The following is a 53,546-nucleotide window of genomic DNA, read 5'->3' on the forward strand; positions in this document are numbered from 1 at the left end:
GGGTGAAATCCCCCTGGGCTGATCACCAGAATAAGAACCGCTTTACGCTTAAAATCAAGGACCCGCTGAGCGCTGTAATGGACGTTATCCGTTGACCGTTCAAGAGCAAGGACCCGTTCGCCGAAAATAGCAACCGAAAAAGTGCGTTGTCGAGACGTTTACTACGCCCACGGGAAGGCGAGTCTGGCCAGGCGAAGCCTAACTGACCTGCGTTAGCAGACAGGCTCTTGGATGCTTACAACAACTCTTCTTGGAAGCGCTGTCATCCCGTAATGCTCCTATACGGGATCTCACTCTTGCTAGACTCTAGACTCCGGACCCCTCTTAATTTTGTTATGCTCGTTTCAGCATCTAGTTTTTAACGATATACTTAGAATTGAACTCAAGTAAACCATGGTGTTATAATATTTTCGCATGGGGTGTCCCCGTGGGCGGAGCAGGAAAAAGGCTCCGTTTTTTCTTTTTGTGTATAAGAATTTCCTCACAGTTTTTTGCCTTCGATTTCTCGTTTCTCGTCTTGGTCAAAAATGTAGTCTGACCCTGTTTAATCTGCTGCTTAATCTTGACCCTGTTTATCTGCTCATTCAAGCAGGACTAGTTTCTGATCATTCCCTTGCAGTACCTTATGACTTTTTTCTCTCCAGTTTCTTTCCAGCAGGGTTCTTCGTGAGATAGAGATGAGAGCTTTGTGCTTGTAAGACGACCATATCTTTTCACGATCGTCCCGACAATCTCTTCTTCTTCGGCGGGTAAATGATCTGGCATTGCCGTTCCTTTGACCATCACAGAGGCTTTCTTGCCTTCTTCGACCACTCCGGCCTCTTTAAGATAAGAGACGACGTCTTCGTACTTCACGGGCGTAGGTCCATAATGATTGGCAATATACCTGAGACCGGTAATAGACACTCCCCTTCTCTCAAACGAAAGCGAATCGGAATAGAACAAAAGCTTGAATAACTTCATATGATCAAGAGGTTCTATTTCAGACAGAAAACGTCCTACAACTGCACTTAGGGCTCTTCCAGAAAAGACCTTGAAGCCATTGAGGTGCGTTTCGGTATTTCCGTGAGCTTCAATTATCATCCTTTCTCTCAGAGAAAGGATGGGTTCGTTTACAATACCGGTCTTGTCGACTATTCTGTCTCGATCATTCGGAGAGATCCTTCCCTGGACCGCAGCGGCATTAACGAAAGAAATGAAGTCTTCTCCGCCTGGTATTATGTAATTTCTGTAAGATTCGAGAAGCTTGTCTGAAAGAGCTCTCGAGCCGTCTTCAAGCTTTGAGACCAGGGACTTTGTCCTTCCCAGCAGAAGCGCTATCTCCTCCTGAGTGAGGTTTAGATTCTCTCTGGCTTTCCTAAGATCTGTTGGCGATGGGATGCAATTAGTCTTTTCATAATTGTCCCAGATCTTCTTCCAGGCTTCATCGAAAGATCTGGCATCCACATATGAACTTCCGCATCCATCACATCTATAGACATCGTAGGAAAGTCTGACTTGACTTCCCTTGAAACTCTCGATACTCTCTTCCTTAGATAGGCGCATTTCCCTTCCACATTCGGGACATCTCATGAAATCAACTCCCGTACTCTGCAAGATGCAAAGATAGACAGATCAGCCTTTCCTTGAAACTATAACTCAGCTTCAAATAGACTCTGTCTTTGTATTCATAGTTTTCTGGGGCCAAGAATTCATCATCGGTAATATCAAGTTCTCTGAGTATTGACTCAAGCGGTAAGGATCTCCAGACAACAATCGTAAATGAATCTCTTTGATTATCATCCTTGATCTCATCGGGGCAGATGTCTTTCGCCACCTTCCACGTGGCCTAAGCACATCATAACGCTCTCTTATTCCTGACTTGTAGAAAGCGTTCATCAGATCTATGTTTTTCTTCGCATCACTGAGCAAGTAGATATTGCATTCCCGGTTTTCGATAATCTCTTGTATTCTGTTCCTAAGAACATTGAAGAACAGCTTATTCTTCATAAGATCCATGCTCTTCTCCTAAATTATATATTGTCTATGTCAACTTTGTCAACTACACGACGTTTTACTTCTCTTCATAGCTCCACCGCTCAGAGGGGCGAAAAGAATTCCGCTATGCATTTCATTGAATTTCCGCCAAGGTTTTGTGCCCTAGTTTATCTTTCGCTTCGCGAACAGGAATTCAGTTTCTCGAGTTTCTGGATCTTGCTTTATCGTAGATATTTAGCTTGCAGGAAACGCGCTTCTCAGCAGCCAATATAAATTCACTGTAAAAACGCGAGTCTGTCACGAAAAAAGTTGTGCCTAATCTTCCGCGTTCTCGCTGTAGTCCTCTAATACATCGTCTGAGAGATGTACGAGGTGACGAAGAGAAGCTATCTCTTTTACGCTTTCGTATGAGAGGTATGTGCAAGTCTCAAACAACGGACCACGTTCTAGCAACGAAAAAACAGGTCTTTGCAGTTCTTGAAAAACCTTATCCTTTCTCGAGAAAGGCGCTACTATATGAAGCTTAATGTCCATATTCGGCTGAAGCGCCAGCAGATCGGCCATTCTGAGAATACCGGAATAGATAGAAGTGGTATGCTCTACCTCGAAAGCCCTCTTGATCGATCTCCCCCTTAACCACAGAACATCTATCTGCTCTATGGTTTTCAAAGTAATCTCATCATAATTTAGGGGTAGCCTTTCTAAGATAGACGGATCGCCACTCTTACATTCGGAAAGTACTCTGCTCCGATCATTTCTGGGAATCCATATCTTCATTCCCATCTTAGCGCCAATATCTGCCAGTAAGGCCTGAATCTTAATTGACTCGCGTACATCGGATTGCTCTGCAACAATTTCCGTATCTTCAGAGTCCTCGTCCGTCGGGACGGATACAGGTATATCTTTCTTCTCACCTCTGACTCTAGGTAATAGATACTTCTTGTAGGCCTCGGCGTCGTAGGCGAATGATCTCCCGGAGTGTTCCTGCTTTAAAAGGGCTGCTTCCAAGAATTCGCCGTCTTCGTTCTCCAGTCTAACAAGACTGCCCCTGACCTTCCCGGTCCAGGCGTTGGAGTTAGGTGGAAGGTCTCTAGTAAAAGACAGACCATTCCATATCTCAGGCTCGTGTATTGGCAGGGCCTTCTCGACTTCTAACCAAACCAGTGGCTTGACTTTGAACCTCACCGCAAAAGGGTCGTCTGCTTTATAGAAACGGGGAGAATCATCAACAAAGGGTTTGCTTGTCACTTCTAGTATGCCAACCCAGCGAGAGAGCTTGGTTAGATAGCATATAAGCTTATCTCCGATGTTCACTCTGCTCGCTAGATTCTTGTGCCGCATTCGAAATCCAGAAATAGTTCTATCTGACTTTGAAAAAGCTTCATATGTTTCTGGCGAAAAGAGGTCCGTGTAGTAGGCCACTTCAACCATCACCTGCCTAAGTGTCTTTCTATGCTTCTAATCCCCAATGCCCTGTCCTGCTATTCGTAATATTTCTCCCTGCTTTTTTCTTAGAAAATCCCGATATGAATAAGCTAGCTGGATTCAACACTATAATAGTCGATGTTACACAATAGACCAAAGACCCCAAAAATTCATCATCGGTAATATCAAGTTCTCTAAGTATTGATTCAAGAGGTAAGGATTTCCAGACAACAATCGTAAATGAATCTCTTTGATTATCATCTCTGATCTCATCGGGGCAGATATCTTTCGCCACCTTCCACGTGGCCTCAAGCACATCGTAATGCATTCTTATTCCTGACTTGTAGAAAGCATTACAAGAATAGGAGTCTGAGCCAATTTTACGTGATCCTATTTTACGATTTTCTAGATATTAGTATTGAATAATATAATAGAATGGCATGGAAATGGGAGGTTATATGATGAGAAACAGTACTAAGAGCACGATTCTCGATTGTTTGAGCAACAGGTATCCCGGTTGGAAAGGATTTGATGATGAACGCTTTGTCGCAGACGAAATCACTTACAAACGGTCTACGGTGGACCTTGCTCGCAAGCTCCTCGCCAAGAAAGAACTTTCAAGGCTCATTGGAGAAAAGAACTTCGGAGAGCTGAACGAGAGAATCGAGAGAGTCGGTAAGGACAATAATCTTCTTTACAATTCGGTCCCTACGAGCGGTGATCTCAGAATCTTATACAACGAGAACGCGAACAAAGAAGCGTTCTATGATGCCTTCCTGTCCTTGATTCACGAAAAGGGGAAGGGAGAAGAAAGGCTGGCAAGGTTCGTTGAAGTTCTGAAAGGTCTAGGTATCAAGTGTTACTGGTCGTTCCCAACTTATTTCATGTTCATCATCGATCCAGAGAACGAGTTTTTTGTGAAGCCTTCAGTAGCAAAATGGTTTCTAGAGATGACTGGAAACAAATATAGTTCCCAGGTTGATGCCCAAATGTACAAGACCCTGAAAGAAGAAGCGAAAAGACTTCAAGACGAGATGAACCAGTACAATCCCAAAAACCTTATTGATATTCAGAGCGCTATCTGGGTTGCATATTCTGAATCATCAAAAAAACTATCTAAGCGATACTGGAAGATTTCTCCTGGGGAGAATGCGTGGCAATGGGAAGAATGCAAACGAGACGGTTTTATAGCTATTGGTTGGCCAGAACTTGGAGACCTGTCCAGCTTGAACGAAGCTGAATTCAAGGAAAAGGCAACTGCCATAGAAAAAGAACTAGGCGGAGAGTACGCAAAATCATCTTCAAGCCAGGTCTGGAAGTTTAGAAACATCAAAGCTGGAGACATAATAATCGCCAACAGGGGACAGAAGGAAGTAGTAGGAATTGGCAGGGTAATTGAAGAATACTTCTTCGATGGATCGGAGGAGAGGTACCCCCATAAGTTGGGTGTTGACTGGTTTGATACTGAGATTCGGCGTGTTAACAAGCCTGGCTGGGTCAAGACATTGATTGAAATCGAATACGAGGAATTTGAAGAGATAAGCAATGCACCCGGAAAATTAGATGGTTCCGCTTCAGCTGCAAAAGAGGTGCTTCAAAAAATCCTTCCCATCGATCGTGAACGAGAAGCCGCAGTCGAATTTCTTGCGGAATCTGTTGAATACTGCAACGAGAAATATCCCGACTGCTGGGAAGTATCTCTCTTCAACCATCTTATTCGACTTAATGTTGGAAGGCTTTATTCACTCGATCTGAAGGAAGGTTCCGTAATGTTCTTTTGCAATCCAGATTCTCTTTCGGATGAACTTAAGCAGAAATTTTCGCGCTACATAAAAGTATATGATGAGTTTCGGTCGCTTAAGAGAGATGTTCTACAAATTGAGCTTCCTAGTGAAGTGTTTGTTGACTCATCCTCCCTTTTCCGAAATTCGCATCATGCTTTCCTAGATCTGGCGATGGGCACGGCCACCACCAGTCCATATAAGGCAGCGTACTCACCAGGGATCATAGAATTTGTGAACGATATGTTGAATACCTCTCTTCCTCACCCAGGCTTTTTCAATTACCGAAACATCTTCTTCTCTGCGAAAACATTTGAACTACTGAAAGGAATACACAATAACCCCACGAGTGCTTTCTACAAAGAAAACAGAGACGACTTCTACGAATACGTTGAACAACCCTTGAAAGAACTTTTGTCCGGTGTTGTCTCTCAACTGCCTTACGAGTTGGTTGATTATCTTGAGACCGACAAATACGTAATGGGGAAGATTCTTAAGAATGACTATGGACAAGGGGGCGCATGGGATTACGCATGGGGAGCCTTCTATCCGAAAGGTGGTAAGAAAAGAACGGACGCACAACTATATATTACGCTTCGAAAAGACTATCTGACTTACGGTTTTTCGCTTGGTGACTACTCATCGGGGACGTGGAAACGTCTTAGTGAAAATGTATCGAATAATAGGTCCAAAATAGTGGAGTTGCTTGGGAAGAAAATCTCCGATAATTTCGATTTGTACGGCTATGAGAGCGGAGGAGTAGAACCAGTAAACAGAGCATCAAATTTCGAAGAACTGGTAGAAAAAATGGAGGAGATTCAGTTCAATGTTTGCAACGCTATTAGCAAAGAGAAACTTCAATCCCTCGAAAAAGAGGAACTTGTTAAGGAGATTTCTGAGGGATTTGAAATCCTGTTCCCGCTTGTCATACTCGCCACCGAAGAGAATCCCATGGAAAGAATTGTTTTGATCGTTAACCCAGGTATTAATCCTGTTGTCAATTTGGATACTGTTAGTGAAGAAACTGGACTAGATCAACTGGAACTTGCGACGTGGGTGAAGGCAATAAGAAGGAAGAGACAAGCGGTTATTTACGGACCACCTGGAACAGGGAAAACCTTTGTAGCTAAGAAGCTTGCCGAACATATTGTTGGGGGAGGGAACGGATTCATTGATACCGTTCAGTTTCATCCATCTTACTCTTACGAGGATTTCATAATGGGAATACGTCCTGTTTCAGATGAAAATGGGAACCTAAGATATCCTGCCAAAGAAGGTCGTTTTCTCGAATTCTGCGGTAAGGCAAGTAAGTGCGAAGGCGATTGCGTTCTGATAATTGATGAGATAAACAGGGCGAATCTCTCCCGAGTCTTCGGAGAACTGATGTATGTTCTTGAATACCGAAACGAGACCGTGAGACTTGCAGTTGACGGGAAGGAATTCAGAATCCCGGAAAATGTATATCTTTTAGGTACTATGAATACTGCGGATAGAACAATCGCACTGGTGGATCACGCATTAAGAAGGAGGTTCGCCTTCCTGAAACTAGCCCCGAAGTATGAAATCATGCGCCATTATCACAAAGATCTGGAAACAACTGTCGAACCACTAATAAGCCTGTTGAAAAGACTAAACTCTCACATAGAAGAACATTATCAAGTCGGGGTATCCTTCTTTCTTTCAAAGAATCTGAGACAGGAACTCGAATCGATCTGGAAAATGGAGATAGAACCATATTTGGAGGAGTATTTCTTCAACCAACCGGACAAAGTTGCGGAATTCAGGTGGGATAGAGTAAAAATAGAGATAGGATTATCTTGAGATGCGAGACATGATCATCGAGCTTGAAGAATATAGAAGAGCTTTAGTGCCAAGAGACTCACTTCCTGAAGAACTCGGGTTGCTTTTGCACAGAGAGTACAGCAAAAAGATAGAAATTGAATTTCCTACCATTGCCAATGACTACAACTGGCGGCTCACCTCTTTAGGCTGGGTTGGTCAGATTCGTCTTTCAAAAGAGATTTCTCTCAAGATGCTTCCAAAAGTTTCTCTAAAAAACATATTCGGAATGTTGGAATATGCATACGATTTAAAAAGCTTTGATCTAAGGCAAGAGATCGATCATTACGGGAGCATTGAAGAGCTTTTTGAAAGACTTGTGAAAATTCTTTCTATGAAAGTGCTTCTCCGAATAAAGAGAGGGCTTTACGGCAACTATATTCCTTACACAGACAGTCTTTCATATGTTCGAGGAAGGTTGGAAACCGATGAAATTGTTAGAAAACCGTGGAACATAAGACCGATTTGCAGCTATGAGGATCACACAAGAGATGTAGAAGAGAATCAGATTCTGGCGTGGACTATGAAATGGGTAATCATGTCGGGCATTGTTAATCAAGAAACTTTACTTCTTGCACAAAAAGCTTATCGCAGCCTCCGACAGATAGTCGCCGAGATACCTTACGACTCAAGGTCATGTGTATCGAGACTGTACAACAGGCTAAATGACGACTATAGGCCGATGCATCTGCTCTGCAGATTCTTCCTCGAAAACTGCGGACCTTCCTTGGAAAACGGCGACCGGCAGAGCGTTGCATTTACTGTCAATATGGCTCGTCTGTATGAGCTCTTTGTCGCCAGATGGCTAGAATCGCACCTAAACGATTCGTACACGTTGAAGGCTCAAGAGAAAGTGTCTGTTTCAGGTGGAACGCTTCAGTTCAATATCGATCTCGTCCTTTATGATAGGTACACAGGAAAAGCTGTAGCCGTAATGGACACAAAATACAAGACTCGAGAGAGTCCTTCTAATGCCGACTTCTATCAGGTCACCACATACGCACTAAGCAAAGGATGTGACAAAGCATTCTTGATATATCCTTCTGATCTCAAGAGCCCCTTTCATGAAAGTGTTAATAATATCCAGGTAAGATCTCTGACATTTCCTCTGAGTGGTAATCTCGAATCCAACGGTGAAGAATTCATGGAGCAGCTGCACATTAACTTAAAACGATAAACCTTGAGGCTTCTCATCTATGCATAAGGTTATTATTCTTAACGCGAGAGTTCTCCAATACCAAGTAACCCTACTATTCTTGCTATCTAAAGTTCATTTACCCTATGGCAAGACCTTCAAAAACCAAACCTGTTTGTCTCTCTAAGAGGTTTCAGTGATGCTGTCTTTCAAGCAAAAAAAGAGGGATAAAACCTCCCTCACTTCACTCTCATCGTATTTGTCTAGCAGGGCCTTTAGCGGCGTAATGTTTTTGGTAATAAAGATACACTCCTCTCAATGGAGGCTTTAACGTCTATATACTCTTCCTTGGGCCGCTTCTTTGCAGCTTCCATTGCTTTAACCATATTCTCCGCAGCTTTTTGGTCGATATAAATCTCTTTCTCGAATGTTCTTGTTGCCATAATTCTCCCTTCTTTCGAGTGCCTTAATAATTTACTCTATCATTTCGACACGGCATTCTCCAGATGTTTACAAAACCCTAGTCCTTCAAACCAATCAGCTCGTCATTAGAACAAATGGCAATTTATAAACATATTGCCGATTATTCTAATAATGATACAATAAGGGCTTCAGTTCTCGTAATAATCAGGAATCTGACCCGTCATTCTGTGACCCGTTCACTCTGTACCTATGTCTGAAAGTGATAGCGTAGTTCTTACAAAGACTCTTTCTCCCGAAGACTGTGTCAATACTCTTTCATTAGCAATGATCTTCATTCGATTCGTTAGCGCAAAGGTGAATAGCAGTTTTCAATCTGTATAAGGTCTCGGTGGCACTCATTGTATGCCAGAAAGTTTGGCGATCTGCTCTACTGATTTGCTGAAATATGCAAATGCCTCGGGGCTCACCGCGGATAATTTGTTCAGAAATGTGAAGGACTCATCGACAATCCTTTCGAAGAACTCGTCTCCAGACCACCTGAAAGTAGCATCGGTCTCCCCGAGTAAACAAGCTGCTAGATAAGCTACCTTAGCGGCGTCGGAGAAGAACTTCGTTTGTTTGTAGTTGAAACCAAGAATATGTGACGACAGTCTAGATCTTCCTGAATCCAGCTCTCTGTAATGGTCTGGTTCTCTCTTCCCCCGCGTTCCAATTAGGAGTGCTGTCGCAAACGCATCCTTTAGAATATCCTTTGGAGTTAGAGACTCCATTCCACGGTAATGAGCCTCGGCTAAAGCGACTCTCATAAAAGTATCCCTTACAGTTCTAGTATTCTTGTGATAATCAAAGATAGTGGCGATATCAAAGAGCTGTTTGCAGATCTCCATTCCCTTCTTCGCATCATAAGGAATCCCTGTAGTGTTGGGAGCAAAAGCCGTGAGCTTGTCTCCAAGAATCTTATCATTAGAAGGAGTTGTAACGAATGTACTCCACCATTTCCTGCCTTTTTCCTCTCCTTGCTGCATATCTCAATATGCTATCTGCGTTTAGTGCATATGTATCGAAGACATTTTTGAAAACCCTGTCCATTTCGGCATCGCCAAATGGCTCAAGAGCGGGCTCCCTTGAGAACAAATCTACAAACATCTTCTCGAGTCTCGGTATTACGATTCCATCACTATCGAGATTCATCATGTCTTGTACGGAAAAAAGGAGTCTGGTTATACCCGGTTACTCCGGTTATTCGACTTTGATGTTCTCTGTCTTTTCTCTGGTGTATATCTCCTCTATTAGTCTCTCTAATATCCCGATGCCTATAGACATGATCCAGTAGCGAATGAGCATCTCACGTCTTCGGGTTGCCTCTCGGACCTGGGCGGCATCGAGTCGAATGACTCATGGGTGTCTGCATCCTGCATTTGTCTTCTCAAAGACTGTGAGTCTGGAAAAAGGAAGTATCTGTTATTCAATGATGAAAGGGGTATAGTTTGGGTTGATGAAGTTGGTGTGTCAAGGGAATTCTTGTCAATTCTACTGCGAAAATTGTATACTATACAGTAAGTTACTGACCAGTATACAAATTGGAGGCAAAGATGGAATTCTTTGATCGTGACGATGAAATCGCTTTTTTCGAGGGGCTCACGAAGCGAAAGTCAAAGAAGATGGTCGCACTCTTCGGGCGGAGGAGGATCGGCAAAACTGCCCTTTTGAAGAAGGTTTACCCGAATGCGCGATACTTCTTTGTAGATACTCGCTCCTCGGAGACTTTGCTGAAAGACTTCTCTTCACAGATATTCGAAGGAAGCTTTGACAACTGGGAAGGTTTCTTCAGGGCATTGTTTCGGCTTCAAGAAGTGGTGATCTTCGACGAGTTTCAGAACTTCATGAGAGTCGATCAATCGGTCTTTTCGATCCTTCAGAAGGTGTGGGATGAGAATTCAGGTAGAAGTCTGCTGATTCTCTGTGGATCATATGTGGGGATGATGAAGCGAATCTTTCTGGACCAGAAGGCGCCGCTCTTCGGAAGATGCGATCACAAAGTTGAGCTGAAACAGTTCCGCTTCAGGGACGCTTTGGAGATGATACGAAGTTTCGGCTATTCATTTGAAGAGGCTGTAGAGTGGTATTCGATACTCGGTGGTATTCCCCAATATTTGTGGCTTCTAGAAGAAAAGGCTTCTTTCAATAAGAAGATTCGAGAACTCTTCTTTAACAGGTTCGCGCCCCTTCGGGAGGAGGGCAAGAATCTTCTCATTGGTGAGTTTGGAACGGAGCATCCGGGCTACTTCTCGATACTCGAGGCAGTCGGTTACTTTGATAGAGATGTCGGGGAGATTGTCGACAGAACGGGTATGGAACGCACAAAGGCCATGAAATACCTTTCTGAGCTCACAAACAACTACGGAATTATCGGCAGGGTAGAAAACCTCCTTTCAAAATCGAAACGCGGTCTGAGATACACTATTAAAGATAACTTCCTTTCATTCTGGATGAAGTATATCTACTCAAGGCAGAACACCGTCGAATTCGATTCCGAACAGGCCCTGTCATATACTATTGAGAATCTTGGAGAATACATTGGCAGAGCATTTGAATCAATCGTGAAATCACTCATCCCCGATCTCTACAGGGCCGAAAAAATCCCTTTATTGCCCGAGAGAGTCGGCAAACATTGGGGCAAAATTCCTGGCACCAGGGACAAGACGTATGAGATAGATCTCATAGGGGAGTCGAGTGACAGAATCCTGGTATTCGAGTGCAAATGGAGAAAGGACCCGGTTGGACCTGAAGTAGCAGAAGTGCTAATAGAGAAGATGCAGTACATCCCTGACAAGAGGATCAAAGTACCGGTTATTATAAGCAAGTCAGGTTTCAAAGCGAACATGCCGAAAGAAGTTCTGCTAATAGACTTGTGTGATCTAGAAGAATCAACCGGATGACGTTTGCGAGCTATTCTCCGATTTGTTGGGAAGAAGATCTGTTGTTCGCTGCTGAAGACCACGTTGACAGTCTTGTGATCCGACACATTATGACATCATCCGCCAGCATCCGCGATAACTAACGCAGGTCGCTTTTTAGCTCCGGTGAGATCAGAGAAAGGGAGGGAATTACCACAACATCACCCTTTACAGGTTTTTCCACGCTATATCCTCTTCTTCCCTTAGCCAGTCCCTGGCAAGAGCCGACTCCGAAGCATCCAGCAGCTCGCGACTTAAGGCAGGCAGACTCCTTTCTTTCAATGCCTTCACAAACCGAAGGATTTCTTCTACGAGAGTATCGGGTATGGTCTCTATTTCCTTTCTCAGGAGCTGACGTATGTCCATTAGATCGCCCCCTTTCAATGAGATTATATCATCGCCTTATCAATCCAAATCTCAGGCTTCACTAGGTAATTCAACACAAGTTTGTGTTAAGTTCGCCTGTCCTCTCCTTTCCCTTAGCCACAAAGGCTTTCACTTCGATTCTCTCTGGCTCTCCTGAGATCTGCCGGCGATGGGATACAATTAGTCTTTTCATAAGTGCCCCAGATCTTCTTCCAGGCTTCATCGAGGGATCTGGCATCCACATATGAACTTCCGCATCCATCACATCTATAGACATCGTAGGAAAGTCTGACTTGACTTCTCTTGAAACTCTCGATGCTTTCTTTCTTAGATAGGCGCATTTTCCTTCCACATTCGGGACATCTCATGAAATCAACTCCCGTACTCTGCAAGATGCAAAGATAGACAGATAAGCCTTTCCTTAAAGCTATAACTCAGCTTGAAATAGACTTTTTCTTTATATTCGTAGTTTTCTGGGGCCAAGAATTCATCATCGGTAATATCAAGTTCTCTGAGTATTGACTCAAGCGGCAAGGATTTCCAGACAACAATCGTGAATGTATCTCTTTGATTATCATCTCTGATCTCATCGGGGCAGATATCTTTCGCCACCTTCCACGTGGCCTCAAGCACATCATAACGCTCTCTTATTCCTGACTTCTAGAAAGCATGACAAAGAATAGGAGTCTGACCCTATTTTATTTGACCCTATTTTATTTATCTGAAGCTAATCCGGTAACTCATAGCTATCAACGATTTCCAGTTCCTCTTCCGTCATCTGATCCAGTATCCTTGTGAGTTCTTCATTCTCTTCGGGGTCGCACGGCTCGCTAGTAGCCATTATCTTGAAGTAAATTGAATTGTAGCCTTCGGTCTTTATGAGATTCCATAGAGCCGTCTCAATTATTTCGCTGGCGCTCTTGCCCTGTAGGCGCCCGAACTCCTTCAGAACCTTCCATGAAGAAGGTTTCATCATGATATTGTGTCTCTCTTTGGTTTGCCGAACATCTTTCATGCGATCACCGCCTTATACACACTATACACATAGTAAATCATTTCTCCGGATATATGTAGACACGCGGACCGATCGACCGGCTCGAAAGTAGATTCTCTACGCAAGCACCTGATTTCACTCGCAGGTAATTGGAACCTACTGCTCGATCAACTTCAATGCGTTGAATAGATAAAAGAAGGCTTCTGGATCTGTCTTCTTCAGCTTCTTCAGCTTGTTCCACGATGGGTTGGTGATATTGACATCACGTAAGTCGATTGTTTCTCGAAACTTCTCATGACGTCCCTTGCCGGCCTTCATCAACTGCACAAGATACGCTACCTTTGCCGAGCTTTTTATGGCGTCTTCCAGAGAGAAGCTACTGTTGAACGAGAATGCTTTGAACGCCTTGATACCCGTCATAAGATAGCTGAACTGCTCCCTCTTGTAGGCCCCTCTATAGGCCAGCGTGATAGCCGTGTCAATACAGTCATTCAGGACATCGACCTCGCTCAAATCCAGCTTCCTGTAACCGAGTTCGAACATGCAGTTCTGTACAAACGATTTCCGCACTACATCGAGATCGGCCAGATTGTCGAAAAGGACTCCCAGATCGAAGAGCTGCTTGATTATCTCGGCTTCCTTTCCGGTGCCGTACGGAATACCCGTCGTGTTCGGTGCAAAGGCAGTCAGCTTGTCTCCGAGCAGAGCGTCGAGAGTCTGTATGGTTACCAGCACGTCCGGCGGGGCTGTCTCTATTACTCTATGCCTCACGGGGACTCTCAACAGCGACCTTGTGCCGACCTCCTGGTAAAGGATATCCAGAAAGACTGCCCGCTCTCTTCCGTCCAACACCGATTCCCTTACGAATCCATAGTGAGTTTTGGGAACATCCGAGGGAGTCTTACGTTTGTCCTCAAACCAGCTTTTGAATACCCCATTGTTGCAGATCCTGTTGAATATATATTCAAGGTTCTTGGGTTTATCGGGAAGCAATATGTCTATGTCCAGTGAGAACCTGTTGTAACTATCTAGAAGAAGCATAAGAGAGGTCCCGCCTTTGAATATGAAGTCGAGGCCTTCAACGGAAAGTTGTTCGAGCAACGTCAAGGCCATTATGGTCTTTTCTACTATTCCAGGGTCATTTTTCTTGTAAGATTTCATAACTGTATCCAGCCATTCTTTGGAAGCAGAGTTTCTTGTGATCACATGCCTTCTCCCCGGGTCACTATGAGCTTGTCTATCTCTTCTAACTTCCCGCGTCGCCTCGCATATCTTCTCAGCGTGCTCAGACTCACGTTGTAATCCTTCAGAACCCTGTGATATATGTTCCGTAACTCCTCTCCCTGAAACGATACGAAGAGGTCCTTCTCGCAGACAAGATCGACAAGTATTTTCTCTAACCTCGGTATGGCGACATTATCAAAGGACGTTACAGGGGCTTCAGTTACAAGCGACCTTACAACAAAACACTTCTTGCATCCGAGAATGTAGTTGTTTATCTCCTTCGGAGTCGGATCGATGAACACCCGGGAGTAGGATGCTTTGATATATTCAAACACGCTCTCCTCTGTGCCTCGCTCAGTTTCTATGATCACCATAGAAGAAAGCGCCTGCTGAACAGTGAATTCGTTCAGCCATCTGCTGTTCCAGACACACAGGTTCTCCAGGTACGGGAAGCTCTTGCGAAGCTTCTTGAACAAACCGGAGAGTTCCTTCGATACGGCAGGTTCGAACTCCCGTTTGCTTCCGGCTTCATAGAGGCCTCTTCTGACGTTTCTGATGAGTCCTTCTTTCTTCAGCCGGTGCAGGGTTGCATAATAAGTACCTGGCTTCCTATTAGGTAAAAGTGTACTCAGTTCATTGATCAGTTGATAGTGCGTAAGAAACTGATTGTTTTTGAACCACTCATTTACTTGGTTTTGACTAATCTTCTCCATTGAAATCACCTACGAATAATGGCAATAAATATAGATAATTGCCGTTATTTGTAATTATAGCATATGCTTCTTGCTGAAATACGATCCTTAAACCCGGGGGAGGACTTAGTTGTTCTAGATGGGTATCAAGTATAATTACCTATTGATGGAGCCTCTAGGGATTTTAGTCGTCGACGTGAAGACGAAAGAGAATGATAAAAGCTACTGATGTTGCCTCGTTTAACACGGCTGTCTTATGAAGTTGTCAACAAGACAGTCGATGGATGTTTCGAGTATTTGTATCACACCATTGATTGAAAGAATACATAAAAGCATCTCCTCTGAATCTAACAACCAACGAAAACCTTGCACTAAAATCACATCTCTTCTACTCAGAAAACCCATCCTGAACAGATCACCTTTCAGAGTAAGTGCATCGCCAAGCCATTTTGCAAATACTCAACAGGTCCGTCAGCAGAATCAGGAGTCTGACCCGTCATTCTGTATTTATCATCAGACTATCCATCTAAAGAACCGTATCTGAAACCCTTTATGCATTTCTTGACAACCGGAAATCGAAGATAGATAGAAACCGAATGCTTTCAACTTCTACCGTGCCCCTTCCCGCAGTAGGACTGCCTCCTTGAATAATCTGAAAGCCTTAATATTGATGTTTCTTAGTCTGTTTAGCCTTGAAAACGAACGTATTTCTATTGGCTCGTCTGTTATTTCAATGTCACCCGCCCCCTCAGCCTCTTTCTGTAGCGAGACAGCTAGAAAAGCTATCTTTGATGCTGCTAGAATCATGTCTGCTTCAACGAACCTGCCTGTGAAAATATAGTTAGACAGTTTTGTACAGCCTCTCAAAAGCAGCTGATAGAGCTCTCTATCGCTCAAACCTCTGAAGCCAATTAGGAGGGCCGCTTCAAAGATATCCTCTAGAACCTCCTTAGCAGTGATTTCCGTTCCTCTGTATCGGGATTCAATTGCAGCGACTCTTCTGAGAGTTTCACTTACGTTTCCTAACTTAACCATCTTATCGAAAAGTCGGCCGATATCGAATATCTGTTTTAGTATTTTGAGATCATTACCTGAACTACTGTCGGTGCTCCAGTCGATACCGGTTGTCCTCGGAGCAAAAGCAGTGAGTTTGTCACCCAGAAGACAGTCGACATCGGGCGTCAATACTTCTTGTGATGCAGAATTGTTAGTGTGTATCAAGATGAAATGATCGATCTTGCGTTCAACAAGAACTGGATAGGCCGCTTCCTCATGGAGAGCATCGAGAAGTACGTAATCCTCTCTCCCCTTGACATTCGATGAGTAATAGAACTTGTAGTGAGATTTGGGAATCTCTAGCTTACTGTTTCTAACATCGACTTCAAATCTTGTGAACGGTTCGTTGTTTGCTATATCAGCCAGTGATCTCTGAAGCTCTTTTTGATTCACTCCTGTGACTATATCGATATCGATTGAGAAACGATTGAACTCATCCAGAACCAGGATTAGCGAAGTACCTCCTTTGAATACAAAATGCAGTTGCCTTTCAGAAAGCCTTTCAAGGAGAGTCAGAGCATAAATTGCCTTTTCGATTATGCCTGGATCTCTTTTGGGGAATCTCTCGTTTCTCAGTTTCATTATCCATTCGCGTTCAAGAGAAGCGCTGTCAATCACAACACCCACACCTCGCCAATATTATCGGTCACAAATTTCCTTATTCTTCTCCACCTTCCTCTTCGTGAAGCATATCTCCTAAGCACGCTTTGATCAATAGCAAACCTTCCAAAGGCCTCTTCGAAAAGCTCTACCGTCATATCTCCCTGAATATAGTCATAGACCTGTTCATCGCAGAACACGTCTACAAGAATCTTCTCAAGGGATGGAATAGGAACATCATCCACCGACGTAATCGGAGATTGCGTGACTAGGTTCTTGACTATTAGGAGTTCTGGCAAACCCGATCCATAGAGACGCATATCTCTTTCGGAAGGTTTGAGCAGCACACTGTCATAACCTACAGAAAGAAAGTCAAAAACAGACTCTTCAGCGCCCTTTTCAGTCTCGATAACAAATCTCCTGCCTGCTGCCTGCTGCGAAATGAAGGAGTTTATCCAGTATGTATCTGTCAAACAGAGTCCTAGGTAAGGAAACTCTTCGGCCAGAGAAATCCATAAATCCTTAAGCTCAGCAGAAATTGATGGAAGGTAGGTGGGTTTCACCTCGGTGCTGAAAACACCCTTGGCAACTCTAGAAATCATCCCCATCTTCTCTAGGGATTGGGCAGTACCACTGACGCTTGTCAATTCACTCGGTTCTCTAATATCCGAAAGCCTTAGAAAACTCCCTTTCATGCCATCAATCTTCAAGTCTGACACGGCAAGGTTTTCTATTCTGTAGATCCCCCTGCCTGACGAGCTAAGCAAACCGATTTTCTTGAGTGAATTTATGCGCCAGTCAAGGCGTTGCTCAGAATCCTCCGGGAACAGTCCTGCCAAATAAGTGATAAGCTTCCGTCTGGTAATAAGTCCCGATTCATCGGCAAGATCAGAAATATCTCTCTCAAAATTCCTCACAAACACCTCCAGCTAACTCTATTAAGTACGTCAATTATACCAGAGTTTTGACAAGTTTATTAGATATGATCTGAATTTACGAATAAACGGACCGACCTCTAAAAGAACGAGATTCCGATATGGGACTATAGACTGCTCAGAATGTACGTGAATTGTATAGAATGTTGCTCAGAAGGGAAATAGCCTTTCTTTTTCATATAAGTGGTCACAGCTCTTCTTAGAATTGTGTTTGGGCTTTCAGCAACTTCCATTTCAGCCCTTCATAAACCCCAAAGCGTTACCCCTAGGTTGTTTCTGCCTTCGATTTGTCGATGACTTCCTTGAAGTGTTCGTGGCAGTAAGTCTTTCCACCCAGAAGCTCTGAATTTTTCCAGCAAAGCTCCTTTTGATTCTGATCGATCAATCTTCCGCAAACACTGCAGACATTGGGATTGGAGCTTAGCCTTTCCTGAACTTCTTCCTTGTACTTCTGATATCTCTTGAATTGCAGACCGTAGCTCTCGGCCAGTCTCTTTGCCTCAATCGGCAGCAAACCATCTACCAAAATAACTCCGTGCTTTGCCCCATGTTTCGGAAGAGAAGCGGCGAGACTCTGCACTTCGGAGTTATGGATTTCATCATTGCCCTCTCTAATAGAGAACACCGTCTTTTCTCCAAAGATATCCGCGATAAGATCAACGGAGGAATAATCGCCCCGCGGCGGAAAATCACAGGACACTCCATAGCTTTCGAGAAGATCCTTGAACTCGAGAACTAGAAGATTCCTGAGGCTCTTCACATTTCGCTCGGGCTTCAAGTACCTCCTGATCCTAAACGATACGAGATTCACAGCGATTATCTGCGTAAAGAGCAGAACTAGAACCACCTGATAAGGAATCACAAATGCAAGCGCAATTATTGCAGCCGATACCACCCACCAATACTTCCTGAAGTAGTATAGAATCATAGCCTTATCCTATTCATTCAAGCGCCTCCGACACCTCAGAAAACAACTTGTCAAGGGTCTCATTGGGATTTCTAAGGTCAATGAAACGGACGTCAACCCTAACCTTATCATCGGAGATGTATCCGATATCGGTCCTGCTAATCTTGTCGGAATAGGGATACAGCAAGACGATCCTGTCGGCCCCGTATTTCTTGCCATATGCGTACATCTGGTACATATCGGATTGGGAAATTCCGCTGTTTCGGTCGGTATCCGAGAGTAGTTTCCATTTCGTATCCATAACGACTGTAAGCTCACCAAATTCCAGTACGATATCTGGCCGAAGTGCAAAGGCCCGCCTCGGACTATCAAACAGGCTGTAGGTCATGTCCTGCGTTCGGATGTTGATATCTCTACTTATAAGCTTACGAAGCTTCGCTGCTACAAAACTCTCGAACACCTTTTCCATAGGGAAGAGGAGCGCAAGCGCAACCTTGCTGCCGGCAAACGCTGTGAAGCTATTCCCAAGCAAGAACACACGACACCAGGACAGGGCCTTGTCGTAGTGATTCATGCTGCGATCGATGGAACTCTTCGAAAAGTCTTCATAGTAGTTTTCGGAATAGTCTACCCGATCAAAGAGAGTCAGCAATCTAGAAGCATATTGGCGGTTGCGCCCGTCATGTGTTGCTTTTAGAAGGAAACGAAGAGTGGACTTAATCAGACGGTTCTCCGGTCTGTTCGCATTGAAGTCATCGTAGAGAACATAGAATCGCTGTTTGTTGACCAGATTATACTTGATATTCTGTGAGGTCAGAATCTTCCCTTTATAGAACTTCTCGTTTGCTTCAACTGGCGTGTAAGCTGATTTAAGGCCCTGTTTTGTAAGTGCAGTTACCTCATCCAGAAACATCTTTATAAAGATCTCGAAGAGATTCAGTCGATCCACGTGAAGATGGGAAACATTGAAATCTTTGAACGTGATATCTCTTAGAGTCTTAAGCATCTCAAGAAAGATTCGTTTTGTTTCATCTTCGCTGATCTCATCGCCCGCAATTTTAGGCAGGATCTCGATGACCGTTCCGTCAGTCATCGCTATCAGTCCAACGTAATTCCGAGCAGTTATAACCTTGCCAACACCCCTTCGAGCCGATAGCGAAAGAAGTTCGATCGCCTCTGTTTCTTTTTCAGAGACATTGGCGAGGATAAAGTTCTCCAGTGCTTCAAAGGTCTTCTTAGGCAAGGCCTTATATCCATTTACCGCCTTTTCACAGGCAAACCCGCTGTATTCAGTTATAGTGTATGTCATTTCACATTTGCCTATAGGCTTCAATCATCTTGAAGGCCTCTCTGTTCACCTCGTAATACTCCGGGAAGTCAATTTCGGCACCACCAAACAGATCAACGGTATCAGTCTTTTTCACGATGAAGCGGGCGCTGTCGTCAGGCTTTCTGTTGTCTCCCAGAACAAGCCGGATCTTCTCATAGTCGTCGTAGAAATACTCCTGCAAGAGAGGCACTATGCTGTTTTCGAAAATCTCTGCAAGAGTCTCAATAGTCGCGCTATTCTTAAGTGGAAGCAGATAGGAATGCCCGATCGTATGCTCGCGATCGAGCAAAACCGTGATGCGCTTGTTAATTGTATCGAGCATTTTCGCAATATCAACATCGTCTACAAAAACATCTCTGAGCGTAGATGAATCGGGCTGCATTTCGACAAAGCTAAACCTGCGGCGCAATGCGGAATCTATCAGCGCTATGGAACGATCGGCAGTGTTCATCGTTCCAATGATGTAGACATTATCGGGCACACCGAAATTCTGCCCGGAGTAGGGAAGTTTCGCACGGAGCTGCTCGCTTGCGCCTAGCCGCTTCGAAGATTCAATCAGAGTTATGAGCTCCCCAAAGATCTTGGAAATATTGCCTCGGTTGATCTCATCTATTATGAATACTCGGTTTGGAACCTTGACCTTTTCTTTGAAGAGATCAGGCTTCAGATTCTTGAGCATTTGCAGAACATCCGAGACAGAAACAGACAGTCTATAAACAGTTGAAAGCGTCATGGTTCTACCGCCGTTGAGGTCGACTATATCCTCGTTAATCCCTTTCACTAGCCACCTAACTTTCCGTACCCGTCTATAATGCTGGTATTCCTTGTGCCACTCCGGCTCGCCGGTGACAACACCGATAGCATCTATTGTTCTGCTCGAATAGCATGAAAGAACAATATCGCCAATTTGCATCCTGTTGTAAAAGGCGTTAAGAACGTTACCTCCGCCCCGTTCCCCAAAATCTGTAGCATCAGAAATGTTCTCGCCGTATTCGTCCCATCCAATGCGAATGTGGTTATTCTCCATACACTCGGTCCGAGTGGGATTATCGCCTGCTGCTTCAAGAGAAACCTTCCATACGGTCGGGTTCTTCCCAATCCCCAAATCTGCGTCCGCCTTTCCTCCGACAGGTTTCCCAGCATTATCGCAGAAAGCCTTGAAGATTCCATCGTGAATCTCGTATTCGATTTCGTTGCCGGCATCAGCTTTCTCTTCTGGGGAGACAACGGGACGAATCCCCTCGATGAATTCCTCGTAGCTGAAAGACTGGTGGAAAGTTGTGAAAGCAATTGTCCCATCGTCTTTGTGTTTTAGATAGCGACCGAACACTTCTCCGTAGTCCTCATCCTTTACTTTGTCAATAGATTTTCCCTCAACGATAGCAACGGCGTACTGAATAGCGCTGTAGGTTTTGCCCGTTCCAGGGGGACCGTAGAGAATAGTATTCTTCTCAGTTATCAGTTTCTTGTCTATATTATCATCACCACCACCAGATGAGTCGTCGATTATTGGTTGAGAGCCCTTTCTGTGAATCCAAGCCTTATATGACATCTCCGGGAATGACAAGCTGGGTCTTTCCTTACTAAGTTCGTTTTTCAGAGCGCCTAAAAATTCTGTATATTCACTGCCGGCACAATGGGTGTTGGGTACGTCTACGGAGTAATGTTCAGAAATGTACTTGCGAGAATTGGTGTCAAGAGGGAAGAATACATTCGGTCTAATCCAGAACAGGCCCATCGTAACATATGTCAACCCGTTGCCGTTAAGGGCAACGGCCTTGTCAAAAGCCTCTTTGAATTCGTTAGAAAAGGTATCTGCATCGGCCGATTCCAAGGCGTAAATAAAAAGGTTCCACATTTCATCGTTACCAACAAAGAAGGACCGTCTGTTATCAAGAACAGGTATTCCCGCAAATTGTGTCGGCGCAGTAACTGTTACCCCGAACTCGTTGGCAAGGATTTTCGCTAGAAGGGTTCTATTTGCATCTGTTATTCCTCGATTCATTACTCCCAATACGGAGAAAGGATCGATCCGATACTGTCGGGGTCCCCACCAATCTTCTTTCTCGAAATGAAGATATCTCATCAGTGGCTGACCCGATGAAAGCTTCTTAATCACGTTGAAAAGTTCGCCCGACTTATCCTTGAATTCGAGCAGTTTGTCGGCAAGAGCCTCATAATATGGCACCCACTGGAATTCATTGTCCAAGAGTATCAACTCCTTTCATGGTCGCTTGCGTAATCTTTCGTTTTGTCCATCACCTATCCGTTAAGAAGTAACTGAAGGGTCAAGCCACGAAGACAAATGGTCAAGAACACCTAATTCGTATTGTAGCGTACCAATTCTCAGATCGCAAAATCAATCTTGAAGGTAATGGCCGCTATATGAAATACGCAAGAACTCACTTTGCAGCTGAGAGCCGTGTCCTTAACTTGATGAAGTATGAGTCATACGATAATACCGCCTGAGTTCTCAAGAAGACTCTCTTTCAAAGACACAATCAATCTTTTATTCTTTGCCAAAAAGAAGCCTGTCACTGTTTTTCCGAACTTTTCACGTGAAGTGTCTAACGCAGCCTCGCTCACGCTTCTTCACACGAGGAAAGCCAATATCTCTCGCATCTTCAAAACCATAAAATCTCATGATGCACTCCGTTCTGAAGAGTTCTGAAGACAGTTATTACACATGTCAAAAACCCATTCAAGGACACTGTTCTCTTACAACTACCAAATGGAATATGAGCAAATATTTATGAGAATTATTGTGACATTCTAGGTATCCTTATGAACCATTTTCTCTTTAGTCAAACCTAGATGACATACTTTTTCACAATGGTGCGAAACTTCAACGCCATTTCACAGAGCCAATCAAATTGTTTGAGCCAAGCGCTTTCGCCTTTCTTGATATCACCATCTTGCAGTACAAGAATTCGACACGCCTTACTTGCTGTACGCCATTCGACCGAACTTCCAAGATCTAGTTCAATGGAATCTTTATTGACTTTGAATTTCTCAAACCGTTCTTTATCATCATTAATGTAAATCTCTACACCCAGCCGCTTCTTCTGCGTATTGGCGGTAAGAGCAATATGATAAGCAGAGCTTCCCACACTTAGATCGTACCAGTGCTGAGGATGAGCTTTTCGTTTGGAGAAGGCTCTTGAGAATTCTGGTTTTGCAAACGCATAATCACGAAACGCTTGCCAGAAGTCCAGCTGTAGCTTCTTAGTATCGGACAATCCTTCAGATGCCTTTACAATCTTAGACCAGTCATTGGGACGTTCAACTACATTGAATTTCGGTGCTGGCAAAGAATCGTTTATCTTCCAAAGCTCAATTTCTATTAAGAAGAATCCAATATTTTCGTCTGTGTGCTGGTTAATCCACTCAACTGCTTGTTTGTGCTCATCTCTTGCTCTTCTAACAATCCACACAATCACTTCGGCTCCTTTACCTGAAGCATAGGTGATTATCTTTCCTAAGTGGTCATGGTTTGTTTCTTCCAGCTGGTTCTCAATAATGATTTTCCGACCTGTTCCGTCTTCACAGTTCCATAGAGATCAACATTGAACCCTCCAACAGGAGACTCTAGTTCTTCGAAAACAATATCAATTCCGATTGCATCACTAAGTAGGACCAAATTCTCTTCTTGAGCTAACCATTTGGAAAAGTCATGCGTCTCATGTTGCCATATTCTTCTCAAGTCATCGACACGTTCAATTCTACCCAGTGCTGGCATGCAGTTACCTCCTTGTTTCACAAATAATCCTCCGACCCCTTCTGTGGAAAATCCACTTAGCAAGAAAATGAAGCAGAAAATGCTAGAACTAAATTGCCTCAATGTTCTTCAGCAATCAGGCTTTCTTCACAGTATTATTGGCTTCGCTAAGGACCCTTCGGTGCATTGACTATTCATCATTAATTCTAGTTTCATTCTTTCTTCGATAATTCGGATGTTCACTAAACTCCATTTCCGGCCATCAATCCTCCAGCCTCGCGCGCATAAAGGCGTCTTCGGGGCCGGCGATGGGTATGGGTATGATTTTCGAGATCGTGTCCATAGATACACTTGCGAGGTTTGCCATCTGTTCCAGGGGTACGGTGATAGATTTGGCTCCGTTTTCTGCGAGCATCGTTACCCTGTCGACGAAGGACAGCGTGGTCTTAAGGCTTCCCGTTATCGTCATATCTCCTATTATTCCCAATCCCTTCTTCAGGGTGTTCTTGTGTATGGCGGAAAGTATGGAGACGAATATGGCGACCGTTATGTCATCGCCCACTTCGCTGCCTATCATAGGGGTGAGCTGCACCGCTATGTCGTAATCCTTCAACGCCGAGTTGGATGGCAGGTACTTTCGCTGATTAGAGCCTATGCAGGAGATCGTGGTCTTCAGAGCTTCCTTCGCTTTCATCCCGCCACCGCTTATGTTCTGCCTTCCCGAACCGGGAACAACTATAGTTTCTACCTTCAGCAGTGTCGTCTTTCCGCCGGCAATCGAGACTGTATAGACCACGCCCGGGGGCAGTGGATCCTGCGAGATCAGGGCCTTGCTTCCTCCCTCGTTCACGGATACATAGGTTTCCTTTTTGCTCTCCTTATCTATGTACGAGAAGTTCGTGTCCCAGAACTCGAGCCCTCCAAGTTTCTTCAGCTGCTCCTTTACTCTCCTCCGGCATTCTATGGAGAAGGCCAGGACTTCTTCTATCGCTTCTTTAGTGTACTCCCCGTCCGGATAGAGAAGTTTCAACAAACCGGATAGAGTCTTTCGGACCGCCTTCTCGTCTCTCCTGTTCAGCTGGCTCCCGAAGTTGAAGTAACTGTCCGGTGCGTTAACTGCGGAACTTCCCCTTAAGGACCTCATAACCTCGGAGAAGTAGTCTATTGCGAAACCGAAGTGATCTGTGAAGAGTTCGGCTCTGAGTTTCGCCACTTCCCAGCCCGGAAGATATGCGTGTATCCTGTCCAGAAGTGCGGTGTCTTGCATCTCTACGGGGAAGGGCTCAAATAGATGAGACATCTTCAACAGAGTCTGCACATCATCGTTAATGTTTCCGTTGAAGACTATGCCCGCCTCGGCAACCACCTCTACCTTTCTAGCGAAAGTCCCAGATTCCATAAAGTCTTTCAGCATCTGAAGCGCCTGTTTGTCTTTGAACTGCATCCCGGCAACTTCGTCGAAGGCTATCAGATCCCATTCTCCTACGAGTCCGACCTTTCGTGTGGCTATGTTGTAGAAAAGCTGGGCGACGGTAGTGTTTCCCCCGGATAAGAGGAATGAACAAGGCGAGATTTCTCGGTATATGTACGACTTACCGGTAGCTCTCGGTCCCAGTTCCACGAGGTTGTAGTTCTTTTCGACCAGAGGGACGAGTCTGAGAAGCTGGAAGAGCTTCTGTCTGTCGTCCATCTTCTTCGGTTCGAGACCTATCGAGCGTATTATGAGGTCGGTCCACTCGCCCACCGTGAACTCTTTTCTTCTATCCACGAATTGGTCTCGTATGAAGTTGCTCAACTGTATGGGATGTATCTTCTCTACTACAAAAGGCCTTCCGGGGTAGGTGTTGTGGTCGTAGATCAAATCTATTATCGCCCACATACCACCGAGAAGCATTTTAGGATGCTCCTTCACCAGTTCGTCTGTAATTACCCCGTTCTTTATGCTCAGGTTCTGCAGTCCGGCGATGTATTCGTTTTTGGTTATGTCCAACCAGGCGTCTATCCTGTCTATGACACGAAAGAAGCCTTTATCGCGGAGCTGCATCTTCACGAGTTCCGCCATATCCGGTCTGAGAAAGTGTTTCTCCAGTATCTCCCTGACGCTATCCACGCCCTTTATGTCTCTGGGATCGGACAGGTCGGCGTAGGTTCCTAGCAGGTGCTCGAGGACGTAAGTCGGGACGTTGTAGCCTATCTTCAAGTTCCTGACGAGCGACTTTTTTATCACGTACTCGGGATATATCTTCAGAACCTTCAGGTCTAGGGCGTCCAGCTCCACTCTTCTCTCCCCCAATCAGAATATGCGCTCTCTCGTTGGCAAATACTCACACTCCACCCAGTCCATAAGAGTGCCGTCTTCCAAATCTCTCACTTCAATCTTGAAGGTTTCGCCGCTCTTCGCGTTCACCTTTATTTTCTGTCTCGTTTCCTCGTTTACCGCCTCTTCTATCTCGATCTTTTGATCCAGGCACTGTATATACACCCTGGGAGCGATACCGAACATATCTATCTCGGTGAAGAGGAAGACTTCGAAGTGATCCTTCTGAACCACTTTCAGTCTATCTTTATTTCCGATCATCACTCTCTTTCTTCTCTCCCCCACAACTGGGGTTATGACTAGGTGAGGGATTATTACCTCCTGGTAAGTTATTCCTCCGTGCCAGAAGTGGCCGCCGTAGTCTTTGAAGACGTTCCCACTGTTTGCGTACAGTATGTAGCTGCTGCCGGTCTGTTCGTATTTGCCTTCCTCGGGTTTGGCGCTGTTTAGGCTGTACCTGATTCCGGATGAGTAGCTTACAGTCTTGTCCTGTTTGACCGTCTCTCCGGGGACGGGAAGATAGAAGCCGTGGTCACTCGTGAAGTGCACCTCATAGCCCGCCTTTACCAGTTTGTCTGCCATATCGGAGAGTTTGGTCATTATGTCTCCATAGAATTCCATCAGCTCTTCGTGGCCCATAGAGTCTATGTCTCGAGTCTTTACAACCAGCTTTTCTGTCTCGGGCAGTTCCGAGCCCAGCTGGATTATCTCCACTCCCGGAAGGAGTTCCTTCAGGTTTTCCTCTCTATTCGGAACGCTATCCAGCGTCTTGCCGGTCTTCTTATCCACTATGAAGACTCTTTTGTCCTTCAGTATCTTTTCGATCTCTCCGGATGAGAAGAGTGCTCCCATTCCCACGGGCGTTTCCGTTGGCGTTACCGCGAGTATGGGCTTGTTTTGTACATTCGCCTTTCTCTTAAGACTAAGCTCACAGGAGAGTTCGTATCTCAGGGCATCTACCACGATAATTGCCTTCTTGCCCTCACCCTTCAGTATTCTGTAAAGGAGGCCGGGTTGTTCCGTTTGAATCTTAGGATCGTAATGGCTCTTCCAGTGGTTCTCCGCTATCTTGTTTATCCCGGATACTTTTTTCACAGCCCAGGTTTTCAGTTTGTCGGGGAGGTGGGAGTGTCTCAGTTTCCTGTCGAGAGAGTCGTATTTCCAGAGAGTGCTCGAGTAAACAGAGAGAAAGCTCTCCAGCGAGCCTATGCTCGAGAGGTCGGGCTCTTGCAGGAGCGGTTCTAGCCAGAGGAGTTCCTCCCAGTAGACTCCAGCTTCTCTGTCCTCGTCTCTCTTCTTTCTCTTTCTAGTCCTCTCTTTCGCGAACTCTATCGCCTGTGCGGCGTTTTCTTCCTGTAAGATGGCCTGTATTTTCTTATCGAATAGCTCTTTCTCAATAACCGTGAATGGATGCTTGCAATCATCCTCGAAGAGCTCAATATTAGCAAGAAGTTCTTCCTTGCGGACCTTGGAGAATTTCTCTGCGTGGAGGTGAAGGCTCTCTTCCCACTCGCTCTCTCTCGTCCATTCACTGTAGTATTCGTGAAGTTCATCACCCGGTCTGCTCTTGTATGAGGCCTCGAGTATCTTCTCGGCTATGAGGGTTGAGGCTTCCTCCGGTGAGGAAGAGGCAGTGAGCTTCAGGTCGAAGGTCGCGTTTGCGAAGTGAGTGAAGATGAAGTTCCTTTCTGCTTCCGACAGGCTCTTGGCGTAGTTGCTGTCGCTTAACAGCTCCCACAGGCTCTCCTTCACAATCTTGCTTATGTTCTCCAAACCTCGTTTCTTCAGGTCTTGCCACCAGTCTTTATCCCTATTCAGGCCGTACCTCACGAGAGAAACGAGGAAGTCTTTCTTGAAGTCTCCACGGGCAATTCTGAGCTCACTCAGCAGGTTTATGGCAGATATTAACTCTCCGTTTCCCCTGTCCCAGTACTCCGCAAGATAGACGAGATCCTTCTCCGAGCGGTTGGCTATGTAAACGATGACCTTTCTGCCAGACTGGGCAAGACTCTCTGCCTCGAGCATCGTGAGAAACTCCCTGTCGAGATTTTCCAGTACCAGGTAGTGCCAGCCCTGTTCCTCGAAGTAAGAGAGACTTTCCCGCAGCAAGAGATCGGAGTCTTTTAACACCACGGGTATTGAACTGTCCAGTTTCTCGAGTCTTGTCAATACGATGCCAAGCAGGTACATAAGACTACCACTCCACTTTCAGCATTTTGTCCATAAGCTTTTTGCTGAGTACGTCGAATTTCAGCAGCCCTCTCTTCTGGAGAGGCGCGATGTTTTTTGCCACGCCTCCGTCCACTTCGGGGAGGTAGCTCCCATCCGCCAGTTCGCCGAGGGCGTTTGAGAATCTCTCCAGTTCTGCCAGTTTCTCCATTAGCTTTTCTCTGTTCTTTTCGTTCAGTTCGGTCGCAAGCGAGTTCTCGAGTGTTCTCTTCACGTCTCCGAGGTACTTCGATCTCAATAGAAGCATCTTGTCGTAACTCCAGCTGTGATGAAGAACGAGGAAGTTCACGCTTCCCTTATCCGATGTAAGCTGCCAGATTATTGGTCGGCTCATAAACCTCTTGGAGTGATCCTTGAAGAAGTCTTTAAGCATGTAATCATCCAGTTTCTTCCCGAGGAGATTTTCCAGCTCGTTGTAGGTGTCGCCTATCCCTAGGGCACGCCATCTCTCTATTATCCTCGTCGCTATTGAAGTCTCTCCCGTATCCGTGGAGAGTGAGAGTATTCCGTCGTCGTCTTCTCTCATTATCTCTATCGCGAGAGCCTGTATGTGTTCAGAGATAACGTCCTTAACTGCCTCCGATGGAAGGGCGTCTATCTTCGAAAGCTCTTCGACTACGGTTACGGGGCTGACTTTTAGAGTCCCGGCCAGTTCTTCGACTATGCCGAATTCCATCCCCGTTATGGCTTCGCTCTTACCCGAGCCTCTATCGTGTCTGTGTTTCATATACAGCTTCTTCAATGTCTTTCTCTCGTCTTCATTAAGATCTCTGGGAGGGTATGCGCCGACAGGTATGCCTTCGGACTCGAGGACCTCCAGGACGGCGGCGTAGAGGTCAGATGAACCGTCCTTCGTCCTTAGTCCCAGATCGTGGACCCGTCCTTCGTTAAGAGCAGAACGCGCATCTTCCGTGAGCGACCCCAAGGGCCCGGATTGTGTAATCACATCCAAAAGCGTCAGGTCTTCGGGAAGGAGTTCGTAGAGCTTCAATACGAGTTCGTCGTTTACAGCCTCGTTTATAAGCAATCTCGCCTCGAGCTCTGCCTTATGCAGGAAGAACTTCTTCAGGGCGCTCTTCACATTCACAGGGCCGCCCTCTTCGCTTATCTCTTTCAGCCCCCAGGAGAGAGGGTCGTGTTTGAAGTCGCGCTCCATAACGTGGAAGCTATACAACTCTTTCTTTATCTCTATGCAGTCCCTGGCAAGAGAGGAGAGAGTAACCGAGTTGAGCGTGGAGAGTGGGGAGTGAGGAGAGAGGATCCGCAGTAGGTCTTGGATTTCACTGGGGCTTAGGGCTTTACTACCCAGGGTAGATGGATCAGGGATTGGAAGATTCTTTAAATCACTAACCTGATAATGAACAGTGGGGTTTTCAACATTCGCGAGCAGATTTATCAGTTTACTATTGATGATACCTAGATAGTTTTTTGGATTACTATTGTCAGTGAAGATCGATGAAGATACCACATCAAATATGATGTTTTTCGGGCTATATCTTATGCTTAGGGACGAAGATGTGGTTTGTGGAAAAGTCAACCCCTCTCTGAAGTAGTGGGGAATGTTATCCAACCTTGATCCAGAAAGCTTTCTCATTTCATTGCCATCTTCCCAAGACACTACCCACCACAAGTTCCCGTACCACTTGTTGTAAGGTCCCCCTTTAGCGTAGGGCACCCACTTCTTTCTATCGCTCTTGTAATCTAGCGAGATGTCTACTTGCTCCACTTCCCACCAAAAACGGAGGAATTGATCGTTATTGCCTGTGCTTAAGCCGTGAGCAACTTTGGCATACTTCATAAGGGGCTTGTACTTCCTGAACAGCTCCCTTATACTGTCGTTTATCCAGTAAACGAAGGGATAGCCCGGGATTTTCTTGAACTCGTTTTGGTTTAGTGTATATGCTCTTTGGGGTACTCTTCCGGCCAGGGTTTCCTGTATGGTCCTGACCTTCTCTTCGTAATCCAGATCTTTCACACTATGAAATGACGATTCCAAATGACCGTTGCCCCTCTCTATGGAGAACATAACGGTATTAACTATCTCGCCTCCTATGCTCTTGAACGCCCGCGGCCCGAGGTGAACCAGAGAGGAGATCCTCGCACTGTCCAGAAGTATCTTCCTCAGCTTTTCGTGTGAGGATATGAACATAAAGGACTGCATCGTAACCATACCCAAAAAACCTCTCTCAGCCGCTAAATCTAAGCACTTTTCTATGAAGGCCGAGTACATATCCGATTTCGAGTCGGGATAGTAATCCTTCAGGAAGGTCTTCATATCTTCAGAGAGCGTTCCCGAGTCTCTATAGGGCGGGTTCGTGACAACAACATCGTATTCGCTTAACAGGAGTCTTATCGCACTGAACTGTTTGGCGTAATCGCTGTTTAGAAGCGAAGAAACGGCATCCACGTGTGCCGGAAGTTTTTCCTCTATCGTGTCTACCATTTTCTGTATGAGCCTGTCCATAGACCTGTCTGGAGATGCTTCCATAAGCGCAGATGTCTTCTCTGTCTTTCTCTTTTTGCCTGCAGGCTTCATTCTGAAGAGAGAGCCGATCATATTGAGTTTCTTGAGGCTTGTTAGGGTCTCCATAAGGTTGCGAATCACAGGGTTGGTGAGGTCGGAAAGACCCATTGAGATCATAAGGTCGGATTCGTCGAAGTGATCCATAGAGAGTGCATAAAGGTTCGACCTCTTCAATTTCGTGTTCCTGGATAGCTTCTTGGCCTTCAGATAGAGGCTCAGGGCAGTCAACTGTATCGCCCTGTCATCTATGTCAAGACCGAAGAGGTTGTTCTCAACTATCTTCTGGGGAATATTTTCACTGTGCCCGCAATCCAAGTACATCTGGTGAAGCAGATCCATAGCGTAGAGGAGGAAGTGGCCGCTTCCACAGGCAGGATCCATAACGGTTATCTCTTCAACTGACTTCTTTTCGCGACTCTTTACCGGTACCGTTGTGTCGTAATACTTCAGGGAGTTTCTTAAGGGGCTTTCGGGGTGCATCTCCAACCAGTACCGACCTAGTGTGTTATCTAGTATGTATTTCACTATGTAGTCTTCTGTGTAGAACTGGGTGACACTCACGAGTTTGTAAGAGGAATCGACCTTCTTTTTTGCCGAGATTTCGGCGTAGATCCTCGCTTTTTCTGCGTCCTGGTAATACTGGTAAATCCAGCCTATTATGTCGTCTTTCAGCCATTCATCAGGGTCTATGGAGTTGATTAGGTCTATCACAGCTACCGTTTCGCTCGGTCGTGGCAGAAAGCCGTAGCGGCTGCCGTTATACAGCTGGGGAAGCTCCTGTGAGAGAGTCTGGAAGACTTCTCTCAGTACGGTGTTTATTCCCTGGCCAGGTTCGCTGTTTGCCTGCGGATTGCGGCTTAGATAAAGGTAGTGAGCCTCGCTCTTTCCCCCAGTGTCTATGCTCTTGGTTACATATGTCCGCTCGATCAAGCCTCTGAGCTCCATCACTTTCAGTCCGACCAGCCTGTTGAGCGTGGTGAATGAGGCCTCCTGCACAAACTTATTTCTCGCTTCTTTTGCACCGAGCTGTTTCTCGTCTGCCTGTATTATGGGAAGTATCTGGTTTCGCAGGTCTTCGAAACCCGTTGTCGGCTCTCTGTAATCGCCGTTTTCGGTTATGCCGCACTGTTTGAGAAGGAGTGGGTATGATTTCTCCAGAGTCTCGCGAATCTGTATTATCGTCTTTTCGAGATCGGCCATATCAGTCCTCCAGCTCTATCTCTAGCTCGGTGTCTTCTGAAACAGAGAGTTTTTCCAGTTCTCGCTTCAATTCCCGATAGGTGAGTTTTCTCTTTAGCTTCAATTTTTTTGGCTGTTCTTCCTTTCTCGTGGAATTATCCAACTTTTCAGGTGACTTTTCCCTCATAAAGCTGTCGAAGGAGTCCTTAAGCTTCTCCAGCCTGTTAGAGAACTCCGTTATGTAAAGACTGGCTTCATTCAATCCGGTGTGGCACTTCTCGCATTTTATGGAGAACTGTATTTCAAGCTCTCCACAGGGAGGAGTTGGTCTTCTAAACCAGTCCTGATCTCCCGTTCTCTTCCCCAGCGAGTTTGTCTCGTCCTGTATGGAATCGAGATATTCGTGTATCTTCTTTAGCCATTCGTCTCTATCGTCGTGAATGGGGTTGAAGTAGCTCTTGTAGGTGTTGCGTAGATTCTCGAAGGTGCTATCGAGATCGGTGCCGAAGGAGGCTATGCTGGGCAGAGTGTCCTTATACTCTTTCAAGATCGCGGAAAGTTTTTCGCTCTGGTCTTTCTCGAAGGCACCCTTGGAGATTTCACCTTCCAGCTCGTGAAGGAAGGTTTTCTGTCTGCGAATCAGCTCGTAGTTCTTATCTAGGAACTGCTCAGTCTTGTCTGCGGTCTCCTTCAGTTCGCGTATAGAATCTCTCTCGCGAAGCAGGTCATCCAGACAGTCGCTATCGCCACCGGTGAGAGTGTTTATCATCGTTCTTAAAGTATCTAGATTCCATTTCACATCGGCACCGAGTTTTTCCATATTTTCTTTCAACTCATTCATTCTCTTGTCGAGATGTTTCATAGCTTCCAGTGCCCGAGATATGAATTCGCTCCTGGGTGACTGGAGCGAAAGTCTCCCGTCGTCCATAAGCGGGTTTATGATGTCCATAAGATACTGCTTGTCGGACGGCTTAAGGACTACGCTGCGCCGTATCCTGGCCTTCTTGAATTCGCTGACGCTCTTCAGAGCCTTATGCACATCGGCCTTTCCGTAATAGTCTGAATTGTTTACCATTATCTTTCCGCCACGGATGAGACAGGCCACTGAATAGATTATCGTTTCCGGGGTCCAACCATACGGAGGAGAAGAGAACTTTTCCAGCAGAGTCTCTCCCGTCTGATCCTCTTCCAGATACTCTATGACCGGAGAGATTATCTTGTGTGTCTCGATCAGCTCCCCGTTGTCGTTGAATACTCTGTGGTCGTCATCTAATCGGATTGTCTTCAGCGTGTTCTGGGGTCCGCTCAATACTCCGTCTATGTCCTTGCTCGTGGCGGTTGTGTAGGTGATCTCTGTGTAATGGCCGGGGATTACCTTTTCCTTCAGGAGGTCCTTAAGCTCGTTTATTAGGCTGGAAGTAGGTTTCAATTCGCCCTCGTAAAGAAGCTGTCCCGAGTCTATTGCTTTTCGCAACACCCGACCCAGCTCGTTTTTCTTGTCGTTCATTATCCTGCCGTACTTGGTCAGGATTTCGTGTATGCCCTCTCCCGTCTTTTTCGTTCTGAAGGAGTTCAGCGAGGCGTCCAGGCTCTTTATCTCCCTTGCCAGATCGCCAATGGTGTCGTCGGCCTCGGGGATTACATAGACAGTATCGCGGTGGTTCATTGACTCGAATTCGAGACCTTCCACGTTCACACCAGTGAAGGGAGCGATGCGGACCTGGAGACCCTTCTTCTTGCCGCCGATCGCTGCGTTATCCAGGAACCATTCTATGGGAATCGAGGGACCATCACCGTAACGGATTTCCTTGTAGTTGAAGATGTTCAGCAGTTGACGGACTATCTCTTCGTTTCTCTTTGGGATGTCTATCACGGTGTTATCCATCTCTGCTATGAATTCTCTCTCGAGGTCTGTTACGAGTGTTATCTCACCGTTGTAGCGTGTGACGTATTTCGCCTTCTCGAGGTAGTCGAGGGCATCCTTTACTTCCTTGGTGAGTTCATACTGTTTGTCGAAGATGTTCTTGCAGAGCATACGGGTAATCACCGTTTCGCTCGCGCTTATCTTATTCAGGTTTTTCAGTATATGAAGCGTCTTTAGTATGTCGGAGGCCTTCACGTTCTTTCCCATATAATCGTCGGCACTGTAAACAAGATGGGTGACTCCTGAGCCGAAGAAGGAGGGACCTAGTGCGTCGAATAGGTCGGTGGCGCTCACAACCCGTCCGAACTCTTCATCCTTCACATTCTTCAGTATCGTGTCTACGAGAAAGATGAACTTGCGGGCCGTCGCCTGGTAATACGTAGAGCCGATGGTGTTTTGAACCAGATCGGGGAGTAGCTGGAACTGGTATGGATGGAAGGGGTAGTAGGTCATAAGGTCGTCTTTGGTTTCGGTCTTCCTGTAACTTCCGTTCGTGTCGCTGAGGGTCGTTATGTTCCCCTGGTTTTCTCTCATCGTCTTCTCGAACAGGGGCTCTGCATCTATCTTTTTCTTCAGCAGTCTTTCGCGGGCGACCTCATCCACGTTCTCTGACGTGAGGTCGAGTCTCACTTCGAAACGGTCTGTCAATTTGCCCAGCTTTCTCTTGTCGAAGTCCCTGTTGGCTATTAGCTGGTCCAGCTTCTCCTGTGAGGTAACTATTAGCCTGACCGATCCCTTGCCCTTTGCGGCGAAGGCCTCAGCGACTCCCTGCAGGGCCAGTATTCTGTCTTCGTTGTCTTTGAGGGATATCACGTACTGTCCGATTTCATCTACTATGAATACGAGTCTCTTCCCGGTCTTCATCGTGTAATCGACACAGTGTTCGGCAAGAACGGCCGGCGACAGGCTGTCGTATTTGTTGACTGCGGATTTCAGGAATTCACCTGCTTCATCCGGTGAGTAGCCAATTCTTTCGGTCATAGCCTTTACCGCGTAGCGGCGGAACTCTCCGACGTTCTGCGCCACTTTCGAGTAGTCGTTTCCACTCTGCTCTATGTAATTTCGTATCTCTTCGAGGTGACCGAATGTGTCTAATTCATACTCCATTATCGCTACGTTAGGGAATGAAGAGTAGCCACAGGTTTCGAGAAACTTCTTGAAGATCGACTGCTGTATCGTTTCCATATTCAGGGAGCTGTCGGCAGTCATTTCGAACATAACGATGGTGCTCGGTATGCTGTTCAATGACTTTATGTTTCCCTTTATGAATTCCGGGTTCGTGCAGTTGCTCAATCTCTCATTGAAGAGTTCGCGGGCCGTTATTCCCTTAGGTAGTGTGTGGTTCGTAAGGAGATACCCGATTATCTTCGCGAAGTAGGACTTTCCCGAACCGAAGAAGCCGGAGATCCAAACGCCTATCCTGTCTGTAGAGAGAAGCTTGTAGTTCGTCAGAAAGGTTTCGAGGTGTCTCTCTATCTGGTGAGTGACTATGTACTGGGAGATTTCTTTCTCTTCGACGGTGAGATCCTGCTCACCGGCCTTTATTACGAGAGGGACTTCGTCTTCGATGTTTATCCTCAGAAGCTCTTTAATCTTCATTCCCTTACCCCCTAGTCCTTCTATCTCAAATTACCAATGCCCTGTAAACCGAAGTGGTGTGTCTTCCATCCAGGAATGTCAGTATGTGTTCCTTCCTCTTTCCAGGATAGATGAACAAGACGGGATTGACGAGTTTGCCCGTCACTTCCTCTATTAACGGATTAAGGCCGAAGAGGCCGTTGAGTATGCCCAGCCTGTGTATAACCGTTAGAGGGTTGTCCTTTGAGGATTTCACTATGCTCTCTGTCATTTTTGAATGCAAGAGATGGGCGAAGTCTTTTATGCAGGACTTGCCCAGAAAGGAGAAGTCATCTGCCAAATTGTCCATTCCATAACTGGTGGCCGTCTCTGAAATTATGCTCCCCAGATTCAACAGCTTACTCCTACCTTCAAAGCGTATCTTAAGTTCTCGGATGGCTGTCGTCTCTTCCTTGGGAGAGACTATGAGTACAACCGCCTTCGAGCCTTCGGTCTCACTGGTCAATGAATCTACCCTCTCCAGCTTTTCAGAGAGTATGTTTAGCTTCTCTGAAAGTGAAAGGTTATTCTTCAAGTGCATTTGGCAGCACCTCGAAATCTATTTTTGGTTCCAGCCTAACTATGTTTCCGGCCATCGCAAACTCGATTATTCCCGAAGCGTTCATTTCTACCAGGTAAGAAACAAGATCCCTCTCGTCTAGGAGAAGGTACTTGAAATCATCCGAGTGCAGGATTTTCGATGGGGAGAGACCTGAATTGAAAAGGAAGTAAAGGATAGCCATAACGCTATTCTTATTTGGGCGGAAGTAATTCAAGTCTATGTTTCTTCCATTCGCATTCGCCATTCCTAGTTTAGAGGTTATGGCGAGGTAATTGGTTACCCTCTTATCCGACATATATGCGGTAAAGCCTTTCTCCTTGACGATGCAATCAATAACGTCTTCACGAAGCAAAAAGGCGGCTCCTTTATGGTATGCAGGGAATATCTGCTCGAGTGTAATGGCCCTGACCAATTCGTCTCTCTCACAGTTCTTCCAGAAGAGAATCTCTCGTTTAGTCTGAGTCTCTATGGTTTCAGAAGTCATTATGCGCGCGAAGACCCTCAGAGCTTCAGGTGAGAAACCCTTCACGTAGTCTCCTATGAGCCAACTTGCCAGTCTTCTTCTGTATTCGCCAGAACTGACTCGAAACGGATCGTCTAAAACGAGATGACGTTTTATTTCCTCTGCGCTCCTTCCCTTCATAACTTCGGCCATTATGTAAATGACATTCTCTAGATGATCAAATGCTCTGTTGAGGTGTGTTTTTGAGTTTGACGGCATATAGGAGACCCTCCACATTAGGTAAATAGATTATAACAACGTGATTGTCATTTCACCAAGTGCAAAGTCTGGCGCTTATTTGTCACGTCATCTGGTCACAAGTCGAGAAGCCCTCTGAGGTTTGTCTTACGAAGTAGATTTGCGGCATACTGCTTCAGTGATTAAAGCTGAATTTTGTGTGTATTTACAAGAAATGTTGACATTAGTCTCGTCGGAAGTGGATCGAAAACAACTCGCTCATGAAAAAACGGTCGAGAGCATCCTTCTTCGCGTGAACCACAATTTCTCAAAGAGATAATTAGTTTCCTAGTTTGATTATGAGGCTTTCGAATCTCAGCAAAATGTCGTAGCCAATTGCCTACTATTACTATTGGGTTTCATTCATATGAAAATAGGTGATTTTCACCTGAGCTTGGTCTTGGGGATTCTACATCTATAAAATAGTGACTGATAAACGAAGACCGGTCTTCGGATTATCAAGAAGAGTCTCTTCGATTTTCTGAACTCTCAAAAGGAGTGGCAAGAGAATTCGACTCAGCGGATTCTATCTTTTTCATGGGAATTTAGGTAATAAGTTCTGCTTCTAAAAAGCAGCTCCGCTTGTTGGATGATAGATATTCTCAAAACGGATTCAGGTTTTGCTTAAGGAGGTGATCTTGAATGCAGCTCTGCGTAGAAAACAACTGATCACTATACAGATAGGGAGGGAGAAGATACGAAATTCAACTGCGTTATTCTTTTCGAGCACTCGAAAGGCTTATGAAGCGAACAGTCTTAACAAAACTTAAAGAATAGTTAAGTGCTTGGAATCAGGGTTTCTTTGCGATTATGATTTGCCCAGTCGGTGTTTCCTGTTCCGATTCCGTATGAAAAATCTCAAACCGAAAGAAGGTGGGCAAGTTGGTAAGAAGAAAAAAAGGATCTCCTGCAAGAGATCCTAAAAGGTACAAAGGATATTTTTCCCGAAGAAATTCTAGCACAGGAAGATTCGTTAGTTCCTATCGTGATCGTTTCCGCAACATTTCCTCGGAGGAAAGAGCTCACAGGGAGTACCACAGGATTATGAACGAGATCTACGACAGGAATCGCGATTCCTATCCGAATGTAGTTGAAGAGAGGAGAGAGTTAATTGAGAGTCTCAAGATCTAATACCACATCTATTTTCAGAGTAAAGAAGCAAAGAAATTTCGTAGCGATCGACAAAAACTTTCTGAGCGATCCTTCTCTTTCATGCAAGGCGAAAGGGCTTCTCGCCTTCTTTCTTTCCAAACCAGATGACTGGGAGTTTCGGCTCTCCGAAATCAGGAGGAATTTCAAGGATGGAAAGGAGAGTATTAGAAGGGGAATTGAAGAACTCCAGAAGGCCGGTTACGTGAAGAAGGTGAAGTTGCGAGGAACGAAGGGCAAGTTCGACGGGGTGAGGTACCTGATTTACGAAACTCCTTATTTGAGCGAGGTTCACCCGCAAACCGATTTCCCGGCTTCGGCAAAACCGAAAGCGGATAATCCGGCGGCGGAAAACCCGTTACTACTAAATAATGATATTACTAAGGATACTTCGTATCGTGCAGGCACGAGCGAAGATATATCTAAGTGGGGAAAGAATGACTTCATAAAAAGAACTGCAAGTCTGATAAAAGAGAGGCTGGAAATCGAAGACAATTACAAACTTGCAGCTGCGCTAATAGGAGATTCAGATCGACAGATCGACTGGTATTTCCCCATGTGGCTTGTCGAACATTTCACCGACGCAATAAACAGAGCAGATGATAAGAAGAAGTACCTATTCTCGCTCCTAAAGAAACCAGAGTTATGGAAGCTCTTCATGAGTTTTCTCGAGAGCGAGTCGTTCAATGGAAGGGGGTTATGAGAGATGATGATTCTCGATGTCAGGTCCGAAAGGCAAGTGCTGAAGGCTTTAATACACTACATAAATCTTAGGTGCAGGATTGACGATATAGATAGGAGGTTTCTTTCCCAGGAATCGCAGATTATCTACGACATAATTGCAAGCAAAAGAGACAAAGATCCAACTTTGATCCTGATGGAAATGTACAACAGGGTGGAACGCTTTGATGTCGATGATGTTGATCTGGTAAGCGAAAACGCAGCCAACAATCTGATCGACGACTTCAATGAAACTTTAAGGAACAAGAAATTCAGGTTTCTGCTAAACCAAATCTCTCGTGATATGGGACAAGGCAGCATGGGAGTTGAGGCTGCAACCGAAAGAATCATGTCCTTCCTTCATGAGAGCTCGTCTGGATTCAAGTACGTGGACATGAAGCAGGCAAATATGCTTCTAAAGCAGTTTCACACGGATGTCTGGGCGAACAAGAGCAAGAAGCTTCATTGGCCGTTCAGATATTTCAACACGGTTTTGAACCCTCTTAGGGGTAAGGAACTTGTGGTCATAGCGGGAGAGACAGCAACGGGAAAGACTTCCTTTATGCTGAATACTGCGGATCGCTGGGCTGCCGAGGGAAAGACTATAGGATATATCTCTCTGGAAATCGATGTAGTTGACCTTAAGAACAGAATGCACCAGAAGGATTTCGATATAAACCTCAGTGCAGAGTCGGACAAGCTGAGCGAAGAAGGACGGTTGCTACTGAACGATGCGATCGACAGGACGATGGATCAGAAAATGTATTTCTGTGACAGCGGGGTGAGATCTGTTCACGAGATCATAGCAGGCATTAAGCTGATGAATATGCTTCATCAATTCGATGTTGTCTTCATAGATTATCTCCAGCTCATGAGCTGCCCGGGAAAGCAATCGAAGGATGCAGAGATCGGCGAGATAATGGGGTCGCTGAAGGCTCTTGCCATGGATATAAAAGTCCCTATCATAGTCGCCTCGCAACTGAACAGGGAAGTCGGCAAAAACGACAAGGGGATTCCAAAGCTCTCAAATCTTCGAGAATCTGGAACGATAGAACACAGCGCCGATGTAGTAATTCTTATCTACAGACCTATTCTGTACAACAAGAGCGAGTCGTTGAACGAATATCACGCGATAGTCGGCAAACAAAGAAACGGAAAGACAGGCACTATCTACATGGACTTCAACATGACCAGACAGTTTATAGAAGGTACGGGAACATCCGTGAAATGCGAAGAAGAATGTTCACCTAGCCTTGTATAGAAACCGGTGCCCAGCACCGGTTTTTTTATCGCCCAAGCTCAGCAGGTTTTTCCGTAGACTGACTCACTTTTTGGAGGAACTTCATTTTTCTGGAGAGGGAAGTAAATAAAGAGCTTGAAAGAAAATCCCAATTGAGCCTGAGCCCTTTGGGATTCTCAACGAATCGGCGCGTTATCATTTGAAATGCGGTGGTACGTCTAGCTTTCCTTTCAATTTTGCCCTTCTTTAGCGCCTTTTGGAATTCGTGCTGTCAAAGGATAATGTCATCTCATTTCGAGCATAGGGACTTAGTATTTTGCGTTGAGATCACTTCTCCTCTTTTCACGGCAGCGGCACAGTTCTCAATGACATTTCTCTTGGTATGATTCCTTCTAGTTTGAAGTTGCTTCCTACCTTCTTCCCTATTTGGATATTGATGATAATTGTCTATCTTTTGACATGGTTGACGACTGCAATTCAGTCCTTCAAGGCAAAAGAATTCTTCTGTAGGTTCGTATCATTTTCTTCTTCCGAATTCTTCTTCGAAGTCTTCTCTAACTCATAGCTTGGCTCGTCTGTGAATCGGCTTCGAAATTCGATATAGAAGTTACGTATGCTAATATATTAGTATGCGATAATGAAGGCATTTTTTGATGAGATTGGTGTTTAACATGAAGAGGCCAATTCTTAAGAACAAACCTCTAGTCGAGGCAATATTTGAGTTGCGCTGGGCTCTGAAAACCCAGGAGTCCGGATCGATAGTCGATCCTCATTATAGGATAGTCTTGGGCAGTTTATACAGTAGAATTCGTGATGAATATCCTTTTCACGAACAGCTTCCTTCAGCTTCTATACCTGACGAAATGGCGCCTTTTGTTGTTCAGCACCGGTTCCGAAAGGAGCAAGAGTCTTGGCCATTGGTGCAGCTGGGACCCGGAATTATCACGCTGAATGCGACTGAAGACTATTCATGGGATGACTTCAGTTACAGAATTGACAGGTTGATCGAAAGTTTCTTTGAGTCTTATCCAGATCCAAACATCAACTTGAAGGTTAATATGCTTTCCCTCAGATATATTGATGCGATAGGTTTTGATTACTCTTCGGAAGACTTGTTCTGTTTCTTGCAGAAGAATCTGAAAGTGAACGCTGAGATAGACAGCAAGCTCTTTGAGAAATGCAGTGTAGACAAAAATCCTATTGCATTTGATTTTAGATATGCTTTTCCGGCAAAGGAAGAAGATAGTCAATTGAATTTCCGTGTAATGCGAGCCAAGAAGAATGGGAGAGATGTTCTGCTCTGGGATACCCAGATTGTTAGGATCTCAGATGAAGCTCTCAGTTCGGTTGTGGAAATCATGAAATGGGTTTCTGAAGCTCATTCTTTGGCGGAAGAATGGTTCTTTGGGTTGATTGAAGGTGATTTAGTCAGGAGGTTTCAGTGATGTTAGCTATTACGGTTAGAGAATACGATTCCTATGTATTGCCTAACGGGACGGCTTCGTCAGTTTTCGAGAATTCCTCTGTCTTGTCCAGGCAATTCCCAGAATCAGCAGTGTACCAGACCCTTAATCCTGCAAGGATCATCGTATCGGGGTTCAGATCATGTGGTTTTGCCGACGCCGGTACTGTGCTCGATACATTGCTTCCTGTCTGGTTCTCGGAGACAGGGACTTCAGAAATTCTTCCCAATGTGAGAGAAGCCAGGGATTCTGTACCTCTGCCAGGCCATTTGCCCCCAAAAGCAAGGTACAAGATTAGATTGACCATTAGAAACGTAAGAAAAGGTCAGCCAAGCCGACTTGATGACGACGACTTGTTATAGGTGATCTTGATGGCAGAGTATCCCTGGTATAAGACGGTTGAGAAAGACCAGCCGCCAGAGCAAGGTGATTTCGTCTACTCATGTCCAATAATAGTTCCACCAGCTACAATCGAGGAATGCAAGCAGATCGAAGCTGATGTAATTACTTATGATGTTTTGATTATGAGTCAGTCTTGCGACTTAGCAAACAAGAAGATTGATCTCGTTCTTGTCTGTCCAGTTTGGTCCTTAAAGGTAATAGAGAATTTGGTCCCTCACTTCAAAAGGAGCTCTGAGAAGGAACATCTTCGCAGGGGATATATTCATGCGTTCCATCTCCTGAACAAGAGCGAAATTGACAAGTTCACTGAGGACTTCTTGGTAGTTGATTTTAGAAACGTGTACGGTGTTCACTATGACTTTCTGATGGAGCATTTGAGAAAACAAGGAAACCGTCTTCGTTTGCTTCCTCCGTACAGGGAACACCTCGCCCAAGCCTTCGCGAGATTTTTCATGAGAGTAGGACTTCCTGCCGATATTCCTAAATTCAAGTAGGAAAAGACTTAGAATCTGGAAATCTGATTTCTTCGTTTCTTTTGGCTTTTCTGAAAGAGCTTCTTCTTCATGAAGGGCAATGAACGTAACTCGCAAAAGAACACTCCAAGTCAAGTCTGGGGCCTTTGATATACTCAACGAATCAAGCGCGCGGTGATTTGAAAACAACGTCTTTCGTACAACTTCCTAGATCATGGACTCGTCCTTTGGAGAGTACTGCTAAAGAAGCAAACGCGGCCGTTTTACGGATCGAAGACGTAGATCCTGTGCAGGTGCTCTCACAGGATGACAAAGTAAGGGATTAACTTGAGTTACTCGGGATGGCTGTGTAAGGTTAGTCGGAAAGCAGCTCATGTGGTCATTCTGACGAAGCTTCTGGTCAGAATCTAGATCGTTGGCGCGGGCCGACGCTATAGATATTTCAACAAGCGAATACACCGCAGTAAGAGAATACATTAAGCTTATTGTAGTTAATGCAACTTAATGAATAATCCGGATGTCTTTGCGAAGGAAAAGCCGCACGCAGAAGAATCGTCGGAGGCCAACTACTCGATTATTCTCCATCCAAAGATTAACTCAAGAGGATTGTTGAAACCATCTGGAAAGCTCATGGAAATCATTCGATATCGCGAGCAAAGCCTTGTTAACTGGCCCAAAATGGTGGTAATGAGTAATAATCGTTACGGATCGTTCTTACAATAATACAACTTATAAGTTATAAATAGAGGTAAGATGGAGAGAAAGATCGATGTCTTATCCGACGAGAAAATGCAGAGGGAATTTGACAAGTACGTAGAAAAGAATCCCTCCAGAAAGAAGGATCTGATAAGGAAAAGGTTTTTTGTTCACCGAACTGCTGGAGAAGGCGGGGGAGAATTATGTGAAAACGGAACTTGCAAAACCGCGAAGATCTTCCCGCCTGGAGATTTTGAGACGTACGAAGACCAGTTATTCGATATATTCTCTTCATCTTACGGAGACGAAAAGGAATGATCCAGAAAACGCAAGGATTCTTTTCTGCTTCTTCAATGATAAGAAGGTTATTGTCTATCTCGTCTTCTTTGATGAGTCCGATGAAAAGTATGAGAAGGCGATCGAGAGACTGAAGTCGAGGATTTATGAATGGACCGGGCGGGGATTTAATGTATGCAAGTTTTAGGAGGTGTAGTTACTTATGTTTTCATGGGGTGTAGGCGACGGCAATAAAAGGATGGTTACTGAAGATCCAGAGCCTCTATTCAAGAGAGATAGCGACCTGTTGTTAGAGTCGGCAGACGATGATACGAGATTTGAATTGAAATTGATTGGAGTCATGACGGATATTTCTGCAGCTCTTATCAACTATCGGGCGGATAACTCCCTTTCACAAAAGGAGCTGGCAGAAAAACTAGAGTGCAGCCAGGCAATGGTCTCGAAAATCGAAAGTGGCGACTATAACTTCACAATTAGAAAGCTTTTTGACGTTGTCAACAAACTCGGAGGTCGTGTATCTTTTCAGATTGACTTCAAAGATGGTACTTCGGTTACAGATTCTTCAGAAGAGCGAGTCTCAATATGGGAGTGCGTTGGCAATCAAAGCATCAAAGGGATGAAGAATAGTGCCTGAGCCAGTGAATGCTGAGTTTCGTTTCTTGGCGCACAGAATTTCTGATTTTTCCTTTACGCTCCATGAGGGGATCAAAAACATGTCAGTTTCGCTGGACCTGGATGATCCAGAGCTTGAATATAGGCGTGCCGATAACGGTTGCCTCCTCGGCTTGTTGTCTCTCTCAGTCAAAGTCAGGGGTCGGAGCGGCAGAAAGATTGCTTTGAAGCTCGATGCAACAATCAAGGGCAGGTTTGAAGCTCCCGAGAATATGGAAGATAAAACATTCGAAGACTTCTGCATGATTAGCGGGACCGCAACTTTGATCCCTCTTCTCAGGGCGACGATTATCTCTTTCACTTCGCAGGCTGGAATGAATCCCCCTATCAGAATACCTTTGATCAACGTACCTCAGTCACTCTCAAAGACCACTTTGTCAGAGAAAAGAGAGAAGAACAGGGAATAGTCTGATCGGAGCTCTCTTGAGATTATATTAGTCAGCTCACTTTCATCGCACATCTCGAGTGATCATAGGATATAGCCAGTGGATATTTGTATTGAAGAAAGCAGCCGCTTACGCGTGGCTTCCCGGAGAAAATCGCTCGAAATCAGCGTAGAAATCCTATGACAATTGCCGTAATTATGGGATTCGACTTCTTGCGACCGGCTTTCGACTGAGTATGACGACATTGAAAATCAAGCTCGTTGTACCGAACCGCCGCCGGGAAAGACTCTTCTTTCAGAAGGATTCCATTTTTCTCATGAGACAGTAAACAGGACTCGCAAAAGAACACTCCAAGTCAAGTCTGGGTCCTTTGATATACTCAACGAATCAAGCGCGCGGTGATTTGAAAATGCGGTGGTACGTCTGGATTCCCTTTCGATTGTGCCCTTCTTTAGCACCTTTCGGATTTCTTGGTGTCAAAAAGTAGTCTTCTCTTGGAAGGGTTTGTCTGGTAGATTTGGGAAACATCAGATTCTGAAAGAGGGAGAAGAGGCACCTCTTTTCGAGTGAAATTTGTGGTTGACATGGTTGCCATTTATTCTGCAAGTTGTTGGTTAGTCTAGTTCTGCTTATGAATTACCATATAAACTGAGACGATTCCCAATTTGACTGTTTCCCTCAAACTAAGAGATTCGCAAGGATGAAGAGAGCCCACGTTCTCTTCTAAGAACGATCACTGTTGTCGTGCAAGTTTAACGGCTTGACAAGACTACCGATCTACCAATCACATCAGATTAGTGTATTTTGTTCTGAATGTTAAGTGATGTAAAATAACAGACATGCCGTAATTAAATTCAGGAGGATAGCAATGAGGAGCAGGGAGAAAGCTTACGAGATCCTTAGCATTAGGGATTTTGGGAAACCAGCGAAAAAATATTAAGGTCCTGATGTTTGATCATACGACATCCAGAGATCAACAGAAAAGGATTCCTGCAACCATATGGCAAGATACGGCCAGGACGTGGAAGAATTCACTTCAGTGTTCTTTTTGCCAGGGATTGATGCACAGTCAGTTGCGTATGCCTTCGGGAGGTGTATGAATGCGAAGGGGTGTTATTTGACTTCTCCGCTCTGAGGTTTGATGAGACATTGGCAGTCAAAGGCGCAAACCACTACTAGCCAATAGTGCAGTATATGCTGTTTCTTGTTGCCTGGGAAACTTCATGAATGAGAAAGCGGAAGAATAATGAGCATAAACGTGCATACTTTAACCTAATCGACCGTGATTGTAATTCTCTCGAATCACTATTACATAAGTTATAGGTTATAAATGAGGTGTGCAATGAGAATCATAAGATCAGAAAGCTTCAATTCCTGTTTTCTAGATTTTCTGGACAAGCATAATAACAGGGTGGCTCCTGTTATGGACAAGCTTGGTTTCTTCGAAGAGGTACTTGAAAGGGATGGGCCTATAGGAGTCAGAAAGTCCGGTCTACTGGAAAAGTTGCATGGTACGAACATTAACAGCATTACCCTGATTAGAAAAGGATTGAATGTTCGTTGTTTGTGTTTTTTTCCCAGCAATGGTATTGAAGAGGTCTGTGTTTTGCTTATGGTGTTCATTGAGAAGAGCTCAGCAGATTATGATAAGGCAGTCAGGCAAGCTGAAATTCTGGCGGATAAATGGTTGAGCGATAATAAAGGATTCAAAGTTCGAAAGGGGTGAAACAATGGCCAATAAGAGGAGTTCATCTTTTGGTGAGTTTCTTGACCAGATTGCAAAGACCTACAATGTTGAAGATTCTCTCGCTATAGGTAGGATTAAGGGTCAAGTTGCTAGTCAGTTAATGAGCTACAGAAAAGAAAGAGGTCTTTCGCAGAAACAGTTGGGTGAGCTGTTAGGTTTTAAGCAGCCATACGTATCAAATATTGAACGTGGAGAAGAGAATCTTAGCTTAGAAACTCTTGTCAAGATCTCTGCCTGTCTTGAAGGAAGACTGAATGTAGATCTTGGAATAACTGACAGAAAAACTAAGATAACAAAAGAGGTAATAAAATACGTTCCAATATATATTCCCGTAATTTCGGTGCAGAATAATGAAAGCTCTTTTTGCTGGAAACCGAGTGAGGCGGCATGATAAATGAATAGAGTGGAACAAGCTATACTTCAGATGAAAAGATATCTGATAAAGGAGTTTTGCTTCTCCTACACTCCAGTGCAAAATGAGATCGTGATATCTATTGAACTCGGTAGAGAGACAAAAATCATCGAAGAAGACGGTAAGAAGAACTGTCTTCTTGAGCTCACTCTAACAGCATTTGGTAGAGCCGATGAGACAGATTATCTTACGATAAAGGCAAGCATGGAGGGTGTCTTCGAATGCCAAGAAACCCTCGAAGAAAAGGCATTAGAAAAAATGGTTGCTGAGAGCGGTACTTCAATACTGCTACCAGTACTACGCGCAGCTATTCTATCATTTACAGGGCAGGCAGGACTTACACCTCCAATTGTTATTCCGCTTATGAATCCACGTTTTTCTTCGGAAGCAGAAAAACAGTAAAGAGTCTATATACGCTTCCTCAGCTTTTCATAGAACCTCTCGATTATCCAATCATACAGCTGGCGGAAATTTATGTTGAAGAAAGCAGCTGCTTATGCAAGAGTTCCCAGAAAAAGCCGCGTGAAATCAGCGACAAAAACCCATGATAATTGCCGCAGTTACGGGGTTCGACTTCTTGCGCCCTTCTTTCGCCAGAATAAATCGACATTCAAAATCAAACACCGGCGCCAGGAAAGACTCTTTTTTAGTAGAAACTTCATTTTACGAGTGAGGCAATGAATGGGACTAGCAGAAGAAAACCCTGATCCGCGTATGGGATCATTGAGATATTTGACGGATCATGAACGTTTAATTCGAAAATGCGGTGGTATGTCTGGATTCCCTTTCAATTTTGCCCTTCTTCAGCGCCTTTTGGAATTCGTGCTGTCAAAGTCGATTGTATTCATTATAAGAACAAGAGCCCTTTCGGGCCCTCGACTAGATTGAGTAGGGGTTTTATCTCTTACAGTTGTGCTGCTTTTCCAAATCCTCTGCCGAGTCCCGGTCCCTTTTCGCCAGAGGCGCCGTGCCTGTAGCCTGTTCCGTCCTGGGCATTCTTCAGTTCTCTTACACCGTCATTGGGGCAGTTGTCATTTATTCCGTCGCCGTCTGCATCTACGAAGTTCTCACAGGTTGTAGGATCCTGACTTCTCTGCATTGCCTTCGTTCCGTAACCTACTGCCAATGTCATTCCACCGATCAGAACCGCTGTACGCTGAAAGATCAGTTGCAACTTAGAACTGTTTCTTTGCTCTTTCCGGCCACCAACCTGCTAACCCCAACCCCGGGCCTTCAAAAGCCCAGATCCCGGATCAAGTCCGGGATGACAATGTCAGACGATTATGCGATTCTTTTGTAGGGGCGAACGGCTGTTCGCCCGAAAGAGGTCTTGGTTGGAATCTCTGCCATTTACGCGATACACGAGGATGACAGCCCTAGATTATTCAGAAAACACCACATCTGTCATTCTGACGAAGCTCTTGGTCAGAATCTCGATCTTCTCGTGAGCTCAGCGAACGTCTCAAAATGATCTTTCTCGTCTCATCTCGAACTTATCGATCAACGTAGAACTGTTCTTCCAAGCAATCAGCGTATTCTAACAAGCGGATCTTCTAGCCGCAAGCGGTTTTCCTCGCTGAAGCGGGGGTTAAAGTGCAGCACTCAAAAATGAAGAATCTCCCTTTCGGGAGACTCTAACCTGTTTCGGAGCAAATGGAACGGTTTTAGAAAGTGGCAGCCCCACGGGGAATCGAACCCCGACCTTCGGACTGAGAATCCGGTGGACTAGCCGTTATCCTATGGGGCCGAACAGAAATAATATTATCATGGTCTCCGGCTTTTGTAAACACCCCTGCTTAAGAGATATAATCATTTTGAGGAGGTGTTTCGGTGTTTATCAGACGGTGGTTTTCTCTGGACGCTAAGGCGAACGTTGTTATATGTCACGGGATTGGAGAGCACAGCGGGAGATACGACGGCTTTGCTTCTTATCTTAATAGAAGGGGCTTCGGTGTTTTTGCTGGAGACTTTGCCGGTCACGGCATGCAGGCAGGAACGAGAGGCTTCATTAAGTCTTTCGACGATTTTACTTCCGCTGTCAAGGAGCTTGCAGACGGTGTGAAGAAGGTTCAGTCCGATCTTCCGGTCTTTCTTTTCGGCCACAGCATGGGTGGGCTTATCGCAGCAAGGGTCGTTGAGGAGTATCCGAACACGTTCAAAGCGGTCGCTCTCAGCGCGCCGCATCTGTTTTCTGCAAAGGATTCTGTAAAGAAGCTGCTCCCTTTGATATCCGTTATCAGAAGGATCGCGCCCAAGGCCACTTTCAGCAGTTCATCCCGATTCACTCCTTCAGATCTTTCTCACAATGAAAGGGCTGTTCAGCGATATATCGAAGATCCGTATGTCCACGACCGGGTGTCGCCGAATCTCTTTTTCGGTCTTGAAGAGAGCATCGAGATGGCGATGGCGAATGCGGGAAAGATTAAGGTCCCTGTCTTTATCGTCTACGGTTCGGCAGACAGGGTCGTCGACCCTGTCGGTGCTCAGGAGCTTTACGAGAAGATAGAAACCGAAAAGAAAATACTCGAGATTCTGGGCGGAAAGCACGAAATGTTTGCCGACGAAGAGAGGAAGTCACAGTTCTTCGGGGCGATCTCGACGTTCTTCTCAGAGCATATCTGAGTGGATCTCAAGCCAGCGCCTTGAGACTTTTTCATCATGTCTGATCTGTTCTATCAGTTTGTCTAGGGACTCGAATTTAAGCTCCGGCCTAATGAATTCGAGGACTTCCAGCTCGAGCTTTCTCTCGTATAGGTTTCCGGAATAGTTGAAGAAGTAGACTTCGTATTTGACTTCCTCCGATGTATTTACAGTCGGTCTGAACCCCACATTCAGCAGGCCAAAGTAATCTCTTGAATCTATCAGGGATCTGACAATGTAAACTCCCGATTTTGGCGTTACGAGTCTTTCATCGCCCCTGTAAATGTTTGCGGTCGGGAAGCCGATTTTCGAACCCAGCTGTTTGTCTTTGTAAACGATTCCCCTTATGGTGTAATTCTTCCCGAGGAGAGAGTTGGCCAGGGTGATATCGCCTTTGGCGAGAGCCTCTCTTATCCAGCTAGAGCTTATTCTTCTGTTGTCGTGCATCGCATCGGGGACTATCTCCACCCTGAAATCTCTCTCTTCTGAGAGCTTCTTCAGGAGGCTCACATTTCCTTTTGCGCCGTTTCCGAAGGTGAAATCGCTACCGATGACAACGACTCTCACACCCTGCTTTATCAGGTTTGAAATGTAGTCTTCAGGCTCGAGATACCTTATCTCCGACATGTTGGCAGTCATTACTTTCTCGATGCCAGACGACAGAATCAACTCCAGGCGGTGCGTGACCGGGTAGATAATTCCGGGAAAATTCGGGAAGTAGTATCCCCAGGGATAAACAATCGAAATCGCGACACTCTGCAAACCGAGATCTTCGGCAAGATCCACAGTCCTTTGCATGATTGCCCTGTGACCGAGATGAACGCCATCGAAGTTGCCTATACAAGCTGCATACATATCAGACACCGAGAACCTTCACGAGTTTTGCCACTCTCTCGACAGAGCCTCTCGTCAGGAGGGTCTTCACGAATGAGGAGGTGCGTTCGGATCTCGCTATTGCGATAAGTCGCTCGTCGCTTCCAACAATGCGTATTATTTCGTCTTTGGCAAACTTGCCCAGAATACCTGCAACTCCGCCGGCGTAGATCTGTCGGCCAAGTAGAACGTTGATGCTCTCGGAATCGCTGAGGAGCAAGCCGGGAAGAAAGTCAACCGCTTCCTCCAGCGGAATGATTGAGATCTGGGAGACATCGTCGATCTGAAAAGCGCTGTCGACTGAAAACCTTCCTTGCGAGACCCGCCGTAGGTTTGTGGTGGTCGCTCCACAGCCTAGCTTATAGCCTATGTCCATTGCCAGCGACCTTATGTAGGTACCCTTTGAGACTTTCGCAGTAAAGGTAATCCTTTCTCTCGAATAGCTTATATCTGTCATTGAATAGACTCTTACCGCCCTTGGCGGAAGGTTGATGATCTTCCCCTCCCGCGCAAGCTTGTATAGTCTTTCTCCGTTGTACTTCTTGGCGGAGTATGCGGGAGGCACCTGGAGATACTCCCCTTCAAAGGACTTCAAGACAGAAACTATCTCATCCTCGGAAAAGGCAGGAACTTCTCTCTCTTCAACTGTCTTTCCCGTATTGTCAAATGTGTCCGTTATTCGTCCCAGTTCAAGCTCAGCCTTGTATGTCTTGTCCATGTCGAGAAAGTACTCAAGCACTCTCGTCCCCTTCTTCACACCAGCTATGAGAAGCCCGCTAGCAAAGGGGTCGAGTGTTCCCGCATGGCCTATCTTCTTTGTATTCAGTTTTCTTCGAAGAAGGTTGACAACATCGTGAGAAGTCACACCGACTGGCTTGTCAACAAGTACGATTCCGTCATTCATTTTCCGTGTTGTTCTTCTCCTTTTCGATCTGTTCGAGCAGTTTGGCCACCCTCAAACTTGCCTCAATTCCCGTGTCTTCCTTAAAACGAATCTCGGGGGCCTTGAAAAGCCGGATGTTCTTTGCAATGGCAGTTCTAAAGAACCCCTTGTCTTCGTTCAGTTTCTCAACGAGCTTCTTCTTCTTGTCATCGGGGCCCATAAGACTGACGTACACGGTTGCGAACCGTTTGTCTTTGGTTAACTCGACCCTGACAATGGAAGCCATGCCCAGTGATTCTTTTTCGCTGGTGTAAGATGATAGAGCTACCGTGAGAACCTTCAATATCTCAGACTCCAACATCTCTTTCCTGTAACTGCTTGCCATAGCTCTCACCTCCTGGATAATTATAACCTACAAAGCGAAGATGGGAAGATGCCGGGTGAAAATGAATGCAACGGCGCTTCGGCTTGAGGCCTGCTCGGGTCCACTGTCAACGGTTCTCCGTCCTCCGCGACGAGAGCGACCATATTATAAGAGATTCGATGCAAGGCTGGCTTCGCCAGGAGGCGAGGCCGACTTCGTCGGGAAGTGATTTCCTTATAGAACATTGGACGCAATGCCGGCATAGATCGTGCCGGGACGCAATGCATTGAGGAGCATCAGTGGACGCAAGGCTGGGCAAGAACTGCCCAGGTCGCAATGCCCGCTTCGCGGGATGATAACCTTACTCCCTTGAGGTCATCCTGGCACGCTTCTGGCCAGGATCTAGATCCAAAGAACCGCTGTACGCTGAAAGATCAGTTGCAACTTGGAACTGTTTCTTTGCTCTTTCCGGCCACCAACCTGCAACCCCCGACCCCCGGCTTTTTTTAAGACCAGATCCCGTATAAGAGCGCTACGGGATGACAATGTCAGACGATTATGCGATTCTTTTGTAGGGGCGAACGGCTGTTCGCCCGAAAGAGGTCTTGGTTGGAATCTCTGCCCTTCACGCGAAAAATGGGACCATAGGGAAGTGATGCGCCGAAAAACATCGGCGGAAGTGATGCTGCTTCGCAGGAAGTGATGCCCGGAAAATCATCCGGGGAAGTGATGCTCGCTTGCGCGAGGAAGAAAGAAATATTAGACGCGATGCCGCTGTGGTAGGGAGCTATTAGAAAGCCAGTCTGCTTTCGCAGGCCAGTCTCTGCCCTTGGCAGAGACCAGTCGCACTTCGTGCGGCCAGTTCCGCTTCGCGGGAAAAGAGCAGCTGCAAATCTACAGAAACACTGCCACCTGTCGCGGACGATTGAGCAAAGGGGTTTCAAAGAAAACACTCCCCACCGCAAGCGGTCCCCCCCGCTCAAGCGGGGATTTAGGATCTATTCTATGAGCTCTAGTATCTCTTTAATATTTCGCTCAGCGTTATCTTGTCTCATGATATGTATTTGACCTCGCATAAGACCCGATCTTCATAGTCTTTTCTTAATGCATTGCGAGTCACCAGATCAACCCGTTTTTCAAGCAATGATGCGAGATTGTTCTTAAGCCTTATGAACTCGAAGAGATCGGGAGTCTGTTCGAAGTCGACAAGAATGTCGACGTCACTGCTTTCAGTGTACGAGTTTCTCGCGTAGGAACCAAAGACTCCTATGGTTTTCACCTTGTACTCCTCTTTCAGCTCAACCAGCTTCCCGGAGAGCTTTGAAAGAATATCTTCCAGGGTATTCATACTATTCCTCCATGATTAGCACTGTTCTAAGCTAATTATAGCATCGAGGTACGTAAGGGCGCTTCGCGGGCAAAGAGCAGATGAACGCCGCTAAAAAACCACGTTATCCGTCAACGGTCCTCCGTTCTCCGAGAAGAGCAAAACGAAAGAGATGAAATTCTGTATAGGAGCCCCAAACAAGACCATTTTTGGTCAGGCTTCTCATAACAGACTTCACGGGATGATAACCTTACTCCCTTGAGGTCATCCTGGCACGCTTCTGGCCAGGATCTAAATCTTTGAAACAGTTGCAAGTTGTTGGAATTGAAAAACCAGATCCCGTATAAGAGCGCTACGGGATGACAATGTCAGACGATTATGTGATTCTTTTGTAGGGGCGAACGGCTGTTCGCCCGAAAGAGGTCTTGGTTTGAATCTCTGCCATTTACGCGAAAAATGGGGCAGACCATAGGAGAAGTCGCAATGCGCCGAGATTCATCGGTGGACGCAAGGCTGGGCAAGAACATTTCAAGAAGTGAGGCACGGAGAAACGTCCGGGGAAGTGATGCTCGCTCGCGCGAGGAAGAAAGAAATATTAGACGCAATGCCGCATGCGGCAAGAAGCTATTAGAAAGCCAGTCTCTGCCCTTGGCAGAGGCCAGTCGCACTTCGTGCGGCCAGTTCCGCTTCGCGGGGAAAAAGAAGATCCGCTTGGCCACAAGACGCTGCACGCTGATCGCTGGGAAGAGCCTTCTTCCAGATAGTGAATCCCTCCGTCCTTTGAGAAGAGCAGCTGCAAAATGAAAGACGCATTGCTGGCTGTCAGGCACGAGTGAGTGGAGCGGGTTCAAAGAGCACACACCCCACCGCAAGCGGTCCCCCCGCTCGAACGGGGATTTAGAAGCCGGACTTCGAAAAGAACATGGCGGGACGCAAAGCTGGCGAAGAACGCGCCAGTCGCGTAAAAACTAAAATCCCTTACAAGAGTAAGACGTGATGACAGTCATTTATGTCATCCTCGCACATCTGCCAGGATCTAGATCCTTGGATCGCTTTCAAGACTAGATCCCGATCAGTTGCATATCGGGATGACGGTCTTTTTCTACTTCGGGTCATCCTGGCACGCTTCTGGCCAGGATCTTGATCCAAAGAACCGCTGTGCGCTGGGAAGATTAAGAATCCGTTGGCTTTTGGCGGGTTGCTGTCTTCTGGGAAGAGAGTGAGAACGTGAAGAACGTTTCTTCGTTGGTCCAGGATTACGTCATGCTGAAATTATTTCAGAATCCAGTTCTTGCATTGTGATTTTGGTTCCCATTCTTGCAACTGGTGAGTAGCCCAGGGGGATTTCACCC

The 53,546-nt window shown here is 45.6% G+C and carries 47 protein-coding genes and 1 tRNA gene; 16 read left to right on the forward strand and 32 right to left on the reverse strand.

The features are described 5' to 3' along the window. Positions 1–594: 594 nt before the first annotated feature. From Y697_RS03735 to Y697_RS03750, 4 genes are all read right to left on the reverse strand, one after another. Positions 595–1,572 (reverse strand): type II toxin-antitoxin system antitoxin SocA domain-containing protein, encoded by a 978-nt coding sequence (locus tag Y697_RS03735; protein WP_121550367.1) that lies wholly within the window; start codon positions 1,570–1,572, stop codon positions 595–597. A gap of 72 nt (positions 1,573–1,644) precedes the next feature. Continuing rightward, positions 1,645–1,998, reverse strand: coding sequence for a hypothetical protein (locus tag Y697_RS03740; protein ID WP_121550368.1), 354 nt, complete (start codon positions 1,996–1,998; stop codon positions 1,645–1,647). Positions 1,999–2,292: 294 nt separating this feature from the next. Then, positions 2,293–3,399, reverse strand: a complete 1,107-nt coding sequence (locus Y697_RS03745; protein ID WP_147433181.1) for a hypothetical protein — start codon at positions 3,397–3,399, stop codon at positions 2,293–2,295. 28 nt (positions 3,400–3,427) lie between these two features. Further along, positions 3,428–3,730: a hypothetical protein gene (locus Y697_RS03750; protein WP_121550370.1), complete on the reverse strand. Its 303-nt coding sequence runs from the start codon at positions 3,728–3,730 to the stop codon at positions 3,428–3,430. 133 nt (positions 3,731–3,863) lie between these two features. Between Y697_RS03750 and Y697_RS14815 the strand changes: the two genes are divergently transcribed. Both Y697_RS14815 and Y697_RS03760 read left to right on the forward strand, forming a co-directional pair. Further along, the gene (locus Y697_RS14815; protein ID WP_220665721.1) at positions 3,864–7,004 is read left to right on the forward strand and encodes an AAA family ATPase; all 3,141 of its coding nucleotides are present in this window, start codon (positions 3,864–3,866) and stop codon (positions 7,002–7,004) included. A 1-nt stretch (position 7,005) separates the two neighbouring features. Then, the gene (locus Y697_RS03760) at positions 7,006–8,199 is read left to right on the forward strand and encodes an McrC family protein (RefSeq protein ID WP_121550371.1); all 1,194 of its coding nucleotides are present in this window, start codon (positions 7,006–7,008) and stop codon (positions 8,197–8,199) included. 233 nt (positions 8,200–8,432) lie between these two features. Here Y697_RS03760 and Y697_RS14555 read toward each other — a convergent pair whose 3' ends face one another. The 3 genes from Y697_RS14555 to Y697_RS14560 all read right to left on the reverse strand — a co-directional run bounded on the left by Y697_RS14555 (position 8,433) and on the right by Y697_RS14560 (position 9,774). Further along, on the reverse strand, positions 8,433–8,600 hold the full coding sequence (locus Y697_RS14555; protein WP_183083697.1) for a hypothetical protein: 168 nt from the start codon (positions 8,598–8,600) through the stop codon (positions 8,433–8,435). A 375-nt stretch (positions 8,601–8,975) separates the two neighbouring features. Next, positions 8,976–9,605 carry a hypothetical protein gene (locus Y697_RS03765; RefSeq protein ID WP_121550372.1) on the reverse strand — a complete coding sequence of 210 codons (630 nt, stop codon included), beginning with the start codon at positions 9,603–9,605 and terminating at the stop codon, positions 8,976–8,978. Further along, positions 9,544–9,774, reverse strand: coding sequence for a DUF6577 family protein (locus Y697_RS14560; RefSeq protein ID WP_183083698.1), 231 nt, complete (start codon positions 9,772–9,774; stop codon positions 9,544–9,546). Before Y697_RS14560 ends, Y697_RS03765 begins: the two co-directional genes overlap by 62 nt. A gap of 398 nt (positions 9,775–10,172) precedes the next feature. On the opposite strand from Y697_RS14560, the gene Y697_RS03770 reads away from it, so the two are divergent. Further along, complete coding sequence (locus Y697_RS03770) at positions 10,173–11,519, forward strand: ATP-binding protein (RefSeq protein WP_121550373.1); 1,347 nt, start codon at positions 10,173–10,175, stop codon at positions 11,517–11,519. A gap of 186 nt (positions 11,520–11,705) precedes the next feature. On the opposite strand, the gene Y697_RS03775 is transcribed toward Y697_RS03770, so the two are convergent. The 19 genes from Y697_RS03775 to Y697_RS03860 form a co-directional block, all read right to left on the reverse strand. Next, positions 11,706–11,903, reverse strand: coding sequence for a hypothetical protein (locus Y697_RS03775; RefSeq protein WP_121526978.1), 198 nt, complete (start codon positions 11,901–11,903; stop codon positions 11,706–11,708). 113 nt (positions 11,904–12,016) lie between these two features. Beyond that, positions 12,017–12,271, reverse strand: coding sequence for a hypothetical protein (locus Y697_RS03780; protein WP_147433182.1), 255 nt, complete (start codon positions 12,269–12,271; stop codon positions 12,017–12,019). Positions 12,272–12,275: 4 nt separating this feature from the next. Then, entirely contained in the window at positions 12,276–12,536 is a 261-nt protein-coding gene (locus tag Y697_RS03785) for a hypothetical protein (protein WP_121550375.1), read from the reverse strand. A 94-nt stretch (positions 12,537–12,630) separates the two neighbouring features. Further along, positions 12,631–12,918 (reverse strand): hypothetical protein, encoded by a 288-nt coding sequence (locus tag Y697_RS03790; RefSeq protein WP_121550376.1) that lies wholly within the window; start codon positions 12,916–12,918, stop codon positions 12,631–12,633. A 135-nt stretch (positions 12,919–13,053) separates the two neighbouring features. Further along, the gene (locus Y697_RS03795; protein ID WP_121550377.1) at positions 13,054–14,103 is read right to left on the reverse strand and encodes a nucleotidyl transferase AbiEii/AbiGii toxin family protein; all 1,050 of its coding nucleotides are present in this window, start codon (positions 14,101–14,103) and stop codon (positions 13,054–13,056) included. Beyond that, the gene (locus tag Y697_RS03800) at positions 14,100–14,834 is read right to left on the reverse strand and encodes a DUF6577 family protein (protein ID WP_121550378.1); all 735 of its coding nucleotides are present in this window, start codon (positions 14,832–14,834) and stop codon (positions 14,100–14,102) included. The genes Y697_RS03795 and Y697_RS03800 overlap by 4 nt, the downstream gene beginning before the upstream one ends. A gap of 588 nt (positions 14,835–15,422) precedes the next feature. Then, the gene (locus Y697_RS03805; RefSeq protein WP_121550379.1) at positions 15,423–16,487 is read right to left on the reverse strand and encodes a nucleotidyl transferase AbiEii/AbiGii toxin family protein; all 1,065 of its coding nucleotides are present in this window, start codon (positions 16,485–16,487) and stop codon (positions 15,423–15,425) included. Further along, positions 16,484–17,386, reverse strand: coding sequence for a DUF6577 family protein (locus Y697_RS03810; protein ID WP_121550380.1), 903 nt, complete (start codon positions 17,384–17,386; stop codon positions 16,484–16,486). The genes Y697_RS03805 and Y697_RS03810 overlap by 4 nt, the downstream gene beginning before the upstream one ends. Positions 17,387–17,669: 283 nt before the next feature. Further along, positions 17,670–18,332 carry a restriction endonuclease gene (locus Y697_RS03815; RefSeq protein ID WP_121550381.1) on the reverse strand — a complete coding sequence of 221 codons (663 nt, stop codon included), beginning with the start codon at positions 18,330–18,332 and terminating at the stop codon, positions 17,670–17,672. A gap of 13 nt (positions 18,333–18,345) precedes the next feature. Next, complete coding sequence (locus Y697_RS03820) at positions 18,346–19,644, reverse strand: McrC family protein (RefSeq protein ID WP_121550382.1); 1,299 nt, start codon at positions 19,642–19,644, stop codon at positions 18,346–18,348. Next, entirely contained in the window at positions 19,622–21,850 is a 2,229-nt protein-coding gene (locus Y697_RS15075) for an AAA family ATPase (protein ID WP_121550383.1), read from the reverse strand. The genes Y697_RS03820 and Y697_RS15075 overlap by 23 nt, the downstream gene beginning before the upstream one ends. A 601-nt stretch (positions 21,851–22,451) precedes the next feature. Beyond that, on the reverse strand, positions 22,452–23,081 hold the full coding sequence (locus Y697_RS03830; RefSeq protein ID WP_220665722.1) for a DUF4268 domain-containing protein: 630 nt from the start codon (positions 23,079–23,081) through the stop codon (positions 22,452–22,454). A 38-nt stretch (positions 23,082–23,119) separates the two neighbouring features. Beyond that, positions 23,120–23,380 (reverse strand): hypothetical protein, encoded by a 261-nt coding sequence (locus Y697_RS14820; protein ID WP_006490269.1) that lies wholly within the window; start codon positions 23,378–23,380, stop codon positions 23,120–23,122. Between the two features lie 241 nt (positions 23,381–23,621). Beyond that, complete coding sequence (gene brxL / locus Y697_RS03835; RefSeq protein ID WP_183083700.1) at positions 23,622–25,637, reverse strand: protease Lon-related BREX system protein BrxL; 2,016 nt, start codon at positions 25,635–25,637, stop codon at positions 23,622–23,624. A 15-nt stretch (positions 25,638–25,652) separates the two neighbouring features. Continuing rightward, on the reverse strand, positions 25,653–27,866 hold the full coding sequence (locus tag Y697_RS03840) for a PglZ domain-containing protein (protein WP_121550385.1): 2,214 nt from the start codon (positions 27,864–27,866) through the stop codon (positions 25,653–25,655). Positions 27,867–27,870: 4 nt separating this feature from the next. Further along, positions 27,871–31,629, reverse strand: coding sequence for a BREX-1 system adenine-specific DNA-methyltransferase PglX (pglX, locus tag Y697_RS03845; protein WP_121550386.1), 3,759 nt, complete (start codon positions 31,627–31,629; stop codon positions 27,871–27,873). Between the two features lies 1 nt (position 31,630). Further along, positions 31,631–35,131, reverse strand: coding sequence for a BREX system P-loop protein BrxC (brxC, locus tag Y697_RS03850; protein ID WP_121550387.1), 3,501 nt, complete (start codon positions 35,129–35,131; stop codon positions 31,631–31,633). A 25-nt stretch (positions 35,132–35,156) separates the two neighbouring features. After that, on the reverse strand, positions 35,157–35,690 hold the full coding sequence (locus tag Y697_RS03855) for a hypothetical protein (RefSeq protein ID WP_121550388.1): 534 nt from the start codon (positions 35,688–35,690) through the stop codon (positions 35,157–35,159). Continuing rightward, positions 35,674–36,432 (reverse strand): hypothetical protein, encoded by a 759-nt coding sequence (locus Y697_RS03860; protein ID WP_121550389.1) that lies wholly within the window; start codon positions 36,430–36,432, stop codon positions 35,674–35,676. Before Y697_RS03860 ends, Y697_RS03855 begins: the two co-directional genes overlap by 17 nt. A 900-nt stretch (positions 36,433–37,332) precedes the next feature. Here Y697_RS03860 and Y697_RS03865 point away from each other — a divergent pair. From Y697_RS03865 to Y697_RS03920, 12 genes are all read left to right on the forward strand, one after another. Continuing rightward, positions 37,333–37,581, forward strand: a complete 249-nt coding sequence (locus Y697_RS03865) for a hypothetical protein (RefSeq protein WP_121550390.1) — start codon at positions 37,333–37,335, stop codon at positions 37,579–37,581. Further along, positions 37,562–38,302, forward strand: coding sequence for a hypothetical protein (locus Y697_RS03870; protein WP_121550391.1), 741 nt, complete (start codon positions 37,562–37,564; stop codon positions 38,300–38,302). The genes Y697_RS03865 and Y697_RS03870 overlap by 20 nt, the downstream gene beginning before the upstream one ends. A 3-nt stretch (positions 38,303–38,305) precedes the next feature. Next, complete coding sequence (locus Y697_RS03875) at positions 38,306–39,580, forward strand: DnaB-like helicase C-terminal domain-containing protein (RefSeq protein ID WP_121550392.1); 1,275 nt, start codon at positions 38,306–38,308, stop codon at positions 39,578–39,580. A gap of 632 nt (positions 39,581–40,212) precedes the next feature. Continuing rightward, the gene (locus tag Y697_RS03880) at positions 40,213–41,004 is read left to right on the forward strand and encodes a TIGR04255 family protein (protein WP_121550393.1); all 792 of its coding nucleotides are present in this window, start codon (positions 40,213–40,215) and stop codon (positions 41,002–41,004) included. Further along, positions 41,004–41,384, forward strand: a complete 381-nt coding sequence (locus Y697_RS03885) for a hypothetical protein (RefSeq protein WP_121550394.1) — start codon at positions 41,004–41,006, stop codon at positions 41,382–41,384. Before Y697_RS03880 ends, Y697_RS03885 begins: the two co-directional genes overlap by 1 nt. Positions 41,385–41,393: 9 nt before the next feature. Further along, positions 41,394–41,918, forward strand: coding sequence for a hypothetical protein (locus Y697_RS03890; protein ID WP_121550395.1), 525 nt, complete (start codon positions 41,394–41,396; stop codon positions 41,916–41,918). Between the two features lie 732 nt (positions 41,919–42,650). Beyond that, entirely contained in the window at positions 42,651–42,911 is a 261-nt protein-coding gene (locus tag Y697_RS03895) for a hypothetical protein (RefSeq protein WP_121550396.1), read from the forward strand. A gap of 181 nt (positions 42,912–43,092) precedes the next feature. Then, positions 43,093–43,524 carry a helix-turn-helix transcriptional regulator gene (locus Y697_RS03900; RefSeq protein ID WP_121550397.1) on the forward strand — a complete coding sequence of 144 codons (432 nt, stop codon included), beginning with the start codon at positions 43,093–43,095 and terminating at the stop codon, positions 43,522–43,524. 79 nt (positions 43,525–43,603) lie between these two features. Beyond that, positions 43,604–43,969, forward strand: coding sequence for a protein-export chaperone SecB (locus Y697_RS03905; RefSeq protein WP_147433183.1), 366 nt, complete (start codon positions 43,604–43,606; stop codon positions 43,967–43,969). Positions 43,970–45,290: 1,321 nt separating this feature from the next. Further along, complete coding sequence (locus Y697_RS03910) at positions 45,291–45,674, forward strand: hypothetical protein (protein WP_121550399.1); 384 nt, start codon at positions 45,291–45,293, stop codon at positions 45,672–45,674. Positions 45,675–45,678: 4 nt separating this feature from the next. Then, entirely contained in the window at positions 45,679–46,086 is a 408-nt protein-coding gene (locus Y697_RS03915) for a helix-turn-helix domain-containing protein (protein WP_121550400.1), read from the forward strand. 3 nt (positions 46,087–46,089) lie between these two features. Further along, positions 46,090–46,509 carry a protein-export chaperone SecB gene (locus Y697_RS03920; RefSeq protein WP_014731704.1) on the forward strand — a complete coding sequence of 140 codons (420 nt, stop codon included), beginning with the start codon at positions 46,090–46,092 and terminating at the stop codon, positions 46,507–46,509. A gap of 502 nt (positions 46,510–47,011) precedes the next feature. Here Y697_RS03920 and Y697_RS03925 read toward each other — a convergent pair. Both Y697_RS03925 and Y697_RS03930 read right to left on the reverse strand, forming a co-directional pair. Continuing rightward, positions 47,012–47,239, reverse strand: a complete 228-nt coding sequence (locus Y697_RS03925; protein ID WP_121550409.1) for a hypothetical protein — start codon at positions 47,237–47,239, stop codon at positions 47,012–47,014. Positions 47,240–47,779: 540 nt separating this feature from the next. Further along, positions 47,780–47,854 (reverse strand) — tRNA-Glu (locus Y697_RS03930). An 83-nt stretch (positions 47,855–47,937) separates the two neighbouring features. On the opposite strand from Y697_RS03930, the gene Y697_RS03935 reads away from it, so the two are divergent. Then, positions 47,938–48,729: an alpha/beta hydrolase gene (locus Y697_RS03935; protein WP_121550401.1), complete on the forward strand. Its 792-nt coding sequence runs from the start codon at positions 47,938–47,940 to the stop codon at positions 48,727–48,729. On the opposite strand, the gene ribF is transcribed toward Y697_RS03935, so the two are convergent. The 4 genes from ribF to Y697_RS03960 all read right to left on the reverse strand — a co-directional run bounded on the left by ribF (position 48,715) and on the right by Y697_RS03960 (position 52,215). Then, positions 48,715–49,602 (reverse strand): riboflavin biosynthesis protein RibF, encoded by an 888-nt coding sequence (gene ribF / locus Y697_RS03940; protein ID WP_259462301.1) that lies wholly within the window; start codon positions 49,600–49,602, stop codon positions 48,715–48,717. The two genes, Y697_RS03935 and ribF, sit on opposite strands and share 15 nt — an antisense overlap. A 1-nt stretch (position 49,603) precedes the next feature. After that, positions 49,604–50,524, reverse strand: coding sequence for a tRNA pseudouridine(55) synthase TruB (gene truB, locus Y697_RS03945; RefSeq protein ID WP_121550403.1), 921 nt, complete (start codon positions 50,522–50,524; stop codon positions 49,604–49,606). Further along, positions 50,517–50,888, reverse strand: coding sequence for a 30S ribosome-binding factor RbfA (gene rbfA / locus Y697_RS03950; protein ID WP_121550404.1), 372 nt, complete (start codon positions 50,886–50,888; stop codon positions 50,517–50,519). The genes truB and rbfA overlap by 8 nt, the downstream gene beginning before the upstream one ends. 1,030 nt (positions 50,889–51,918) lie before the next feature. Beyond that, a complete protein-coding gene (locus Y697_RS03960) occupies positions 51,919–52,215 on the reverse strand; it encodes a nucleotidyltransferase family protein (protein ID WP_121550406.1) in 297 nt (98 codons plus the stop codon). Between the last annotated feature and the right edge of the window lie 1,331 nt (positions 52,216–53,546).

Source organism: Mesotoga sp. BH458_6_3_2_1 (assembly GCF_003664995.1).
GTDB lineage: Bacteria > Thermotogota > Thermotogae > Petrotogales > Kosmotogaceae > Mesotoga.

Coding starts and splice junctions, on each gene's coding strand:
- Y697_RS03735 (WP_121550367.1), bottom strand. CDS start 1,572: ATGAGATGTCCCGAATGTGGAAGGGAAATGCGCCTATCTAAGGAAGAG.
- Y697_RS03740 (WP_121550368.1), bottom strand. CDS start 1,998: ATGGATCTTATGAAGAATAAGCTGTTCTTCAATGTTCTTAGGAACAGA.
- Y697_RS03750 (WP_121550370.1), bottom strand. CDS start 3,730: ATGCATTACGATGTGCTTGAGGCCACGTGGAAGGTGGCGAAAGATATC.
- Y697_RS14815 (WP_220665721.1), top strand. CDS start 3,864: ATGAGAAACAGTACTAAGAGCACGATTCTCGATTGTTTGAGCAACAGG.
- Y697_RS03760 (WP_121550371.1), top strand. CDS start 7,006: ATGCGAGACATGATCATCGAGCTTGAAGAATATAGAAGAGCTTTAGTG.
- Y697_RS14555 (WP_183083697.1), bottom strand. CDS start 8,600: ATGGCAACAAGAACATTCGAGAAAGAGATTTATATCGACCAAAAAGCT.
- Y697_RS03765 (WP_121550372.1), bottom strand. CDS start 9,605: ATGCAGCAAGGAGAGGAAAAAGGCAGGAAATGGTGGAGTACATTCGTT.
- Y697_RS14560 (WP_183083698.1), bottom strand. CDS start 9,774: ATGATGAATCTCGATAGTGATGGAATCGTAATACCGAGACTCGAGAAG.
- Y697_RS03770 (WP_121550373.1), top strand. CDS start 10,173: ATGGAATTCTTTGATCGTGACGATGAAATCGCTTTTTTCGAGGGGCTC.
- Y697_RS03775 (WP_121526978.1), bottom strand. CDS start 11,903: ATGGACATACGTCAGCTCCTGAGAAAGGAAATAGAGACCATACCCGAT.
- Y697_RS03780 (WP_147433182.1), bottom strand. CDS start 12,271: ATGAGATGTCCCGAATGTGGAAGGAAAATGCGCCTATCTAAGAAAGAA.
- Y697_RS03790 (WP_121550376.1), bottom strand. CDS start 12,918: ATGAAAGATGTTCGGCAAACCAAAGAGAGACACAATATCATGATGAAA.
- Y697_RS03800 (WP_121550378.1), bottom strand. CDS start 14,834: ATGGAGAAGATTAGTCAAAACCAAGTAAATGAGTGGTTCAAAAACAAT.
- Y697_RS03815 (WP_121550381.1), bottom strand. CDS start 18,332: ATGATTCTATACTACTTCAGGAAGTATTGGTGGGTGGTATCGGCTGCA.
- Y697_RS14820 (WP_006490269.1), bottom strand. CDS start 23,380: ATGCCAGCACTGGGTAGAATTGAACGTGTCGATGACTTGAGAAGAATA.
- Y697_RS03840 (WP_121550385.1), bottom strand. CDS start 27,866: ATGTACCTGCTTGGCATCGTATTGACAAGACTCGAGAAACTGGACAGT.
- pglX (WP_121550386.1), bottom strand. CDS start 31,629: ATGGCCGATCTCGAAAAGACGATAATACAGATTCGCGAGACTCTGGAG.
- brxC (WP_121550387.1), bottom strand. CDS start 35,131: ATGAAGATTAAAGAGCTTCTGAGGATAAACATCGAAGACGAAGTCCCT.
- Y697_RS03855 (WP_121550388.1), bottom strand. CDS start 35,690: ATGCACTTGAAGAATAACCTTTCACTTTCAGAGAAGCTAAACATACTC.
- Y697_RS03860 (WP_121550389.1), bottom strand. CDS start 36,432: ATGCCGTCAAACTCAAAAACACACCTCAACAGAGCATTTGATCATCTA.
- Y697_RS03875 (WP_121550392.1), top strand. CDS start 38,306: ATGATGATTCTCGATGTCAGGTCCGAAAGGCAAGTGCTGAAGGCTTTA.
- Y697_RS03880 (WP_121550393.1), top strand. CDS start 40,213: ATGAGATTGGTGTTTAACATGAAGAGGCCAATTCTTAAGAACAAACCT.
- Y697_RS03885 (WP_121550394.1), top strand. CDS start 41,004: ATGTTAGCTATTACGGTTAGAGAATACGATTCCTATGTATTGCCTAAC.
- Y697_RS03890 (WP_121550395.1), top strand. CDS start 41,394: ATGGCAGAGTATCCCTGGTATAAGACGGTTGAGAAAGACCAGCCGCCA.
- Y697_RS03895 (WP_121550396.1), top strand. CDS start 42,651: ATGGAGAGAAAGATCGATGTCTTATCCGACGAGAAAATGCAGAGGGAA.
- Y697_RS03900 (WP_121550397.1), top strand. CDS start 43,093: ATGTTTTCATGGGGTGTAGGCGACGGCAATAAAAGGATGGTTACTGAA.
- Y697_RS03905 (WP_147433183.1), top strand. CDS start 43,604: ATGTCAGTTTCGCTGGACCTGGATGATCCAGAGCTTGAATATAGGCGT.
- Y697_RS03910 (WP_121550399.1), top strand. CDS start 45,291: ATGAGAATCATAAGATCAGAAAGCTTCAATTCCTGTTTTCTAGATTTT.
- Y697_RS03915 (WP_121550400.1), top strand. CDS start 45,679: ATGGCCAATAAGAGGAGTTCATCTTTTGGTGAGTTTCTTGACCAGATT.
- Y697_RS03920 (WP_014731704.1), top strand. CDS start 46,090: ATGAATAGAGTGGAACAAGCTATACTTCAGATGAAAAGATATCTGATA.
- Y697_RS03925 (WP_121550409.1), bottom strand. CDS start 47,239: ATGACATTGGCAGTAGGTTACGGAACGAAGGCAATGCAGAGAAGTCAG.
- ribF (WP_259462301.1), bottom strand. CDS start 49,602: ATGTATGCAGCTTGTATAGGCAACTTCGATGGCGTTCATCTCGGTCAC.
- truB (WP_121550403.1), bottom strand. CDS start 50,524: ATGAATGACGGAATCGTACTTGTTGACAAGCCAGTCGGTGTGACTTCT.
- rbfA (WP_121550404.1), bottom strand. CDS start 50,888: ATGGCAAGCAGTTACAGGAAAGAGATGTTGGAGTCTGAGATATTGAAG.
- Y697_RS03960 (WP_121550406.1), bottom strand. CDS start 52,215: ATGAATACCCTGGAAGATATTCTTTCAAAGCTCTCCGGGAAGCTGGTT.